The organism is Haloferula sp. BvORR071 (assembly GCF_000739615.1).
GTDB lineage: Bacteria > Verrucomicrobiota > Verrucomicrobiia > Verrucomicrobiales > Akkermansiaceae > Haloferula.
Window position 1 is genome coordinate 1 of sequence record NZ_BATP01000058.1, and the last position, 56,234, is coordinate 56,234.

52 protein-coding genes (1 of these 52 running past the window's edge) are annotated in these 56,234 nt (G+C 62.7%); 17 read left to right on the top strand and 35 right to left on the bottom strand.

The window, feature by feature from the left end:
- Nucleotides 1-223: hypothetical protein (locus BV071_RS28435; protein WP_035614764.1), on the top strand; the 223-nt coding region annotated here is incomplete at its 5' end.
- Nucleotides 224-453: 230 nt separating this feature from the next.
- Here the strand turns inward: BV071_RS28435 and BV071_RS28440 are convergent.
- Entirely contained in the window at nt 454-987 is a 534-nt protein-coding gene (locus BV071_RS28440) for a J domain-containing protein (protein ID WP_035614767.1), read from the bottom strand.
- Nucleotides 988-993: 6 nt separating this feature from the next.
- Complete coding sequence (locus tag BV071_RS28445) at nt 994-1,359, bottom strand: iron-sulfur cluster assembly accessory protein (protein WP_035614769.1); 366 nt, start codon at nt 1,357-1,359, stop codon at nt 994-996.
- Between the two features lie 52 nt (nt 1,360-1,411).
- Here BV071_RS28445 and BV071_RS28450 point away from each other — a divergent pair, with 52 nt between their 5' ends.
- The gene (locus tag BV071_RS28450; RefSeq protein WP_035614772.1) at nt 1,412-2,284 is read left to right on the top strand and encodes a patatin-like phospholipase family protein; all 873 of its coding nucleotides are present in this window, start codon (nt 1,412-1,414) and stop codon (nt 2,282-2,284) included.
- Here BV071_RS28450 and BV071_RS28455 read toward each other — a convergent pair.
- Complete coding sequence (locus BV071_RS28455; protein ID WP_035614775.1) at nt 2,281-2,532, bottom strand: hypothetical protein; 252 nt, start codon at nt 2,530-2,532, stop codon at nt 2,281-2,283. The two genes, BV071_RS28450 and BV071_RS28455, sit on opposite strands and share 4 nt — an antisense overlap.
- Before the next feature lie 136 nt (nt 2,533-2,668).
- On the opposite strand from BV071_RS28455, the gene BV071_RS28460 reads away from it, so the two are divergent.
- The 4 genes from BV071_RS28460 (at nt 2,669) to BV071_RS28475 (ending at nt 6,777) form a co-directional block, all read left to right on the top strand.
- The gene (locus BV071_RS28460) at nt 2,669-3,733 is read left to right on the top strand and encodes a CPBP family intramembrane glutamic endopeptidase (protein WP_035614778.1); all 1,065 of its coding nucleotides are present in this window, start codon (nt 2,669-2,671) and stop codon (nt 3,731-3,733) included.
- Nucleotides 3,734-3,746: 13 nt separating this feature from the next.
- Nucleotides 3,747-4,529, top strand: coding sequence for a ComF family protein (locus tag BV071_RS33885; protein ID WP_052573996.1), 783 nt, complete (start codon nt 3,747-3,749; stop codon nt 4,527-4,529).
- Between the two features lie 70 nt (nt 4,530-4,599).
- Nucleotides 4,600-5,385 (top strand): acetyl-CoA carboxylase, carboxyltransferase subunit beta, encoded by a 786-nt coding sequence (accD, locus tag BV071_RS28470; protein ID WP_305038379.1) that lies wholly within the window; start codon nt 4,600-4,602, stop codon nt 5,383-5,385.
- A gap of 168 nt (nt 5,386-5,553) precedes the next feature.
- On the top strand, nt 5,554-6,777 hold the full coding sequence (locus BV071_RS28475) for a folylpolyglutamate synthase/dihydrofolate synthase family protein (RefSeq protein WP_035614785.1): 1,224 nt from the start codon (nt 5,554-5,556) through the stop codon (nt 6,775-6,777).
- A 55-nt stretch (nt 6,778-6,832) separates the two neighbouring features.
- Here the strand turns inward: BV071_RS28475 and BV071_RS28480 are convergent, their stop codons facing one another.
- The 12 genes from BV071_RS28480 to BV071_RS28535 all read right to left on the bottom strand — a co-directional run bounded on the left by BV071_RS28480 (nt 6,833) and on the right by BV071_RS28535 (nt 21,386).
- A complete protein-coding gene (locus BV071_RS28480) occupies nt 6,833-7,336 on the bottom strand; it encodes a hypothetical protein (RefSeq protein WP_265595009.1) in 504 nt (167 codons plus the stop codon).
- A gap of 184 nt (nt 7,337-7,520) precedes the next feature.
- Nucleotides 7,521-10,421, bottom strand: a complete 2,901-nt coding sequence (locus tag BV071_RS28485; protein ID WP_265595010.1) for a site-2 protease family protein — start codon at nt 10,419-10,421, stop codon at nt 7,521-7,523.
- Nucleotides 10,422-10,821: 400 nt separating this feature from the next.
- Nucleotides 10,822-11,484, bottom strand: a complete 663-nt coding sequence (locus tag BV071_RS28490; RefSeq protein ID WP_035614793.1) for a hypothetical protein — start codon at nt 11,482-11,484, stop codon at nt 10,822-10,824.
- Nucleotides 11,485-11,578: 94 nt separating this feature from the next.
- Nucleotides 11,579-14,392 carry a site-2 protease family protein gene (locus BV071_RS28495; RefSeq protein WP_035614796.1) on the bottom strand — a complete coding sequence of 938 codons (2,814 nt, stop codon included), beginning with the start codon at nt 14,390-14,392 and terminating at the stop codon, nt 11,579-11,581.
- Between the two features lie 116 nt (nt 14,393-14,508).
- A complete protein-coding gene (locus BV071_RS28500; protein WP_035615013.1) occupies nt 14,509-17,262 on the bottom strand; it encodes an ATP-dependent DNA ligase in 2,754 nt (917 codons plus the stop codon).
- Between the two features lie 188 nt (nt 17,263-17,450).
- Complete coding sequence (locus tag BV071_RS28505) at nt 17,451-18,011, bottom strand: hypothetical protein (RefSeq protein ID WP_265595011.1); 561 nt, start codon at nt 18,009-18,011, stop codon at nt 17,451-17,453.
- 116 nt (nt 18,012-18,127) lie between these two features.
- Entirely contained in the window at nt 18,128-18,499 is a 372-nt protein-coding gene (locus BV071_RS28510; protein WP_035614802.1) for a hypothetical protein, read from the bottom strand.
- A 184-nt stretch (nt 18,500-18,683) separates the two neighbouring features.
- Nucleotides 18,684-19,220: a 2'-5' RNA ligase family protein gene (locus BV071_RS33890; RefSeq protein ID WP_052573998.1), complete on the bottom strand. Its 537-nt coding sequence runs from the start codon at nt 19,218-19,220 to the stop codon at nt 18,684-18,686.
- Between the two features lie 3 nt (nt 19,221-19,223).
- The gene (locus tag BV071_RS28520) at nt 19,224-19,463 is read right to left on the bottom strand and encodes a hypothetical protein (protein WP_265595012.1); all 240 of its coding nucleotides are present in this window, start codon (nt 19,461-19,463) and stop codon (nt 19,224-19,226) included.
- A gap of 89 nt (nt 19,464-19,552) precedes the next feature.
- Nucleotides 19,553-20,086, bottom strand: coding sequence for a hypothetical protein (locus BV071_RS28525; RefSeq protein WP_035614808.1), 534 nt, complete (start codon nt 20,084-20,086; stop codon nt 19,553-19,555).
- A gap of 13 nt (nt 20,087-20,099) precedes the next feature.
- The gene (locus BV071_RS28530) at nt 20,100-20,819 is read right to left on the bottom strand and encodes an MBL fold metallo-hydrolase (protein WP_035615016.1); all 720 of its coding nucleotides are present in this window, start codon (nt 20,817-20,819) and stop codon (nt 20,100-20,102) included.
- 60 nt (nt 20,820-20,879) lie between these two features.
- Complete coding sequence (locus tag BV071_RS28535) at nt 20,880-21,386, bottom strand: hypothetical protein (protein ID WP_035614811.1); 507 nt, start codon at nt 21,384-21,386, stop codon at nt 20,880-20,882.
- A gap of 163 nt (nt 21,387-21,549) precedes the next feature.
- Between BV071_RS28535 and BV071_RS28540 the strand changes: the two genes are divergently transcribed.
- On the top strand, nt 21,550-21,831 hold the full coding sequence (locus tag BV071_RS28540; RefSeq protein ID WP_035614813.1) for a hypothetical protein: 282 nt from the start codon (nt 21,550-21,552) through the stop codon (nt 21,829-21,831).
- 605 nt (nt 21,832-22,436) lie between these two features.
- Here the strand turns inward: BV071_RS28540 and BV071_RS28545 are convergent.
- Genes BV071_RS28545 through BV071_RS28565 form a run of 5 tightly spaced genes read right to left on the bottom strand, consistent with a single transcriptional unit; the run spans nt 22,437 to nt 26,588 of the window.
- Entirely contained in the window at nt 22,437-24,455 is a 2,019-nt protein-coding gene (locus BV071_RS28545) for a M56 family metallopeptidase (RefSeq protein ID WP_081886297.1), read from the bottom strand.
- Entirely contained in the window at nt 24,452-24,883 is a 432-nt protein-coding gene (locus BV071_RS28550; RefSeq protein ID WP_052573999.1) for a BlaI/MecI/CopY family transcriptional regulator, read from the bottom strand. The genes BV071_RS28545 and BV071_RS28550 overlap by 4 nt, the downstream gene beginning before the upstream one ends.
- A 59-nt stretch (nt 24,884-24,942) precedes the next feature.
- Complete coding sequence (locus BV071_RS28555) at nt 24,943-25,380, bottom strand: hypothetical protein (RefSeq protein ID WP_035614817.1); 438 nt, start codon at nt 25,378-25,380, stop codon at nt 24,943-24,945.
- Between the two features lie 34 nt (nt 25,381-25,414).
- Nucleotides 25,415-25,885, bottom strand: coding sequence for a hypothetical protein (locus tag BV071_RS28560; protein WP_035614820.1), 471 nt, complete (start codon nt 25,883-25,885; stop codon nt 25,415-25,417).
- A gap of 22 nt (nt 25,886-25,907) precedes the next feature.
- The gene (locus BV071_RS28565) at nt 25,908-26,588 is read right to left on the bottom strand and encodes an SDR family oxidoreductase (RefSeq protein WP_035614822.1); all 681 of its coding nucleotides are present in this window, start codon (nt 26,586-26,588) and stop codon (nt 25,908-25,910) included.
- A 94-nt stretch (nt 26,589-26,682) separates the two neighbouring features.
- On the opposite strand from BV071_RS28565, the gene BV071_RS28570 reads away from it, so the two are divergent.
- Together BV071_RS28570 and BV071_RS28575 are read left to right on the top strand one after the other, a co-directional pair.
- On the top strand, nt 26,683-27,441 hold the full coding sequence (locus tag BV071_RS28570) for a zinc metallopeptidase (RefSeq protein WP_081886298.1): 759 nt from the start codon (nt 26,683-26,685) through the stop codon (nt 27,439-27,441).
- Nucleotides 27,442-27,589: 148 nt separating this feature from the next.
- Nucleotides 27,590-27,904: a hypothetical protein gene (locus BV071_RS28575; RefSeq protein WP_265595013.1), complete on the top strand. Its 315-nt coding sequence runs from the start codon at nt 27,590-27,592 to the stop codon at nt 27,902-27,904.
- Nucleotides 27,905-27,983: 79 nt separating this feature from the next.
- On the opposite strand, the gene BV071_RS28580 is transcribed toward BV071_RS28575, so the two are convergent.
- Complete coding sequence (locus BV071_RS28580; RefSeq protein WP_035615022.1) at nt 27,984-28,781, bottom strand: glycoside hydrolase family 16 protein; 798 nt, start codon at nt 28,779-28,781, stop codon at nt 27,984-27,986.
- 202 nt (nt 28,782-28,983) lie between these two features.
- Between BV071_RS28580 and BV071_RS28585 the strand changes: the two genes are divergently transcribed.
- The 3 genes from BV071_RS28585 to BV071_RS28595 all read left to right on the top strand — a co-directional run bounded on the left by BV071_RS28585 (nt 28,984) and on the right by BV071_RS28595 (nt 33,496).
- Nucleotides 28,984-30,984 (top strand): UvrD-helicase domain-containing protein, encoded by a 2,001-nt coding sequence (locus BV071_RS28585; protein WP_035614826.1) that lies wholly within the window; start codon nt 28,984-28,986, stop codon nt 30,982-30,984.
- Between the two features lie 78 nt (nt 30,985-31,062).
- Nucleotides 31,063-32,025, top strand: coding sequence for a class I SAM-dependent methyltransferase (locus BV071_RS28590; protein WP_081886299.1), 963 nt, complete (start codon nt 31,063-31,065; stop codon nt 32,023-32,025).
- A gap of 157 nt (nt 32,026-32,182) precedes the next feature.
- Entirely contained in the window at nt 32,183-33,496 is a 1,314-nt protein-coding gene (locus BV071_RS28595) for a PQQ-dependent sugar dehydrogenase (RefSeq protein WP_052574001.1), read from the top strand.
- 32 nt (nt 33,497-33,528) lie between these two features.
- Here BV071_RS28595 and BV071_RS28600 read toward each other — a convergent pair whose 3' ends face one another.
- Nucleotides 33,529-33,918: a hypothetical protein gene (locus BV071_RS28600; protein WP_052574002.1), complete on the bottom strand. Its 390-nt coding sequence runs from the start codon at nt 33,916-33,918 to the stop codon at nt 33,529-33,531.
- 296 nt (nt 33,919-34,214) lie between these two features.
- Between BV071_RS28600 and BV071_RS28605 the strand changes: the two genes are divergently transcribed.
- Together BV071_RS28605 and BV071_RS28610 are read left to right on the top strand one after the other, a co-directional pair.
- On the top strand, nt 34,215-35,180 hold the full coding sequence (locus BV071_RS28605; RefSeq protein WP_035614827.1) for a glycoside hydrolase family 43 protein: 966 nt from the start codon (nt 34,215-34,217) through the stop codon (nt 35,178-35,180).
- Nucleotides 35,181-35,329: 149 nt separating this feature from the next.
- On the top strand, nt 35,330-36,115 hold the full coding sequence (locus tag BV071_RS28610; RefSeq protein ID WP_035614829.1) for an ATP-grasp domain-containing protein: 786 nt from the start codon (nt 35,330-35,332) through the stop codon (nt 36,113-36,115).
- Nucleotides 36,116-36,130: 15 nt separating this feature from the next.
- Here BV071_RS28610 and BV071_RS28615 read toward each other — a convergent pair whose 3' ends face one another.
- The 6 genes from BV071_RS28615 to BV071_RS28640 are packed head-to-tail and all read right to left on the bottom strand — an operon-like array spanning nt 36,131 to nt 41,784.
- Nucleotides 36,131-36,994: an alpha-1,2-fucosyltransferase gene (locus BV071_RS28615; RefSeq protein ID WP_265595014.1), complete on the bottom strand. Its 864-nt coding sequence runs from the start codon at nt 36,992-36,994 to the stop codon at nt 36,131-36,133.
- Nucleotides 36,995-36,997: 3 nt separating this feature from the next.
- Nucleotides 36,998-38,182 carry a hypothetical protein gene (locus BV071_RS28620; protein ID WP_035614833.1) on the bottom strand — a complete coding sequence of 395 codons (1,185 nt, stop codon included), beginning with the start codon at nt 38,180-38,182 and terminating at the stop codon, nt 36,998-37,000.
- Nucleotides 38,183-38,194: 12 nt separating this feature from the next.
- The gene (locus BV071_RS28625; RefSeq protein ID WP_035614835.1) at nt 38,195-39,688 is read right to left on the bottom strand and encodes an MBOAT family protein; all 1,494 of its coding nucleotides are present in this window, start codon (nt 39,686-39,688) and stop codon (nt 38,195-38,197) included.
- Between the two features lie 24 nt (nt 39,689-39,712).
- Entirely contained in the window at nt 39,713-39,967 is a 255-nt protein-coding gene (locus BV071_RS28630) for a hypothetical protein (protein WP_035614837.1), read from the bottom strand.
- A gap of 3 nt (nt 39,968-39,970) precedes the next feature.
- Entirely contained in the window at nt 39,971-40,840 is an 870-nt protein-coding gene (locus tag BV071_RS28635; RefSeq protein WP_035614840.1) for a hypothetical protein, read from the bottom strand.
- A gap of 20 nt (nt 40,841-40,860) precedes the next feature.
- Entirely contained in the window at nt 40,861-41,784 is a 924-nt protein-coding gene (locus tag BV071_RS28640; RefSeq protein WP_265595015.1) for an FkbM family methyltransferase, read from the bottom strand.
- Between the two features lie 135 nt (nt 41,785-41,919).
- Between BV071_RS28640 and BV071_RS28645 the strand changes: the two genes are divergently transcribed.
- From BV071_RS28645 to BV071_RS28655, 3 genes are read left to right on the top strand one after another with little or no spacing between them, the layout of a single operon-like run.
- Nucleotides 41,920-43,113, top strand: a complete 1,194-nt coding sequence (locus BV071_RS28645; RefSeq protein ID WP_052574003.1) for an FAD-dependent oxidoreductase — start codon at nt 41,920-41,922, stop codon at nt 43,111-43,113.
- 17 nt (nt 43,114-43,130) lie between these two features.
- The gene (locus BV071_RS28650) at nt 43,131-43,847 is read left to right on the top strand and encodes a DNA alkylation repair protein (RefSeq protein WP_052574004.1); all 717 of its coding nucleotides are present in this window, start codon (nt 43,131-43,133) and stop codon (nt 43,845-43,847) included.
- A gap of 15 nt (nt 43,848-43,862) precedes the next feature.
- Nucleotides 43,863-44,564, top strand: coding sequence for a hypothetical protein (locus BV071_RS28655; RefSeq protein ID WP_035614846.1), 702 nt, complete (start codon nt 43,863-43,865; stop codon nt 44,562-44,564).
- 9 nt (nt 44,565-44,573) lie between these two features.
- Here BV071_RS28655 and BV071_RS28660 read toward each other — a convergent pair whose 3' ends face one another.
- The 7 genes from BV071_RS28660 to BV071_RS28690 form a co-directional block, all read right to left on the bottom strand.
- Nucleotides 44,574-48,314, bottom strand: coding sequence for a PQQ-dependent sugar dehydrogenase (locus BV071_RS28660; RefSeq protein WP_035614850.1), 3,741 nt, complete (start codon nt 48,312-48,314; stop codon nt 44,574-44,576).
- A gap of 86 nt (nt 48,315-48,400) precedes the next feature.
- Entirely contained in the window at nt 48,401-50,302 is a 1,902-nt protein-coding gene (locus tag BV071_RS33895) for an alpha/beta hydrolase fold domain-containing protein (RefSeq protein WP_052574005.1), read from the bottom strand.
- Nucleotides 50,303-50,446: 144 nt separating this feature from the next.
- A complete protein-coding gene (locus tag BV071_RS35935) occupies nt 50,447-50,743 on the bottom strand; it encodes a PEP-CTERM sorting domain-containing protein (RefSeq protein WP_265595016.1) in 297 nt (98 codons plus the stop codon).
- A 238-nt stretch (nt 50,744-50,981) separates the two neighbouring features.
- Nucleotides 50,982-53,696, bottom strand: a complete 2,715-nt coding sequence (locus BV071_RS28675; protein ID WP_035614856.1) for a PQQ-dependent sugar dehydrogenase — start codon at nt 53,694-53,696, stop codon at nt 50,982-50,984.
- 144 nt (nt 53,697-53,840) lie between these two features.
- Nucleotides 53,841-55,190, bottom strand: coding sequence for an ATP-dependent Clp protease proteolytic subunit (locus tag BV071_RS28680; protein ID WP_052574006.1), 1,350 nt, complete (start codon nt 55,188-55,190; stop codon nt 53,841-53,843).
- Between the two features lie 57 nt (nt 55,191-55,247).
- Nucleotides 55,248-56,126, bottom strand: a complete 879-nt coding sequence (locus BV071_RS28685; RefSeq protein WP_035614859.1) for a hypothetical protein — start codon at nt 56,124-56,126, stop codon at nt 55,248-55,250.
- A gap of 54 nt (nt 56,127-56,180) precedes the next feature.
- Nucleotides 56,181-56,234: the end of a hypothetical protein gene (locus BV071_RS28690; protein ID WP_265595017.1), read on the bottom strand. 240 nt of this gene lie beyond the right edge of the window; the window shows 54 of its 294 coding nt (coding positions 241-294); its start codon lies off the right edge, out of view; it ends in the stop codon at nt 56,181-56,183.

Here is a 56,234-nt window from a genome sequence, read left to right on the forward strand (position 1 = left end):
CCTGAAGCTGAAGATGATCGTGATGGAGATGGATGCGAAGGTGATGGGAGATCCCGTCGTGGTGCATATGGCAGAACACTCGCCGCGCGTGATCTTGGCGGAGCGCTGGAAGGCGCTGGGGATGGCTGCGGCATGGACGCTGGGGGTGAGCGTGCTGGTGGCCATGTTTGTGGCTTATGTGCTTGAGGCGTTGGTGCCGCGGCGGGTGGTGGATGGGGTGTGAGTGACGCCGGCGCTGACTTTTGGTAGGGCGAGCTGGCCTCAGCGCGCCGCGAGCGATGAGGGGATCATCCGGGAGCGTAGAAGACTGTTCAGGTCTCCGCGGATCGCCCGCGGCTGCCTGAGGCCAGCTCGCCCTACCAAAAGGCAGCCCTACTGAAAGCCACCTTAAACGAGTGCCATTCGTCTCAGGAAAGCACGCTCCTTCGGCAGAGGCTTGCAAGGCTACTAGCTTCACCAGAGGCCGGCGAAGCGGGCCTTGAGCTCGGCTTGCCACTTTTCGAGGAAGGCGAGGTCGCGGGCTGTTAGCCAGGGGTCGCCTTGGCGGACTTCGATGGCGGGGAAGTTCGCTTCCTGGGCTGTGATGGCGGTGGCGACATCTGCCAAGGCATCTTCCAGCTTCTCGCGGACTGCTTGGACGGCGGGCTCTAACATGGCCTTCGCCAAGGCGCTTTGTGCGGCGCTGCGGCGGCGAGTGACATCATCCGCTTCTTGGAGGGTGGAGCCGACCTTTGAGAAGAGATCTAACAGAGCGGGGGAGATTGCGCCGCGTTCTTCGCCCTGCAGGCCCTTGCACTCGAGCCATGCGCGCAGGCGTTTGGCCGGACGGGAGAGGCGTGCGTAAGCTTCTTGCAGCGCGGTGAAATCTTCGCCAGTGCCGCCGGCATCCGGGTGATCGCGCTTGCCCGCGGCGCGGAAGGCCTCGCGCAATTCCTCCTCGGAAATCGCAAGCCGCTGCTCCAAGCCGAGACGCGTGAAGGGATCCATCGGTCCTCAGGCCGCGAAGCTTTCGCCGCAGGAACAGGTCACCACCGCATTCGGGTTGCTGACCTTGAAGCCGCCCTGCTGGAGGTCGTCCGACCAATCCAGCTCGCTGCCGCTGACGAAGAGGGCGCTCTTTGGATCGATCACCACGTTCACGCCATTGCTCGGCACCATGATGTCGCGATCGCGCGGGCCGTCGGTGAGGTCCATCTTGTATTGCAGGCCGCTGCAACCGCCGCCGATGACGGCGATGCGGAGCGCGCCCTCCGGCCGGCCCTGCTTCGTGAGCAGGCCGCGCAAATGTGCCGAGGCTGCATCCAGCACCCGGACCAGCTTTTCATTGCCCACCTTGTAATTCACCGCAGCCGCTGACATCGCGGCGGATTTTCGCTCCGGAATCGCGCGCTGGAAACTGAAATCTGGCCAAGTGCGTGCCGATCCCTACGGTGCGCCGCGTTTGCCCGACGACCCTTCACCCATCGCGCCAGTCACACCCGGCCTCGCCGTCGCCCTTGGATCTTCGTTTCTGGGGTATTATGCCCATGCCGGGTTTCTCAATGGCTTGGCTGCGGCGGGGCTGCATCCGGAGAAGGTTTCCGGATCTTCGGCCGGGGCGCTTACCGGTTCGCTTTACGCCTCCGGGCTGCGCGGCGAGGAGCTGAAGGAGGCGGTCCTGGATGCTTCCTTGCGCTGGTCTTTCTTCGACTGGGGCTCGGTCTTCCGCCTCCCAGGGGTGCTTAGTGTCTTCTGGTCCTCCGGGCTGTTTTCGGGAAAACGCGCGGTCAAGCGCCTGCAGCGGCTGGTCGATGACAAGGACCTCTCCGCGCTCCAATCGCCGAGTATGGAGATCGCCGTGACCGATGCGATCAGCCACCGGCCTGAGATTTTGCGCGAGGGTCCCTTGGCGGAATTGATCGTGGCGAGTTGTGCCGTGCCGGGCATGCTGACGATCCAGCGGGTGGGGGAGAAACGCTACATCGATGGCGGCGTGGCGTGTGAGATCCCCTTCGAGCAGTGGCTGGATGATCCGGCTGTGGATACGATTATCGTTCACCGGATCCGCCATGAGGCGGGGAGCGGACCGACGGTGAACTGGGAGACTGTGGCCACGTCCATCGGCTCCGCGCATCACACGGTGTGCAATGAACTTCACCGCCACCGCGCGGAGCTGGCGCGGCTGAAGGGGAAAAAGCTGATCGAGGTGGATACGATCACGCCGATGCCCAGCTTGATCACGCAGAGCAATGCTGCGCGGTGCTACGAGCTGGGGCTGACGGCGGGGCGGACTGTAGTCGCTTAGGCTGGCTCGTCTTCCGCGAGGATCTTGTCGATCGCCTCGATCCACTCCCAAGGGCAGCGCTTGCGCTGGTATTTTTTCCAGAGGATGTCGCGGAGTGCCTCCCACATCTCCCGCGGCACGGGGTCGATGGGTTGCCAGTCGGGGTCAGTCTTGAGAGTGGTTTGGAAGGTCCAGCGGTTGGCGTGGCGGGATGCCCGCCAGAAGCGCAGGCCTTCTTCAGTTCTTTCGCGCCACTCGTGGGACTCCATGCGGGGAGACTGGGTGGGCAAGCGGGAACTTCCAAGCGCCAAGGGCAAAAAACGCCACCCGATGGCTGCGGACTAGGTAAATATCCTAGCACTTGGCGCTTGGAAGTTTCGGGCGGTGGCGGCATAATCCACTCCCGTGCGGAGCGGTCAGCAGAGCGATGTCCTGAAAATCTTCGCCTATGTGGCGGCCACGCTGATTTTGGGGGCCGTGATCGCCCCTTGGCTCTACAATTTTGGCAAGGGCATGGCGGAGGTCTTCTCCGGCAAAGAAAGCAATGCCGTGATCCACTGGCTGGCGGATGCCGCCCGGCGTGCGGATTTCACGCGCTTCTTCAACCGCGCGGTACTGCTTGCCGCGGTGCTGCTGCTTTTCCCGCTGATGGCGTGGCTGCGGCTGGGGCGGGCAAGCGGGAAGTACGGTGACACCCCGTGGTCGGTGCGCCTGCCGCAGCAATTGGTGGTGTCCGACTTCGGCCAACCGTTGAAGCGCAATTTCCAAGGCTGGCTTCAGTTCGGCACGGGATTTTTCCTGGCGGCGGGGCTGCTGCTGCTCTCGGGCTGGGTGATGATTCAGTCCGGTTGTTTCGTGTGGCGGGATATGCCGCTGTCCGCCCGCGGCACCCCCAACAAGGTCGTGGAGGCGATCAACTGGGCTGCTGCGGTCAAAAAAGGCCTGCCTGCGGCCCTGGCGACTGCTCTGATCGAGGAGACCTTGTTCCGCGGGGTGCTGTTGGGAATCTTCCTGCGGGCGATGCGTCCGGCCTACGCGATTGCCACGCTATCCTTCCTGTTTGCTTTCGTGCATTTCCTGGAACCTCCCGTGGGGGTGATGATCTCCGATCCCGAGTCGGCGTCAGCGGGCTTCCAGATGCTGGGCCAGATTTTCGGCCGTTTTGCTGATCCGGTGCCGATGGTTTCGACTTTCCTGGTGCTTTCGGCGGTGGGGGTGGTGCTGGCGTATTCGCGCTACCGCACGGCCTCGCTGTGGCTGCCGGTGGGCCTGCATTTCGGCTGGGTTTTCGGGGAGAAGATGTTCAAGGCGGCGACTTGGGTGGTGCCCGGGCTGCCGCGCGGGGTCCACTGGTTTGTGGGCGAGACGCTCAAGGAAGGGTTGCTGCCGCTCTCGGTGGTCGTGATCACGGGGATCCTGGTGCATGCCATGACCCGCGAGGTCGAGCCGGTGGCGGAGTACCGGAACTGAAGCGATTGACGCGATGACGACGGACGAGGCCGCAGCCCCTGCCACGCCAGTCGCGGTGCCGGTCCGGGGCTGGTGGGCGCGCTGTCTGGATCTGCTTTTCCCCTCCGTTTGCAATGCCTGCGGGCAGTCGACAAAGGGTGACGCGGCGCTGTGCGAGGCCTGCCGGGCGGCGATTCCTTCGTTGCAATCGCCCTTCTGCCTGCGCTGCGCGGAGGAATTCGAGGGCAGGATCGAGGGGGATTTCGAGTGCAGCAACTGCCGCAACCTGGACTTCGATTTCGCTTTTGCCCGGCCGGCGGTGGCGAATCATCCGGTGGTGCTGCAGATGATCCACGAGCTGAAGTACCAGCGGCGGATCCATCTGGCACCGGAGCTAGGGCGCATGGCCCAACGCTCGTTCGGGGAAGATCCGCGGCTGCTAGAGGCGCTGGCGGGGAAGTGGCCGCTGGTGCCGGTGCCACTGCACCGCCGCCGGCAGCTCTGGCGGCATTTCAACCAAGCGGAGGAGATCGCCCGGCCGATCGCAGCGCTGACCGGGCTGCCGCTATGCCGGGGGCTGGCCCGCCAACGGGGGACCGGTAGCCAGACGCGGCTGAGCCGGGCCCAGCGACTGAAGAATTTGCGCGGGGCCTTCGCCCTGACGCGGGAGGGCGAGCGCCACTTTGCGGCCCACCCGGGCGGGGCGGTGCTGGTGGATGACGTTTTCACCACCGGGGCGACCACCGGCGAGTGCGCCCGGGTGCTCCGCAAGGCGGGGGTTCAAAAGGTGGTTGTCGTCACCGTGATGCGCGGCTAGCGTCGCCGCCTCACCACCGATGGGTATTTTCAACAAGCCACCCCTCCGCCGCGGCCGCGGCCGCGACGACATGCCGGAGGGTCTTTGGACCAAATGTCCCGATTGCGGGGCCATGCTTCACACGCTGGAGCTCAAGCAGCATTTCCAAACCTGCCACCATTGCGGTTACCATTTCCTGATGGATTCGCGCGAGCGGATCGATCTGGTGGCGGATGTCGGCAGCTTCAACGAGACCGAGGCGGGGATGAGCTCAGCCAATCCGCTCGGCTTCTTCAACTATCAGGAGAAAATCGCCGGCATGCGCGAGAAGACCGGCATGGGCGATGCGGTGGTAACCGGGCGCCTGACGATCGGTGGCAAGCCGGCGATGATCGCGGTGATGGATTTCAAGTTCTTCGCGGGCTCCATGGGCTCGGTGGTGGGTGAGAAGATCACCCGCGCGGTGGAGCTCGCGATTCAGGAGAAACGCGGCATGATCATCGTCTCCGCTTCCTCAGGCGCGCGGATGCAGGAGGGCATGCTCTCGCTGATGCAGATGGCCAAGACCTGCGGCGCGCTCGCGCGTCTCTCGGAGGCTCATTTGCCTTACATCTCGGTGATGACCCATCCGACCACCGGCGGGGTCACAGCTTCCTTTGCGACGATCGGTGACGTCAATCTGGCCGAGCCGAAGTGCATGATCGGCTTCGCCGGTCCGCGCGTCGTGAAAGAGACGACCCACCAGAGCTTGCCTGCCGGCTTCCAGACCGCGGAGTTCATGCTCGAGCACGGCCTCGTCGATGCGATCGTGCCGCGCCCGAAACTGCGGGACCAGCTTGCCCAGTTGCTCGGGTATATGATGCCGGTGGCGGGGTGAGGTGGACTGGATGGATAGGTCGTGCTAGGAAGAGAGCATGAGCAAAAGGTCCTTGGCGCTTCTGGATGAGGTCATGGCACTGGAGCCGGAAGAGCGCTTAGCCAGCTTGAAGCGTGGCGAAGCCAGACTCATTCCGTTCGAGGTGGCGCTGGAGATGTTGCGGCGCCGATGACCTACCCTGAATCCATCGAGTGGCTCTTCTCCACGCAGCTCTTCGGCATCAAGCTGGGGCTGGAGGGGCCGCGGCGTTTGTTGAAGGAGTTCTTGGCCTACCCGGATCATGGCGTGAAGGTGATCCATGTCGCCGGGACCAACGGAAAGGGTAGTACTTGCGCGATGATCGACTCAGTGGCGCGGACAGCGGGGAACCGCACCGGGCTTTTCACCTCGCCGCACCTGATCGATTTCCGCGAGCGGATCCGGGTTTCGGGAGAAGAGATCCCGGAAGAGGAGTGCGCGGCGATGTTGACGGAATTGCGCGGGATCTGTGAGACGCTTGATCCGCATCCGACTTTCTTTGAGATCGCGCTGGTGCTGGGCATGCGCTGGTTCCGCGAGCGGGGCTGCGACCTGATCGTGCTGGAAACCGGCATGGGCGGGCGCTTGGATGCGACGACCGCGGTGCCCGCGGATGTCTGCGCGATCACGCCGGTGGGACTCGATCACATGCAGTGGCTGGGCGATACCGTGGAGAAGATTGCGGCGGAGAAGGCGGCGATCATGGTCGAGGGCAAGCCGGTGATTTCCGCGCCACAGGAGCCCGGAGTAAGGAAGGTGTTAGAGAAGGAAGCGAACGAGCGCCGCTCCCCGCTGACCTTCATCGATCAGCCTCTGGAGGGATATCCGCTGGCATTGCCGGGCCCTCACCAGCGCTGGAATGCGGCGCTGGCACTGGAGTGCCTGCATGCGGCGGGCATCCATCTTTCCTATGGGGTGGTGCAACACGGGCTCTCCGTGGTGCGCTGGCCGGGTCGTTTCGAGCGGATCGAGCGGGATGGCAGGGAAGTGATCCTGGATGGCGCGCACAACCCGCAAGGAGCCGCGGTGCTGGCGGAGACTTGGCGCGAGCAGTTCCGCCAGCGCAAGGCGACGCTGCTATTCAGCGCCGTGGCGGCAAAGGATGTGCGCGGGATTCTGGCGCTGCTGGCTCCGCTGGCGGAGAAGATCCACATCTGCCCGGTGGATACCCTGCGGGTGGTGCCGGCGGAAGAGTTGGCCGCGCAGCTGCCGGAAGGAGCTCCGCCTCATGTCTGCTACTCCAGCTTCGAGGCGGCATGGCAGGCGGTGTTAGAAGAAGAGGGCGGACCGCTGCTGATCGCCGGGTCACTCTTCCTGGTGGGGGAGGCGAAGGCGAAGCTCGAGGGCGGCAAGTTCCAGTCCAGTACGCAGTGAAGGAGGGCGCGGGCCCTCCTTCATGCAAAAACAAGTGTGAGTCAGAACCTGGTGGTTACTGCAGCATGTAGTTCACCGTGGTGACGGTCACGTTGAAGCCCTTGCCCCGCTTCACCAGGAAGAAGGTCAGAGCAGCTCCGCCGGTGGGTTCATTGGTGCTTGGGTTCTTCCACACCAGCGCGGAGTGCGGTGTCGGGGCCTTTGCGGTCGGAAGCTTGACGTAGCTATTGACGTTGCCGCCGTCCGCCTTGAAGGCGATGTTCAGGCCTTTCGGCGCGAGCAATTCGCCCTTCTTGCCGATGGTGAAGGTTACCCGTTCGCCAAGGGTGTAGGCGGGGATGCCCTTCGGCACCGGAACCGGGACGGCGGTGCCGCCTATGCCTGAAACGGCAGAGGAGACCACATCGGTGACGGTATAGCTGAAGGTCTTGCCGGCAGCCCAGCCGCCGAAGAGGACTGGTGTTGCCGGTGGCTTCGGTTTCTTCTTTACTTCGGCTGCGTTCAAGGGAGCCGCAAACAACGAGCACAGGGCGAGCCCTGCGAGCAGTAGTGTTTTCATCTTCTAGGGGGTGAATGGCAGGAGATATGCCGCAGCCCTGTTAGCCCATCTAACCAATATGGGCAATTCGAAAATAACCAGTGGGTTATAGTCGGTGGGGGAGGTGAATGGCGTTGCGAAATGCAATCGCCTAACAGCTCATCGCGGACCACTGCGTCCTTCCCAGACACCCGCTGGCCTCAGGTCACTTCAGCTGCGAGAGCTCCGTGGGCGGCGGGGGAGGTGCGCCGTAAAGCGGGCACTCGTAGTCCAGCGGCGGCGCGGTGGGCGGCACGGGTAAGGTTGCTGGTGCCAGCCAAGTCGGGATCCGCAGGGAGATCTGGTCGCGGCGGTCGGTCAGCCGCAGATAGGGACCCTTGTCACGGTGCAGCTCGATTGTCGCGCCGCCGGGCAGGGTGTGGTTCCACATCGTCGGGAAGCGGTCACCTTGGCGAGTGCCTTCGGCATTCTTCCCGGCGGTGCTGCGCTGGCGGCTGCCTTCGAGACGCAGGGCGGAGAGGGTGGACAAACGGCGCCAAGTCAGGAGCCGGTGCTGCTCACAGAAGTCGAGGATCAGGGTGGCCTCACCCGCGGAGACCATCACCGGGAGGGCCATCTGCGGCGGCAGGTCGCCGACCTTGCGGGTCTTCTTCCAGTGGCGCGCGAGCGCGACGGAGGCTGGCACGAGGGTCGTGTTTTGCTCCGCGAGCAAGCGCCGCACGGTGCGGATCCGCGGATAGAGGTCGCGCCAGAAGCGCGGGTCGAGTGACGCTTGGGCGGCCGCGTCGGAAATGGCAGAGAGGCGGGTGCGTTCGGCCCATGCGGCGACCAGCAGGAGGCCTTCGACTTCGGGATCGGGATTGACGTTGCGCTCGTTGAGGCGCTTGTCCATCAGGTCGATTGCCGCAGCATCGAAGTTGCCGGCACCCGATTCGCGCTCAACGACAGTGAGGACCCGGAGTTCGGCATCGGTGAAGTCATTGCGGCGCTCGAGGCTGGTAGCCGGTTCGATTTCCGAGAAAATCTGCAGCAATTGGTCCGCGCGGTGGAGGGTATCGGTCTTGCGCCCTTCGTTGGCGGAGATCTCAAGCTGGCGGACCTGGACGTCCACCCAGATCGGCAGGATCTGGGCACCGATCACGTTACTGCGCGAGGCGATCACGGCCTTCTGCCAGTCCAAGCGATCGAGACGCGCGCCGATCTTGGTGGCAACCTTGGAGGCGGCTTCGCGCGGCCGGTCGAGATGGGCGACCTGGACACCATCGGCATCCCTCTCCGTCTCGGCGGCGAGATGGACGAGATCCAAGCGATCTTCGGGCGAGAGGGTGCGATTCTCGCGCGGGAAGGTCTTGCGGAATTCATTCACGTGCTCCGCGGTGCGGACCATGCGGCCGGCATCACCGAGCACCGGGCCTAACAGCACGCCAACGAAGAGCAGGGCAGGCAAGGCACTCGCCAAGGTCAGCAGGCTACCGCCAGCGAAGCGGGTGGCCAAGCTGGGGCGCTTGCGCATGACTTCCATGAGCAGTGCCTCGATCTTCTTGTGCCAGCCATCGCTGCCGATGAAGGAGCCGTGGCCTTCCTGACGCAGGCCGCGGAAGATCCGGCGCAGGGCTTCGCCCTCGTCATTCACTTCGCCGGCCCATGGCAGCTTGCGGGCACCGCGGACGACCTGGATGGTCTTCACGTCCCAGATCACGCCGCCGAACATCGCCATGGCGATGTAGCGCAGCACGCGGTTGTTCAGGACGATGGCAGCGGCAAAAGCGGAGAGCGAAGCGGTGACCGTGAAGAAGGGGCGCAGCAGAGGAAGGTCACGGAAGACCAGCAGGTCGATGATCTTGCCACCATCCATCGGCAGCACCGGCAGCAAGTGCAGGGCATTGAGGGCCACGGCCATGCCTGCGGCATCCAACAGCCAGAGTGGCGTGTCCGGGCGGAAGTAACCGTGGGCGAGCATTGCCAGACCGGCGATCAGGCCGGGGAGGGGGCCGCCAAGGAGGACGACGAGCTGCTGCCAAGCGGGGGCGTGAAGCTTGCGGCCGCGTTCGGTGGCACCCGTAAAGGGAATGAAGACCGGCGGGATCCCGCGATAGCCGAAGAGGCGCATGGGCAGCCAGTGGCCGGCCTCGTGCAGCGCGGAGAGCACGATCACGGTAAGCGCGGTCTGCAGCGGCTGGTCCTCGCCGAAGAGGAAGATGAAGAAGGCGACAGTGCCAGCGAGCAGGACCAGGCGACGGACATGGTCGATCGGGCTGGAACCCACCGATTGCAGTGCGCGGTAGCGAGTGAGGTCTTGCTCGACAGCTTGGTTCAGCGAAAGGCCGATGGCCCCGCCGACGCGTTCGTTTTCATCCGGCTTGGCCTTGGCCGGTGCGGCCACATCGCGGCGCGTGGTCGAACGGAAGTAGCGGCCGAGGAAGAAATCGCCGAGGATCGGCAGCACCCGCGAGGGCAGGCGGGTGAGGCGGAGGCGCAGGACCTCCGGATCGGCCTTGGTTGGCGTGAACTCGCCGCCAGTGACCAGCGCGGCGTGGCGGGCCTCCTCGTCGGCGGCCAGCATTTCGGTGAACTTCTCGATCGGAGGGATGATCCGGCCTTGCTCGCCGCGGATGCGGGCGTAGTGGTGCTTCCACTGGGCGGTCACGGTGCCGAAGTGGCGCTGCACGTCGCGCCACCACGATGGGGGATGGCGGGTGAGGCGATGGTCGAGGGTGACGATCAGCGTGCCATCGCGCAGCGGCGTGAAGAGCGAAAGTGAGACCCGCGGGCCAGCACCGGATACGGGCACGGTGCGCTCCAGGGTGGCAAAGGTCTTTTCCTCATCATTGATGAGGATCCAGCGGTGGGCCTCGGCGAAGCCGGCGCTCTCCAAGCGCACGACCTGTGCCTGACGAAAGCCGAAGTGGCCCATGCGGTTCAGCCATGGGGCCATGCGACGCTTCACATCGGTCGGAACCATGTGGGTCTCGCAGGCATGGGCCTTCACCCGGTAGCGCCGCACGTTCATCAGGGCGATGAAGGCACATACGAGCGGCAGACCGGTGGCGAAGACCAAAGCCAAGAGTACCAGGCCGAAGGTCATACCTAGAAATGCTGGGGGCATCCGGGCCCCATTAAGATTAGATTTCTAAAAAAATCAAGTTGGTTTTACTTTCGTGCAAGTAATTCTTCACGTGTATCGAGATTTTTTTGAACGCCGGACAGTCTGTTTTGTCTGACTCTCCTAGACCGTCGCTGCGGTGGAAATCATTGGTTTGGAGGGGATTCATTCCTTCCCGGCCGCTGGGGGATCTTCCACCGTTTCGAGGTCGCTTGATGACCGAAAACCACCCGCGCCTGCTTGCGGAATGTGGGCGGGAGGATCGTGGAGAAGTTTAACTTTTCCTGATATTTTATGCAGATCGGTGCTAATGTGGCCCCGGCCTTGACGCAAGAAGCCCAAGGCTGCGTTGCCGCAAGCCTTGGGCTTCGAATTGATTCGATGGTGGAGTGGGAGTGCTCGCTCAAGCGGCCGGCGGCATCGGCGGCGGTCCCTGTGGCTGGGGTTCAGCTTTCTTCAAGTGGCCACGGACGACGAGGGCGCCGAGGAGCAGGCCAAGGGCTGTCATCAAGCTGGCCTGTGCCAAGTCTGGCCTCTTGCCGTCTTCGATGATGGCAGCGTTCGAGTCCAGATTGGGGTAGAGCTTGGCGACCTTGTCGCGCTTCTTGCTGTCGGACTCGATGCCGAATTGGACCAAGCCTTCGACATCACGCTTGGGGCGGAGCTTGTCGGCGTTTTTGGCGGCGAACTCGATGGCCTTCTCCGGAGAACCTCCGCCGGCCTCGATCTTGCGGCCTTCGTTGATGAAGCCGACGAGCTCCGGGTCCTTGGTGAGCAGGAGCAGGCGGATATTCCCGGTGGTGGAGTCCTCGCCGGGGGCGACGACGGGGACGTAGATCTCCTTTGCATCCGAACCGGAGGTGCGCGAGGTGAAGACGCTGTTGAGCGTATCGAGTTCACCACCGGTGACCTTCAGCCATTTGGCATCGGGCGTTTGCTTGTAGAAGTCCTGAATCGAAATTTCGAGCGGCTTGCGATTGGTCGCGATGGTGTAGAGACCTTGGCCGCCGAGGGCGAGGAGGCCCAGGGAAAGCAAGGGGAGGAGACAGCCGAGACGCATGATCATGGGAGAAGCAAGTTAGGTGTTAGGATGCCGCATTTGATAAGCGGATCCTGCGCGCTCGGGCAATCGCTTTGCTGGCGAAGTTGCCCGGCCTGGCCTACTTCTGCGAAAGCGGGGTGCCTGGATTGAGCGGGCACTCGTGGTTGATAGGCGCTGGCTTCGTGGAAAGTTGGCTCATCCAAGATGGGGTCAGCTTCGCGAGTTCGCGATGGTCTTCGAGCATGAGCTTCGGGTGTTCGCCGGGGACCAGTTTGAGGATCGCGCCGCCCGGGAGGCTATAATTCCACGTGGGAGGCAGGCTGCCCTTCTTGAGGCGGTGGTTTTCGAGACGCAGCGCGGAGAGAGTGGTGATGCGCCGCCAGGTCATGCGCTGGTGGGCCTCGCAGAAGTCCATGATGTAGGCAGCTTCCCCGTTGAGCGGTTGATCCGCGCCTTCCAGCGTTTCGGGAAGCTGGCCGACCTTCTTGGTGCTCTTCCAATGGCGGGCGACTGCTGCGGTGGCCATGGCCGCCTCCCGGCCGATCACGGCGTGGTTCAAGCAGTTGAACTTGCGGAGGGCGGCGAGACGCCAGAAGCGGTGGTCTTCATCCACGCCCGTGTCAGCAAGGCTGCCGTCGAGCAATTCCGGTGCTTCGAAGGCGGTACCGGAACCTGCGTCGTGCCAGATATTGCCATCGACTAACAGACGGTTCTCCACGGCGGGAAGCGGAGCTTGGTTGAGAGCGTTGATGCGGGCATCGAGGCGGCCGATCGTGACGGCATCGAGCTGGCCGCTGGCGGAGAGTTGTTCGACGACATCGAGGGTGCGCTGCTCGCTATCCCACAGGGCCTGGCGGATGTGCAATGTCGCGGCGGGCTCCATGGAGCTGCGGGCGTGGAGGAGCATCTCGGCACGGCGGGCGGCTTCCGGGGCGCGGCCTTCTTGCAAGGCCTTTTCCATGCGGCTGCAGAGGACATTCATCCAGATGGTGAAGGTTTCCTCGTGGACCATGCCGGCATTGATCACGCGGCTGGCAGTGGGCCAGTCGAAGTGATCGAGCGATGCGGTATCCATGCTCGCGGTCGTCTTGTCCTCGAGAGCGCGAAAGGGGATGACTTGGTCGGAGGTGACGGGAGTCGTGCTGGCGGGGAAGTCGGACCGGAACTCGGTGGTGCTCTCCGCCATGCGGCGGCGGTGCTCGCTGCCGCCGGAAAGCGAGAGCCCCAGGGTGAGGATGATGAGAAGGATGGCGACCGACCATGCAGCCAGATAGGCGGCGCCGCCGAGGATGCGCAGCAGGAAGCCGGGGCGCTTGCGCATGACCTCGGCCAGGAGGACCTCGATCTGGCGGTGCCAGTTGCCATCGCCGAAGAAGCCGGTGTTACCTTCCTCATGGATGCCACTGAAGATGCGGCGCAGGGTCTCGTCTTCATCCGCGGCATCCGTCCAGCCGAGACGTCGGCCACCGCGCACCACGCGGATCATCTTGAAGTCCCAGATCATGGCGCTGAACATGCCGATGCCCATGTAGAGGAGGGCGCGGTTCTGGGTGAAGAACCAGGCGGCAAGCACCAGCCCGGCGGAAACGCCGGTGAAGAAGGGGCGCAGGAAGGGCAGGTCGCGGAAGACCAGCAGGTCCACGACCTTACCACCATCCAGCGGGAGAAAGGGGAGGAGATGGAAGGCATTGATGATGATCGCGAAGCCGCCGACATCGAGCAGCCAGCCGGGCAGCGGCAGGACCAGTCCGAGGGCGATGATGGCGATGCCGCCGAGCAGGCCGGGCAGGGGGCCGGCGAGGATGGCCAGCAGGCTCTGCCATGCCGGGGCGTGCAGCTTGCGGGCGCGGTCGAGCGGATTGAGAAAGGGGACGAAAAAGCGGCCCATGCCCTTGAAGCCGAAGATCTTCAGCATCAGCCAGTGGCCGAACTCGTGGGTCGCCAGCACGGCGAGCACGATCGCCGCCGTCTCCAGGGGATCGGACTTGCCGATGAATGCGACGCAGAGGGCGAGGGTGAGGGTGGTCGCGCCAATACGGGAAGCGTAGTACTTGCGGCCGGCGCTGCTGGTGGTGAGTTCGCGGTAGCGGTTGAGCTGGTCTTCCACGCTATCCTCCGTGCTGCGCTCGTGGGAGGGTGTATGCTGCTGCTGCTCCTGTTCCAGTTCACCGGGCTTGGCGGCGGCGGCCAGGTCGGTGCGGCGGCCGGAGGCGGCGGCAGCGCCGGAGAAGAAGGCGGCGAGCTGTCGCCAGGCGAGCTTGGGCCGTGCGGTGAAGGCGGGCTTGGCTCCTTGGGATTCGTAGGAGAGCGGGGAATAGTTGCCGCTGGCGATCAAAGCCTCCGGCACCGCCTGTTCTTCGTGGGCCAAGCGGGCACCGATCTGCTGCTGGGGAATGAAGATCACCGGCTGGCCTTCCAAGCGGGAGCGATGCTCCAATAACTGGGCCTCGACCGTGGTGAAGCGGCGGTGGCAGAGCTGCCAGTGCTCCGGGCGGCTGGGGGCGATGGCGCGGTCCGCGGTGACGATCACGCCGCCGTCCGGCAGGAAGGCGAAGAGGCTGAGCGAGATCTGGGCCTTGGCCTTCGGCGAGGAGGAGGGGATCCGCACCTTGACCACGGCGAGGCTGCGGTCATTGACGCTGGCGAAACGGTAGATGAAGCAGTCGCGCTTGTTCTCATCCAGGCTGCGGCTGGAGTTCTGGAAGGCATAGCCGAGGAAGCCCAAACGGCCGATCCACGGCTGGATCTGGCGGCGGACGTTGGCTGGCAGGGTAGCGGGATCGGCGGCCGTATGCTGGGGCAGGAACCAAGTCCGCAACTTCGCCGCCGTGACGACGAGCAGCGGCAGGGGCGAGAGTAAAAGGGTCCCCAGATAGAAGGTGAGAAACCATCCGGGCAGGGCATCGAGTGGGAAAATGCCAAGGGCGAGCACGCTACCGCTCTACACTTTCCGGGAATTTTTTAAAAGCTTATATTTGGGAGGACTAGATTTTCAAAATGAAAGATTAATGCAAATTGCACGGATCCAGCCATCACGGCCGCCCGTAATCAGGCATCCACCAATGACCACGCATACTGGAGCGTATCGATGTCCGCCGCGGTCTTGTCGCGGCGGATGGCGTGGATGCGGGGGAAGCGCATGGCCAGTCCGGAGTCGTGGCGCTTGGAGGGCTGGATCGAGTCGAAGGCGATCTCTAACACGAGGTTTGGCTCGACGATGTGCTTGCGGCGCTCGGTGGAGAGGGTGTGGCGCTTGAAGTGCTCGGTGAGGTCCTCGATCTCCGCGTCAGTCAGGCCGGAGTAGGCCTTGCCGACGATGCGGAGCTGGCCGTTGCTGGCGTCGCGGACGGCGAAAGTGTAGTCGGACAAGACCTCAGCGCGCTTGCCGTGGCCTTGCTCGGCGGCGACGACGACGCAGTCGAGGGTGGTGGAAGTTTTGAGCTTGAGCCAGCCCTTGCCGCGGCGGCCGGGGGAGTAGGGGCTGTTCGGGGCCTTGGCGATCAGGCCTTCATTGCCATCGGCGCGGGCCAGCTTGAAGGCGGCTTGGACCGCGTCGGCGTCCGGCGGGAGGTGGGCGACGGCGATTGGGACGATGAGTGCGGAATGCGGAATGCGGAGCGCGGAGTTCTCTAGCAACTGGCGGCGTTCCTTCAGGGGGTGGTGGAGCAGGCTTTGCTCCGCATGCCAGAGAAGGTCGAAGGCGATGAAGCGGACGGGAGGGAGAGAAGAGGAGCTCTGAGATTGGGAATTTGAGGGGCCGGAGAAGAGGTCACCTTGGGCAGTGGAAAGCCGGCCAAGGCGCGTCTGCAGGTCGTGGAAGGTCAGGCGCCGGCCTTCAGCGTAGGCGATGATTTCGCCATCAAGGATGAAGTCTCCGGGGAGCTCGAGAGCGGCGGCGAGGAGCTCTGGGAACTCGGCATCAAGCGGGCGCAGGTCGCGGGAGAAAAGGGCAGCCTGGTCACCTTGCTTGTGGAGCTGGGCGCGGATGCCGTCGTACTTCGGTTCGAGCCAGAGCGGATTGCCGTCATTGCGCTCGGCCAAGGCGGCGACCAGTGAGGCTGCATCCGGCATCGGCGAGGCGAGCATCACCTTGATCGGCACCAAGGGCCGCAGGCTGGCTTCTTCCAGGCGCTTGTGGCGGGCCAAGCGGGCGGTCTCACCGAGATCGCCAGTGAGCATGTGGGCGTGGCGGACGCTGGTGGGCTCCGCGCCGAAGGCCTCGGCCACGGCGTCTTCGACGAGGCCTTCCTTCAGGCCGATGCGCAGGTCGCCGGTGAGCAGTTTCACTAGGGTCTCGCCCTCTGCGGGATGCAGGGTGCGCAGGCGGCTCGCCAGCAGGTCGATCCGTGCCAGCGAGCCGGGCGAGCTCGCGAGCTGTTCGAAGAATGCGGCCAGCCCGGCCAGATCAAGCGGCTCCGGCTTGAGTGGCAGCTCTTGAAGCAGCAGACGGGTGGTGCGGGCGGCATCGGCTTGGGAGATAGAGATCTCGCGGTAGCGTTCCTCGCGGGCACCGGGGAGCTTGAGCAGGGCGCGGCGCAGGGTGGCACCGCCGGTGAATACTGCGCGGCGGTCGGCAGCGCGGGGCAGGGCGCGGCCGGTCAGCCAATTGGCGGCGCGGGCGAGATCCTCATCGCTCACCAGTCCTTTCAGGTAGGCGGCAAGGTGGCGGATCTTCTCCAGGCGACTGCTGGTCTCGCCAGTCAGGCGGCAGAGGCTGGTGAAGTCCGCCAGTGCACAGATCGGCCGCACGTGGCGGGCGCTGGCGGTGGTCTGGATGCCGCTGCCGGTGAGGAAGCCACGCGCGGAGGGCGGCGCTAGCGCCAGCTCCATCTGGTCGTTCCCCGTGGCCGACCAGGCTTCTTGCCCGCGCAGGCGCAGTTCCGCGGCGAATTCGCGGGTGTAGCCGTGGACGGTCAGGATTTTCTTCGGACGCACCCGCTGGATGCATTCGAGCAGGCCGGGGTAGTCGGCGTGATCGGAGAGGGGAATCGCCTCATCCACCCGGTAGCGGAAGCTGGCACCGGGAGTCATTGCCCAGCCGCTGAGCATGGCCACCCGGCGATTGCCGAGGGCGCGCAGGAGCTTCGAGCGCACGGCATTCGGCGGGGCGATTACCGCGTGGCCTGCCGGTACTGGGGTGCCGTCGAGGATTAGCGGCTCGGGCAGACCGGGCACGCCGGCCTCGCGGCAGGCTACGGTCATGTCCGCCACATTCGGGTGCAGCAGGGTGGGGATGCCGTGCTCGGTGAGCAGGGCCAGCGCCTCCTGCGCCTTGCCCAGCGAGTAGCCTAGCAGCACCGGGACCTCGCCATCCGCGAGGGCATCGTGAACGAAACGCAAAACTGCAGACTCCACCTCCATGGGCGAGGGGAAGTTGAACTGCGGCAGGCCGAAAGTGGTCTCCAGGATCAACAGGTCGGCCTGTTGGAACACCACGGGCTCGGCGGTGCGGCCTTTCCGGACCTTGAAGTCGCCGGTGTAGAGTAGGGTAGAACCATCGGCGATCCGCGTGACATGCAGCATCGCCGAGCCGGCGATGTGCCCGGCGGGGAGCATGCGAAGGCGAAAGCCATTGCGTTCCACGGTGGTGTGGAACGAGGCTGGCAGCAGCCGCGATTCGGCAATCCCGTAGCGGGAGCGGACCAGCGCGGCGGTCACGGTCGAGCACAGGGCCATCTCATGGCGCGCGAAGTGGTCGGCGTGGGCATGCGAAACGAAGGCCCACGGCTGCGCGTCGTAGGGATCGAGCCACAGATCGGGCTCGGGGAGGTATAGGCCGCGCTGGAACCTGACTTCGATCACACTCGCCGGGAAGGTGGCCGCGGAACCCCGCCGGGCCAAGCGGTAAGATCGTTTCGGTTAGAACGCGAACGCGGAGGGTGGGGTTGGATGGATGTTTCTAACGGGTGTTTTGTGGATCTGTGGGGATCCATTTCTCCCTCCGTCCATGTGCTCAGGGAAATGGACAGATGGACGCACGGACCGATCGGTCACAGTGCGATGTCGTCTTCCGTGCCAGCGATGCCGTCATCACCGGAAGAATGGACCGTCAGGCCCCCGGCTTCGCTGAAGCGGATGAAATAGGGCCGGTCCCATGGATCGATCGCATTGCCAGTGGAATCCAGGCGGAGGGATTCGCGGAATCGCTTGGCGCAGGATTCGCTTGAGCAGAGTTCGCGGATCAGTGCGGCATTGGTCCTGGCTTCGGGCCAGCCGCGATCGTGTGCGCCGAAGTAGATGAAGGACTCCGTCTGGATTAGGCCGATTTGCTCGCGGGACTTCATGAAGCGGTGAATCGGCCGCGAGTTCTTTTCCTTGTAATACATTCCCCCGCTCGTGACCGCGATGAGGCAGGTGGCGCAGAGCAGTCCGACCACGGATCGAAGTGAGGACTTCGCCGCTCGCTTGGCCTTCGCCAAGGCCGCGAGAGACCAGCATGCCGCGATGATGCCCAGAATCAGGATGAGCCCGGGAGTGTAGTCCAAGGGGCCGATCACGGTGGCAGGAAGGCTCATCGGTAGGGCGATTGGGATCAGGAGAAGTTCGTTCACAGTGTTCTGCCAAGCAAGGAAGGAAGATACGGTTTCCAAGCGCGGCGAGGGAATCCGTCCGTCGGTTCCCTAGGCGAACGGACGGACGAATGGACAGCGGCTTTCCCCGAACGCACTCAGCCGGACTCACGCTCGCTCTCGCGTGCTGCTTCCGCAGCAGCAGCCTCTTTCTCCCGCTCCTTGGCCCCCTTTTGAAAGAGGAAGACAATGCCGATGACCGGCAAGATCGCTCCGACCAGGGCGCCATAGGTAAAGGTGGTGCCGATGTCCCGCGAGCGCTTCCCGAGCGCCAGAGCCCAGACCAGGTAGAGGCCGAGCCGGTAGAAGACCATGTCTCCGGCAGGATAAACCTCAGGGAAACGTCTCATCAATCCGTCCAGGCAGAGACTGATCGCGTATAGGCCCACGCCCGCGGCTAGCAGTTCCAAGCGCGAGAAGCTGCCCTTGGGCGAGAAGTAGCCGGAGAGATACGCGGTAGTGAGGGGCATGGGGACTTGGGACGGATGATGCGGGGGCCGAGTATTCTGCCAATGCTGTTCTGGCAACTCGCCTGGAACTTGTATGGCGCCCTTCTGGGAAGGGCTCACTCCGAAAGCGGCTCTGCCACAAAAGGGATCACGTGCCGTGGTAAGGACGTCTCTCTTTCAGGGGACGGTCCCAATATCCCGCCAATCAGGTCCGGAGTGTGAGCCGGGTGGTGTGCTTGAGCTTTACCGGGCGGAACTCGACCATTCCCAAGGACACCACCTCCACCTCGAAGGGCAGCGCTGCGGCATCAATCACCCCGGCGATCTGGCCGCATTGCTCACGTGGCAGGTCCATCGCCAGGGTGCAGTGTGGCATCCATTTGGCGGGCGTGTAGTTGGGCCAGATGTCGGGACTGATCAACGACAGTTCCTCATGGAATTGCTCCTGCAACTGCAGCAGCTCGGACGTGACCTTCGGCGCGAGGAACATGACCGGCTTCTCGCCGGGGAAGAAACCGGTAGCCGCGAACTGCAGCGGGAAGCTGGCGAAGTTCTCGCCGAAGCCATCGAGCAAGCGGGAGGCGGCGGGCAGATCGATGCTGTCGCAGACCGCTAAGGTCAGGTGTGGCCGTGCGCCGCTGCTGTGCATGTAGGTGGCACCGAGTCCGGCGAGACGTTCCCACAGCTTGCGAATGCGCAGGTCCGAGTCGTCGTCGAAGAAGAGTTCGATGGCGTGGGGCATGGCTCAGTTCTCGGGCTGGATCAGATCAAGCGGGCGGTTGGCATAGAGCTCGGTGAAGCCGCAGGCGGCACAGACCCAGGCGGAGAGTGCGGTCTCCTGCTTGCCGGTGAAGATGAAGGCATCCTTGTTGCGGTAAGTGGCCACGCTCAGGTCCCGGTTGCCACCACGATCTCGGTCCACCACCGTGGCATCGGCGATGATGCGTGGGCTGTTGCACTTCGGGCATATGCCGGATTTCTTCATCGCGGTCATTTCTGCGTACCGCGGGTTCCGCCTTCAAGCTTCTCCGCCTTCCAATATCGTTCTGCCTTTCCATGGCCTTCGGGTGCGCCTCAAGATTTCCGGCGCACGATCTTCGAGACCACCGGATCCTTGGCATCCATGAAGAAGTAGCAGCGGCCCCACAGCGCCTTCATGCCGAACTCATCGAACTGGTTCTGGCCCAGCGAGGTGATCAGCACCTCGTCACGGGCCAAGGCTTTCAAGTGATTGGCTCGGATGCTCGCGATGTGCTCCTGCGCCAGGTCTTCCAGCACCACGTTGAAAGCCGGGTGATTGTAGCGCACCAGCATATTCCCGTCGTCCATTGGCACGGGGTTCATGTCCGGGTGGTAGTTGAAGATCTTCGACAAGATCGCCTTCGCCTCCTCCTTGGCAGCGGTATCGCTCAGGCCCTCCGGAACGAGGACACAAGTCCCGTGGCGGAAGACCACGAAGTCATTCTTGTGATCGGTGTAGTAGCGGAAACGGTCGATGATCTGGTCCTCCCGGATCTTGATGGCTGGTTCCCATGCCGGCACCGGCGGGAAGTCCTTGTCCTTTTCAGGCTTGGCCCCACCACCGAAAAATTTGGAGAAGAATCCCATGCGCCCGTGTTTGTTAGAAGTTCTCGCGAATGACCTCTGCCAAATCTCCTAACAAGTCGTCGCACTGTCCAGCATAGGAAGATCCATGCATCACCGCCAGGGTCTCCGGCTTAAGTTCCGCCAGTGAGTTGAGCACGCCGGCGGTCCGCCGGGTGTAGGGCATGTAGCCGGAGAGGGGACCGGAGTTGAGGCGCTGCATGGCATCGGTGGTGCGGCCGATCAGGTCGGAGCTCGTCAGCGCTTCCGGATTGCCGAAGTGGTGGAAAAGGTCCGAGCAGAAGAGGGTCTTGCGGGTCTCCTCGAACATCACGCTGGCATCCCAGCCGTGCGGGATGTGTGGCGAGTGGTGGAAGCGGAAGCGATACTTGCCGGTCTCCAGCACATCGTCCGCAGTCATCCCGCGCGCCGGGCGTTGCGAGAAGTCATCCACGCTCACCAATTTGCCGACCAAGGTGCACACCGGCTCTGCGTCCGGGGCGATCGCCAGCCAATCATTGAGTGCCCCGCATTCATCCGACTCGAAGTGGCTCCACGAGATGTAGCGCAGCGTGGCCGGATCGATCAGGCTGGCAACTGCTTCACGCAGGACGGGGAACATCGACCGCAGGCCGGTATGGAAGAGCAGCGGTGCCTCGTCCCGCACCAGAAAGTGGTTGAATTGCATGTCGAAGTCCGGGACATACACGCTGAGGCGGAATAGATCGGGAGCGATTTCGTCGGTGGTGGCACTCATGGCATCTCCGGCCATAGCGCGAGGCAGGAGGACGGGGAAGCAAGCGCTGTGGCGATGCCACTATCGGTGCACTTCGTCCGGGTTGCCGGCGTCCGGCGGGACGGGTGGCGGCACATGATACAGCGAGGCGAGTAGCAGGTGCTCGCCCTGCGTCTCCTCCGGTGGGGCTAGCATCGCATCCTCCAGCTTCTTCCTTCGCAGGTAACTCCACAGCATCAGGAAAACCCAAGCATTGAAGAACAGCACAATCACGATCCACGCCGCGAGCCGGATCTCGCGGTGCGGGCCTTGGAAGTCGAAGTAGCAGGAGCCCTGTTCCACTTTCAGATTCTGGATCCGGCCCATGGTGCTGAAGTCCTCATGGCCGAAGTTGAAGCCGGGGTGGATGCTGGCGTTTGGCGCGGTATTCAGCGAGCAACTCAGCGTGGCATCGTAGCCATAGATGCCCAGCGTCCCCGCGGGACGCGAATACTCCGCATAGGAACAGTATCGCCCGCTGTCCCACCAAACCCAGAACAAGTAGGAGAGGACGAAGAGTCCGGACCAGAAGGTGACCGAACGGCGCATTTCTCCCTTGCTAGCACCCGGCGTGCGAAAAGGGGAGCACCTTTTCCATCGGCAAAGGCGTCACTCCCGCACCCAGCATGGCTTGGGAGAGGAGGGTATTGATTGAAGAAAATAAAATGTTCCAATACCCAGATGGCTGAGAGTGAAGTGAAAGTTTTCTCAAATGAACAGCTTGGACGAAGTAATCGCGGAAATTCGGAAAAGGGGGGAGGTGATGCTTCCTTCCGATCTGGCGAGGTTGGCTAACGAGAGGCTGGGGGGAGAACTCAGCGAGTATTTACTTATTCACATCTTCTGGAAGGCTTTCAAGGTCCCCATAGGAAAGATGAAAAGTGTTAGTTTCTGGCACGGCGTCTGGCCCCAAGAGGGAGCGTTAAGTGACGATGAATTCAATGACCGGTTAAAACAGTGGGTGCCCTATGGTTCTTCTGAGAGGATCACTTGAGGAGATTGTTGATCGGTCCGGCGGAGCTGAGCATCTTGGCTTGCCGGTGGTCCCGTTGCTTCGTTCGCCGACGCGTCAGAAAACTTGGAAGGCTTCACGGCTCCCGCGGAATCCACGGTGAGTCGGATCAGGTAACACAGCTGACCGAGAGGAAGACTCGAACTCCGATTCTGCGATCCTTTGTTCTCATTTCTTCAATGGTGAACTGGGGGTGTCCCGGCGCCCCGGTGCCTCGGGACATGTGAGTGACCTTCGCCTTAAATGGCAAATTGTAGGTCCCTCCGCCGTGCTGGATGACTGTGCCAGCTTCGAGGATGTCCTTTTCTCTGTAGGGAAAAAAAACCGCCGGTGCCCCTCCCCGAGCACCGGCGGATTCCTTGCTGCTGCTTATCGATCCCCCCGGTTCGACAGCGGCAGCGGGAAAATGTCAGGTCGCACTGAATCGCAAGAAGCCGCGCAGGCGGCCTTTCACGGTGACGCGACCGACTGCGGAGTCGGCCAAGACCACCATGATTTTGCGGAGTGCGTCCATCTGTGCAAAGCAATGGACCCAAACGGCTCGACCGTCAACGGGAAAAGAATAATTTCTTATTCTTTTTCGCCTCCTACTCCGAATCCGACCATCCCGGCGTGTCAGTAAGCCGCAGGAAGCGCAGGGAGCCGGGCATGGGCTCACGGATGATGGCGATGAAACGAACCACCCCGGAATCCTCGGGGATGGGACCATCGACGGCGAGCAGGTCGGGATCGCTGGTCCAAGTGCTTTGATCCGCTGAAATCTCAGGATACCAAGTATCCGCTGCCGCCTCAGGCACGGTCCAAGTGACGGCGAAATGGGAACCGTCGTCGCTGGTGAAGGGGATGATTTGCAGCGCCGGCAGATTTCCGGATTCAGGTGTCCCGGAGGAAGGAGGTGGCTGCGTAGAGGGGAAGGACGGTTGCGGCGGCCAGGTCACATCATCCGGGCCATGGCTGGGGCCATCATCGGGTGGAGTGGTCTCGCCCCCATCGCCGTTCCCCGGGTCTGAGCCGGTATCGGTGCCCGACCCGGTATCGGTGCCCGGATCGGAGCCCGTGTCAGTGCCGGGATGGGAGCCTGTATCGGGCTCCGGTTGATCCGGTTGCGTGGTTGCCGGCGGCTTGGGATTGCTTTCAGGCTGCTCCGGGCCGACGGGGGGCGTCGGGGTAGGTGTCTTGGTTGGCGGGGTGCCTGGTCCTTCAGAGGGAGCTGCGGGAGGAGGCGGGGGAACCGGGCGCCTGAAACCGAAACCACGCGCCATCGGCTCCGGTGCGAGAGGCGCGCTGTGACTCGCTGAGTCCTCTGGCAAGGAGACGGGGAAGTTCGATGGTTCGGGTTCGCCCCTACGCGAGGTGTAGGTCAATGGCATCCTGGCCGCACGAAGATCCTGGCTGGCGGGAGCTTGTAGCACCGGCAAGATCTGAGGCGGGGAGGCGGGCTGAGTTACTGGCGCGGCAACTGCGACAGATGGTTGCGCTTCCGGCAAGGCGCTGGCGACCAAGGGCTCCACCAGGTCCGACCACAAGCTGGGCGTCGCGGCGTGTCGTACTGTGGCCTTTCGAGTGGTGCGCTGTGCTGGCTGCGCCTCCGCTGCCGCTTTGAAGCCGAGCGAGGCGATCACGAGGGCAGGGGCTGCCAAAGGAAGTCCCACGGCGAGCCAGCCGCTCGTGCTGGGTGCCTTGCGCCGCCGTGTGCTGTCCAAGATGGCATGCAGGCGGGAGATCACCGGGTGCTGGCGCGCGAAAGCCAGCGCGGGCGAGGGCGGAGGAGCTTGGGTCCGGTGGCGGAGCGCCGCAGCGCCCAGGCAAGCGGCGTAGGCTTCCGCATCGCGCCCATCGAGCAGCACCAAGTCATCGGCCGCCATCTCCCGCGCCAAATGGCTGCGCTTTACCAGCAGCCATGCCAGCGGATGAAACCAGTAAAGGGTCCTGAAGATCTCGAAAACCCAAGCCCACAAGGGATCGCGCCGGCGGACATGCGCCAGTTCGTGCTCCAAGACCATGCGGACCTGCTCCTCCGGCAGGCTTGCGACTGAGGTCGGCAGCACCACCACCGGGGAAAAGATGCGGTAGACGAAGGCATCACCCTGCCCCTCTACGATCCGCAAGCGCACCGGCGGCCCCGGGATCGTGGCTGCCAAGTCCAACAGTTCTTGGGTCGGCGCCACGGAGCCAAGAACCCAGCGGCGCAGGGCTGCGGCATTCAGAGCAATCCTCAGCAGGGCCACGCCGACGCCCGCGAGCCAGAGCACAGCGGCCACACGGAACCAGCGCCGATAGCCATCCGCTGCAGGTGCTGGATGCACCGGCGCCGCGCTGACAGAAGGACTTCCAAGGGCGACGCTGCCCGTTGCGACGGGGAGGGCTTCCTTTTGATAGGCGGAGGCCACTACGGCCATCACCGGCGCATTCGGGCGCGGCAGCACCTGCCAATCCGGCATGCAGCGCAGCAAGAGCGGAGCTGCGAGGGAAAGCGTCGCGGCGACGACCAGCACCTGATGGCGGGCCGTGGCGGACGTCCGTTTCGGAGTCGCCAGCAAGGCCAGCAGGACCACCCCTGTGACGAGGGGCATGGATTCGCAGATGACGCCAAAGGCGGAACTCATGAGCGTGGGGGACGCTTGGGAGGAGAAGAGTCGGTTCTAAGTCGATCTACCAGATCGGCGATTTCGTCAAGCTCGCTCTTCTTGAGCGAGTCAGGCGATTCCTCGAAGTGACAGGCGATCGCGTCTTTGAGAGAACCTTTGAAGAAAGTGGAGAGCAGGCGCTTCAGAGACGAGCCGCCTTCGCGCTCGCGGCTGCGGGTCGCCTGGTAGACAAACTCGCGGCCAGCCTTGCCGTGGGTGACGTGGCCCTTCCTCTCCAGGATGTTCATCAGGGTGCGGACCGCGGCCCGCACTGGCGGGTCGCTCATCTCCGCGATGATCTCGCTCAGGGTCGGGGTCCCCAAGCGATGGATAATCTCTACGATTTCCCGTTCCCTGCGGGACAGGGAGGGGTAGGTCGGGGTGCTGTTGGACTCGGGCTGGGCCATGGTTCGCGCCTTCTGTTACCAGAAAGTCGCGAAGACGGCGAGGGCTCAAGGATTATTTTTTATTTCTTCAGGCCGCCCGGCTCGTCCAAGGCTGCTGGCAGCGGTGTCAAATCGGGCGGGAGGAATTCCTGTTTCGCCTCGGCGGACATGATCCGGTCCCGCGAATAGAAGAACAGCAGCACTCGTTTCCCCGCGAGCTGGCTCTGCGTGTTGAGGAAGGTATCGGCATCCTCGGCCGGTCCGAATTGGCCCAGGGTGCTCGCCACGAGTTGCAGCCAGGCGCAGGTCAGCGTCTCATGATAGCCGCCGGTGGGTGTGTCCTCGATGCGATGGGCCGCATTGTAAGCGCGGATGCCGGCACGGACCTTCGCCAGCGCTTCCTCGAAGGGATGCTGCAAGAGGTGGAGATAGGCCACCTTCAGATGCGCGCGGTGGTTCCACTCCTCCAGCGGCAGGGATTGGTCCAGGAAGGCGCGCAGGAATTCCTCGTCGGTCATGGGGGCGGGGGATGATCTAACAAACCGGGTCCCGTCAGGGGTATTCACTACCTTGATGCAGAACCAGCTCCGTGGCGAATTGCGCCATCGCCTTCGAGTAGTCCTCGCGGCGCACGAGCATCACCACGCCTTTGGCCGAAGATGAAGGAGGGAAGGCTCGCCTCATCGGATAGGCCGCGTCGAGCTTCGCGCGAGACTCCTGATTGGGCCTCGCCGTCAAGCGGATGGGCACAGTGGCGCGTTTGAAGAGCTCAACGGTATAGAGGGGGAGCATATTGCAAAGGGAGAGAGCGAGAATGAAGCCGGCTACACGGAACAGCCCTGTTCTCACCCGCCTGAGCCCGAATACCGCGAGGGCAAAGACCGCCGTGGCGATGGCTGGCAGCCAAGGGACGATCGACGCTCCAGGAAGATCGAGCCGCTGCACGAAGCTGCCATGCATCGCGACGATCTCGGTGTTCATGAAGAACAGGGCGAATCCGAAGAAGAGGGCGATGGGGAACATCGTTGGCAGGCTTTGGCCATCGTCACTGCGGTGCCGTCAGCGCCGCGCCGTTGTCCTTCGCCCCCAGCTTCTCCAGGAAGGGGACCACCTTGATCGCCCAGTGAGCTGGATCGGGATAGGCGGAGGAGGCGGAGCCGAAGCTACTCCGCAGCATGTCCGTATCGATGATCCCCGGATTCAGCGCCACGGCAGCCAGTCCGGCGGGCAGCTCCTGCGCCAGCGCGCTGGTCAGGCCCTCCACACCCCACTTGGTGCAGCAGTAAGGGGCTACCTCAGGAGAGGTGGAGCGGCCCCAGCCGGAGGAGAAATTCACCACCACTCCAGTGCCGCGGGCGATCATGGCGGGAAGGAAGCCCCGGCAGATCAGGTGGACGCCCTTGAGGTTCACGTCGATCACGCGAGAGAAATCCTCCGGCGGCACCTCCCAGAGCGGGGCATTGCGGTTGATCAGGGCGGCGTTGTTCAGGAGCAGATCGGGCGCGCCCACCCCGGCTAGGATGTCCGCCGCAAAGGCTGCAACCTCCTCCGCGGAAGTCACATCGCAGCGGGTGACGCGGTGTTTCTCGCCCAGCTCTTTGGCGAGGGCGGCGGCCGCGCTGCCATTCGTCCCGCAGCCGGAGACCGTCCAGCCCTTGGCGGCGAAGCCGCGGGCCATCGCCAATCCGAGGCCGCGCGTGCAGCCGGTGATCAAAACATGCTTCATGCTCGGGAGGGTAGGGAAGCCAAGTTGAAAATGAAGGCAGTAATTCCACCCGTATGCAAGTTGCACGCACGGGGTTTTTCCCTATCGTTCCTAGATGACTTTCGAGTTTTACGGACTCCTCGCGCAGTTCCAGCAACAGCAGCCGGGGGGCGGGCATGGGATTGGGATCGGCTACTGGCTGATCATCGGGGCTTCATTCCTGTTGAGCATGGCCGTCAGCGGAACGCTCAAGCGGCGCTTCGCCGAGTATTCGCAGATTCCGATGCGCATGACCGGCGCCCAGGTCGCCGAGGCGATGCTCCGCCAGAACGGCATCAATGACGTGCAAGTCATCAGCGTGCCCGGTCATCTGACGGATCACTACAATCCCGCGAACAAGACCGTGAATCTAAGCGAGCCGGTGTATCACGCGAACTCTGTGGCGGCCGCTGCTGTGGCGGCCCACGAGTGCGGCCACGCCGTGCAGCACCAGCAGGCCTACGCCTGGCTCGGCTTCCGCTCGGCCATGGTGCCGGTGGTGAATATCGCCAGCACCCTGCAGCAGTACCTGATGCTGTTCGCTTTCGGGGGCTTGGCCTTCTTCAAGTCGCCGATGATGCTGATGATCTGGGCTGGCGCCTTCGTGGTTACCGCCCTCTTCGCGGTGGTGACTCTGCCGGTGGAGTTTGATGCCAGCCGCCGGGCCTTGGTCTGGCTGGAGAAGAGCGGCGTCGCCAACCAGATGGAGCACAAGACGGCCAAGAACGCGCTGTTCTGGGCGGCCATGACCTACGTCTCCGCTGCCATCGGCGCGATAGCCCAGGCCGCCTACCTCGTGATGATGCTTCTGGGCCAGCGCGACAATCGCGGCTGAGCTTCGCGAGGGGGCGTCTAATGTCGCGACGCGAAAACGGTTTACCTACTTTTTCACGTAAGCGGATTTCCGTTGAGATGCGGAGGAGTTGTGGCTTAGTATGACTTAACCGCACCTCTTCCGGCGGCAGAGCCCAAGCCCTGCCCAAATGATGTTCCCACTACCCGGTTCCCCTGATCATCACTCCGCAGCCGACCACGATCAGCACGAGCACGCTGCGGCTGAGATGCCCTTCGACCCTTTGCCGACGCACCTGCAGCCGCTGCGCGAAAACCTCATGAAGGCGGCGATTGAGCTGCTCTCCTTCGCGGCGCGAGACGAGGTGAATCTCTTCGAGACGGTCATCGGCGGCCAGCGCCTCTCCATCGAGATCGCCTTGCTGCCACGGGTTGGCCGGGAGTCTGCCGGTGCCATGCGGGTGGTGCCGCTTCGTCCCGAGCTGCCGTCCCCCGCGACGTCTTGAGATTGGAGGCGGGTTCTCGCTGCGATAGGTCCTATAAGTTCTATAGGACCTGTCCGGGGTGAGGGGCGCAGAGCCCCGCTCACTTCTTCTGGAACACCCGCACGTAGTCGATGGTGAGCTTCTGCGGGAATTTGGTATCCGCATTCGGCGGCCCCGGCCAGCCGCCGCCCACGGCGAGATTCAGGACCATGTAGAAGGGCTGGTCGAAGGGGGCAGGGAACTGTCCGTTGGCGCTGTTCCACTTGGTCTGGGTCTGGTAGAGTTCACCGTCCACGTACCAGCGGATCTCGCCCTTCTCCCACTCCAGGGCGAAGACGTGGAAGTCGTCGCCGAAGTTGCCGGACTTGAGCTTGAAGGGCTCGCCGGTGTGCTCGTTCTTCGGCCAGCCGCCGCCGTAGTGCAGGGTGCCGTGCACGGTGTCGCGCTCGTGGCCGACTTGCTCCATGATGTCGATCTCGCCGCTGGCCGCCCAGCCGCCGTATTTTTGGGTGGCCGGGAGCATCCAGATGGCCGGCCACACGCCCTTGCCGCCCTCCGGGAGCTTCGCCCGGATCTCGAAGCGGCCGTAAAGCCAGCTCGCGCGGCGGTGAGTGCGCATGCGGCCGGAGGTGTAATCCTTCTGGACCCCGGCGTTGTTGAATTTCTCTTTCTTGGCCTCGATTACCAGCATGCCGTTCTCGACGCGGATGTTCTCCGGCCGGTCCATGTAGTACTGCATCTCGCCATTGCCGCCGCCGTGGCCGTTTTCCTCGACCCCCCACTTGGAGAAGTCGATTTCCTTGCCGTCGAATTCATCCGCCCAGACTTGGCTCCAGCCCTCGGGTGCGGCGTGGGCGAGGGGAGCGAGGAGCAACAGGGAGAAGAGGATGGGTTTCATGTTGTGCATAAAATTACATCAGCGGGCAGCCGGGTCTTTCAAGGTAAATCGCCGGAAAGCTTGGCTGCTGTCCCGGATCCCATCAAGGCGGCTTTCCTGCGTCGCTCATGCTTGAGATTCAACGGGACAGGAAGAGCTTGCCGCTTTCTTCACCCGTTGGATTGCCAAACTCCCTGCCACCCGCTCTCATCCCGCCCGCGGAATGGCAGCCGGTTTCTCTTTCGACTCACTCAACAAGGCCCAACGGGATGCCGTGGCCTCCTTGGATGGACCTGTATTGATCCTGGCCGGCGCGGGCACCGGAAAAACGCGCACAGTGACCTGCCGGATCTCGAACATGCTCGAGCGCGGCATCCAGCCGGAGAATATCCTGGCAGTGACCTTCACCAACAAGGCCGCCGCGGAAATGCGCGAGCGCATCGGTGGCATGGTCTCGAAGAAGAAGGCGGAGGCGATGACCGTCTGCACCTTCCACTCGCTCTGCGTGCGGCTGCTGCGCGGCGGCATCCACAAGCTGGGTTACAAGAAGAATTTCTCGATCTGCTCGGGCAGCGATCAGGTCGGCATCATGAAGCAGCTCGTGGTCCGCATGGGTGGCGCCGATGAGAAGGTGAAGGCGGAAGCCGTGCTGGCGGAGATTTCGAGGGCCAAGAACAAGGCGATCCCGCTGGAGGACATGGAGGATGATTTCTTCTCCTCGCTGGCAGTGGCGTATCAGAATGAGATGCGTGCGCAGAATGCCGTGGACTTCGACGACCTGCTCTTGCTTGCGGAGCAACTGCTGCGGGAGCACAGCGATGTGCGCGACTACTTCCGCCACGTTTACAAATACGTGACGGTGGACGAATTCCAGGACACCAACGGCCTGCAGATGCAACTGCTGCAGCAACTGGTGGGTCCGCCCTACAACGTCTGCGTGGTGGGTGATGACGACCAGTCGATCTACGGCTTCCGCGGTGCCGAGAGTGCGAACATCCTCGAGTTCGAGCGCTTCTTCCCGAATCCGAAGGTGATCCTCTTGGAAGAGAATTACCGCTCGACCCATGCGATCCTGCACACAGCGAACAGCCTGATCCGCCGCAATGTCGGGCGCCGCGAGAAGTCCCTGAAGTCCACCATCCTCGGCGGTGAGCCGGTGCGCGCCGTCGGCATGCCCGGGGATGAGGAGGAGGCGACCTTCATTGCGGAGGAGATCCTGGTGGACAAGGCCCGCGGCAATCTTCCCTGGGAAGAATTCGCGATCCTCTTCCGCACCAACAAGCAGAGCCGCAAGCTGGAAGAGGCGCTGCGCGAGCGCAAGATCCCGTACCGTATGGTCGGAGCACAGAGCTTCTACGACCGCCGCGAGGTGAAGGATTTGTTGTCCTACATAGCTCTGTTAGAAGATCCGGAGGCAGACGTGCCGCTGCTGCGGATCCTGAATTCCCCGCCGCGCGGCATCGGCCAGTCCACCGCGATGCTGGCCACCGACTATAGCCGCGAGATCGGTGCGAGTGTCTGGCGCGCGCTTTGCGACGAAGGCTTCCTCGAACAGCTTTCCACCAAGGCGAGGAACTCCGTCGAGACCTTCACTGCCCAGGTGCTCTCGGCCAAGATGAAGGTCGATGCCAAGGTCATGCCGGCCCAGGACGTCATGAAGGAGTTCATCGACGAGATCGAGTACATCCCCTGGCTGGAGCGCGGCTGCAAGACCGAGCAGGAGAAGCTCAACCGCAACGAGGGCATCGGCAATGTCCTGCAAGAGCTGGGCAAGGCCATGGAGCGCGGCAAGACCTTGCGCAAGTTCCTCGACGACAGCGCGCTGGCTTCCGACCGCGAGGACGACGATCTGGATAAGAAGTCCGGTGCCACCTTGATCACCCTCCACGCTTCGAAGGGCTTGGAGTTCCCCACCGTCTTCCTCGTCGGCTTGGAGGAAGGTGTGCTGCCTCACCAGCGCAGCGTCACGGAAGGAACGAAGGACGAGGAGCGCCGCCTGCTCTACGTCGGCATCACCCGCGCCCAGAAGAAGCTGACGATGACCTATTGCACGCTCCGCCAGAAGTGGGGCCAGCCAGTTTCGTGCCTGCCGAGCACCTTCCTCATGGAGCTGGATGACGAGTATCTGATCCACACCTGCTACGACGACATCATGGGTGCTGAGGCGGATGACGGGGAGCTCGACAACTTCTTCGGCAGCATGAAGGACTTCCTGAATAGCTGAGCTTCGCTCCTCGCGATGACGTGAGGGGATCGGGTCTTGATTTTCCTGCTCGGTTGATAGACTGGGCGGCGAATCCAGATGTCGAATCCTCCCCCTTCATCCTCTCATGTTTCAGCACCCGATGAGGATGCGTTGACCGCGGAACTCGCCGCTCTCCGTGAAGAGAGGGATGCACTGAAGACGGAGGTCAAGGATCTCTACGCCTTGCTGGCGAAGGAGGGCGGCTGGGCGGCGGGGCACTACTACTCGCCGATTCCCGACAAGGCGGAGGTGCTGCGGCAGATCGAGCTGAAGCGGGGTGAGCTGTCCTCGATGCCCGATATCGAGATGAATCGCCGAGGGCAGGAGGTGCTGCTCCGGGAATTCGCCACCTATCACGCGGAGATTCCCTTCCCTGAAGCGCAGGCGGAAGACTTCCGCTATTTCTTCCGCAACGAGTGGTTCGGCCATGCCGATGCGGTTTACCTCCACTGCCTGCTGCGCAAGCATCAGCCACGGCGGATCATTGAGGTTGGCTCGGGCTTCTCGTCCGCGGTGATGCTGGACACGATCGACCGCTTCTTCAGCCATCCGGTAGAGCTCACCTTCGTCGAGCCTTATCCGGAGCGTTTGAAGAGCCTGCTGCGGAACGACGATCCGGATCGCGCCACCATCCTGGAGAAGAAGGTCCAGGAAGTCCCGATCGGGGTTTTTCGCACCCTGCAGGGCGGGGACCTGCTCTTCATCGATTCCAGCCACGTCATCAAGTGCGGGGGCGACTTGCAGTTCCTGATGTTTGAGGTTCTGCCCCACCTGCCCTCGGGCGTCTTCGTCCACTTCCACGACATCTTCTATCCCTTCGAGTATCCGGAGGAGTGGTTGCAGCAGGAGCGCAACTGGAACGAGCTGTATCTGCTCCGGGCCTTCCTGGCTCACAATGAGTCTTGGGAGATCCACTTCTTCAACAGCTACGTCGCCTCGGAATTCGGGGGCCTGATTGCGGAAAGTCTGCCGCTTGCGGGGAAGAGCGCCGGGGGTAGCATCTACCTGCTGAAGCTCTGAGTTGGGTCGCGGAATGCACGACCCCGGCGGTTTTCTGTGATTCTTTCAAATCTGGCGAAAATTTCTAATTTACCCGCTCGCGCCAGGCACGGAATGCGCTAGCGTCCGCCTCGTCGTCTCCCCCCTGAGGCCAGACTTCCAAGTCACCTGATTTCCGATGAGAGCTGCTGTTTTCTGTCTGGGCGCCGCCATCACCGTGGCAGTGGCATCCGCGCAAGAGCCATCCGCCCGTCCCGAGACCCCGCTGCGCCTGCAGCGTGCTTTCCCCAATCTCGTCTTTGACGACAACGCTACCGCCGCCTCGGTCACGCCGGACGCGGACAAGCGCATCGTGGTCGCCCTCCAGCGCGGGCAGATCCGTGTGTTGCCCCAAGACCGTGAAGCGACGGACTCCTCGCTCTTCCTCGATCTGCGGGAGAAGATGAAGGAGGAGGTCGAGTTCGAGGAAGGTGTGCACGGCCTCGCCTTCCACCCGAACTTCGCCAGTACGCGCAGGGTCTATGTCTGCTACTCGCAGCGCGGACCGCGCCGCACCGTGCTCAGTGAATTCGTGGTGCCGGAGGGCAAGGAGTTTCGCGCCGATCCTCGCACCGAGCGGGTTATCCTCGAATACCCGCACCCGCTGGGAAATCACTGGGGTGGGGGCATCGCCTTCGGGCCGGATGGTTTCCTCTATGTCGGCATCGGTGATGGAGGCCTGCGCGACGATCCCTACCGCCTTGGGCAGAACCTCTGGGCGCTCCACGGCAAGATCCTGCGCCTCGATATCGATGGCCGCAGCGCTGGTCTCGCCTACCGGATCCCGCCGGACAATCCCTTCGGCAGCCGCCAGGAGACCCGCGACGAGATTTACGCCTATGGTTTGCGCAATCCTTGGGGGATGTCTTTCGACCGCGAGACCGGTACCCTGTGGTGCGGTGATGTCGGCCAGGACCGCTGGGAAGAGGTCAACTTGATCAAGCCAGGCGGCAACTACGGCTGGAGCGAGCGCGACGGCCCGGGCCGTCTAACAGCCCGCGAGGCGGCCCCGGAAGAGGGCGGTCCCTATATCGATCCGATTCACGCCTACGGCCACGACCAAGGTATCAGCGTCACCGGCGGCTTCGTTTATCGCGGCAGCCGCATGCCCTCGTTGGGTGGTCGCTACCTCTTCGGTGATTGGGGCATGGGCAAGCTCTGGGCACTGTCTTGGGATCCGGCCACGAGCAAGTCCACCGCGGTTCGCCAGCTGTTCGCCCCGGAAGGCGACCTGCGAATCAATCCCACCGTCATCGCGCAGGATGCCGAGGGTGAGCCGCTGATCTTCTCCCACTCGCCTTCAGTGATCTACACCTTGGAAGAGTTGCCGGTGCTGGTGGAAACGGAGATGACCGAGGATCTCGGCGTCGAGCCCTTGCCGGAGCCGGGTGACTTGGAGCTGCCTTCTGCCGACCCTGTGAGTGAGCCGGACGCCGTCGAGAGCAGCGGCTGATCCAGTGCGGCCTGGCCGCCCTCTCGTTCAGCTTAGCCCTCCCAACTTTTGAAGACCTTCAGATCGGGCGTCTCTCCGGGCCAAATCTGAACCGAGTAAAAATCCCGTCCCTTGAGCCCATCTTCCGACAGGGTGCCGAGGCCATTGAACAGGATGCGGGCCGTGTAGTGGCCTGGCTCTACGCCTAGCTCGGCGAGCGCCCCTCCCGTGCATTCGTGGATCTGGATTGTGCCACTCGTGATTTCCAAGGGGGCTACGACAACATGCTGCCATTCGGCGAAGTGGATTGTGGGCTCGCGGTTCCAAATGCTGATCTCAACCGGCACCTCCGTGTTGCGCAGCGGCTGAACCACCACCACTCCCGTTGTTGCCTTGACCCGATGTGCGATGTCTTCTTGCGTGTAGTCGCGGGGAGCATGCATCCTGACAGCTCGGGATCCCAGATGTAGAACTGATGGTAGTCCGCGAAGACCTGAAGCGAAATGCGATGGACTGGCTTCATCCTGCCGGCTCTTTAGATGGTTCGCTGGGACGGCGCCAGCGCCACAATTGTGCCTGGGTCTCCGCCGTATGTCGGATGTCGACTCTCCGTTTTCCGAATCGTGGGAGTTTTCCGTGCCTCCTTCGCAGCTTCCTCAATCCCGCGCTTGCCCCGGCTTCGAACGCGGTGTTAGTCCTTCAAACGTGTTCGCCCGGCGGACGCCCTACTCCACTGGCCATGAATCCGCTCCGCACCCTGATCCTCTCGCTGACCCTCGCCGTGTCCGCCTCCGCTGAAGAGAAAACCTCCGGCAATCCGATCTTCGAAGGCTGGTACGCGGACCCGGAGGCCATCGTCTTCAACAACGAAGTCTGGGTCTTCCCGACCTTCTCCGCGCCCTACGAGCAGCAGACCCATTTCGATGCCTTCTCCTCGCCGGACCTGGTGAAGTGGACCAAGCACGAGAAGATCTTCGACACGGGTGACATCAAGTGGGCCAAGCGCGCGATGTGGGCGCCATCGATCATCGAGAAGGACAAGAAGTACTACTTCTTCTTCGCCGCGAACGATATTCAGAATGACAACGAGGCAGGTGGCATTGGCGTGGCCGTGGCCGACAAGCCGGAAGGTCCCTACAAGGACCTGCTCGGCAAGCCGCTGATCGACAAGTTCTACCACGGCGCGCAGCCGATCGATGGCTTCGTCTTCAAGGATGACGACGGCTCCTACTACTTCATCTACGGCGGCTGGCGTCACTGCAACATCACCAAGCTCAAGCCCGACTTCACCGGCTTCATCCCATTTGCGGACGGGGAGACCTTCAAGGAGATCACCCCGGAGGGCTACGTGGAAGGACCCTTCGTCTTCAAGAAGAACGGCAAGTACTACTTCATGTGGTCCGAAGGCGGTTGGACCGGTCCGAACTACAAAGTGGCCTACGCCATCTCCGATACGCTCATGGGGCCGCACAAGCGCATCGGCACCATCCTCCAGTCGGACCCTGCGATCGGCACCGGGGCCGGCCACCACTCGGTGATCCACACCAAGGATAATAGCTATTACATCGTCTATCACCGACATCCGCTCGGCGATAAGGACGGCAACCACCGCGTGACCTGCATCGACAAGATGGAGTTCGAAGCCGACGGCAAGATCAAGCCCGTGAAGATTACCAAGGAAGGCGTCCCGGCGAACAAGCCCTAAGCTACCAGTGCCGCAGCCGATAAGGAGAGGGGACCTTACTGTCCCCTGTACCGGTCGGGAGAAGCACCTATTGAGATTCGCTGTTAGGGATCTCACCGGGGGCAGTAAGGCCCCCGCTCCTTATCGAAGGCATCGGATTCCCGCATTCCATGCACTGGATCATCCATCGTGGATTCTTCTCCGAGCCTGGCGGGAGCTGGTTGCTTGATACGCTTGAGCGCTTCGGCATCAGCCACTCTCTCCACGATGTCGTCCCCGTCATCGGCGACCTCGTCCCTGAGCCCGAGCTCGCTCACCTCAACGTGATCGGCATGGGCTCCTTCTCCATGCGCCACTACGCCGCGAAGCAGGAATGGAACCCCGGCATCTTCGATCTCTTCGACCAAGATTTCGAACAACAACGCGTGCACTGGGGAGATCACCTCCTCAACTCCCGATCACGGGTCACGACCGTTCGCGATGCCAGCTTCCCGGACTCCCGCATGTTCGTCCGCCCTGTGAAGGACACGAAATACTTCACCGGCCGCGTCTTCGAACGGAGCGAGTTCCTCGCTTTGCAGCAATCCATCTGCGCCCCCAACCCCACTCACGGCACCAGCCTCACCCCGGAGACCCTCATCCAGATCTCCGAGCCACGTTCCATCTCCGAGGAATGCCGCTTCTGGGTTGTCGCCGGTGAGATCATCGCCAGCTCTCCGTACGAGCGCGACGGCCAGCCCACTCGCGAAGGCAATGTCTCCAACTCCATGACTTCCTTCGTTACCGACCGCATCCGCGAATGGTGTTCGCACGAGGCCTTCGTCATCGATGCCTGCCAGACCGCCGATGACCTCAAGATCGTGGAGATCAACACCCTCAACTCCTCCGCCTTTTACGCCGCGGATGTCCCGCGTTTGGTGATGGCTCTGGAGGACCGGTTCAACGCTGTAGGTTGAGGGAAACCTAAGCTCTCAATACTCCAGCCGATTCGGCACCTTCGTCCACTCGCTCCCCGGCTTCAGCGGCCAGCCCGGATCGGAGGGCGTGAAGACCCGCTTGTCCGCGTGTCTTCTCAACCACGCCGCCCACCAGGAGAAGGAGCTGTTCGCCACGATCGCATGCCGGCAGGCGGCCATCAGCCGGAAGTCGACCAGTTCCTCCGCAGAGGCTTCGTGATACCTCACCGGCGCGCCGTGGAAATCCAGATACTGCTGTGCCCAACCCAGATCGTCGCCGAAGACTTCGAAACGGCAGGTGCCCAAGGTTGAGAGCGCCGAGGTGATGCTGGAGTCGTAGTAGCCCGAACCCAATCGCGGCGAATAGCGGTCGCGGCGGATGTGCAGGAAGACCGAGGGAGTCCCGGCCAGCTCCGCTTCCAGATCCGCTTCCGCGCTGCCCTCTTCGAAGGGTGGCGGCTGGAGTTCCGTGCGGATCGTCGAGGCCCGCTCGAAGAAGTACTTCTCGCTCTGCCAGTAGCCATTCAGGCGCACCACCACGCGGTTCGAGATGAAGCCCGTGAGCTGGGTCTCCGGCTGTTCCTGGTCCTCCGCGAGGTAGGACCGCAGCGGATTTGGCAGCAGCTTGTTGAAGGAGCGGATCGTCTTGTGCCGTGGCCCCCTGGGATCACCCAGGCGCCAGCGCGGCGGGGCGACGCTGCCTGCAATCGGGAAGCGGTCGAGCTTGTAGGCGCGATCGTAGCTGTCGCTCTTGTAACCGGAGACATCGTCCAGCATCAGATCCCGGCTGGTCCGGATCGAATAGGCTCGCGCCGCGGCGTAGGCGAAGAGCTGGTTGCCCAGCCCGCCTTTGATCATGGCGACTACCGTTCGTTTCACTGATTACTCGGGACCTGGGGATTTCCGGAACTTGGCCAGCGCCTTGCGCAGGAGGTCGACGTCTTCCGGATTCCGCGCCGCATAGTCATCCAACTGCGCCTTCACCTTCGCCACCCGCGCCTCCACGCCGTCCGGGGCGAGGAGTTCGCCGTAATCCCCGCCGCCGTGCAAGCGTTCCAGCATCCGATTGCCGGTTTCTGGCAATACGTGGAAAAGGTCTACCCAGCCCTCAGGGTGTGCGCCCTTTTTCTGCTCCTTGGGCATCGGGGGGGTATTGACCGGGTGGCCGTCCAGGAAATCCCAGAACTCCACCGGCGGTGCGGTGGGATCCCCCGCATTGGCCCGGGCAGCCAGATCAGCCAAGGCCTGCCGGTCCACCTTGAAATAGGGGTCCGGGTCGCCCAGCTCGGCGAAGGCCATCTGGAACAGCGCGTGGTTCGGCATGAAGAAGATCACCAGCCGCGTGCCCTTTTCCCGGCAGCGCTTCACGATGTCCTCCAGCATGGCCATTTTCTCCGGATCCACCGTGCCGTTGTTGGTGTGGTTCTTGGCCATCCGGTAGATGGTCGAGTAGTAGAGGGCTTGGCCATCCGGGTATTCCGGCGCCCGGCGGAAGCCCTGCGGGGTGTGGTCTGCCAGCTCGCCCTTGGCCATCCGGGTGGTCGTGACAATTGAGGAGGCGATGGTCGAGATCCCGGCGCGGTAGCGCAGCTCGCGTTCTAAAACGTTTGATTTCGGGTCGAGCGGGGACAGGGCGAAGTCGGTCGGGTTGTGCTTCGCCAGCGGGGTGGTCAGGTCGGTGGCGTCCAAGGCCAGCACCACCAGCTTGGGGCTCTCATGCTCCATGAAGTAGCGGAGCATCGGGTGGCTCTCCTGAAGGAGGCCGGCGTTGAGGCCGAAGTTCCCGCACTTCATTCCCACGAAAACCGGGTGCTCGGGGTTCAGTCCGATGTCCACCCGCGAGGACCCGAACAGGCCCGCGTCCCAAGTTCCGGACAGCGCCAAGCCAGCCTTACAGGTGCGGGTCCAATCCCGCTCAATCCCGCGGTAAGGCTCCATCTTCGCCGAGGCCAGAGAAGAGGGGATCACGCGCCAAGGATTCACCCATGTATTAAACGCCACGCCGGAGACTACCACCATCGCCAGCAGGACGAGGAAGAAGGCTTGGTAGCGTTTGAGTGCGCGCATGCGAACGGTCGATTAAAACTGGAAGTAGATGAATTGGCTTACCTTGTCGAACTGTAGGCCGATCACCACGATAGCCAGCACGCTGGCCGCGGCGAACACCGGAGTGGGGCGCCATTGCCACCAGCGGCGGAGGGTCCGCGCCGGGTAGGGGGCTCCCTTCACGGGGAGGGCCGGCTTGTAGCGGGCGAAGATTTCCTGGGTGTTCGGCATCGCCCAACAAACGAGCAGGGCCAGTCCCACCCACAGTGGCTGGACGCTGGCGATTACCCGGTTCGCCTTGTCCGGCATCCCCGTGAAGCCGTGCACGCCGACCATCGAGCCGAGCATCTTCCCGGCGCTGGCGAAGTTTTCGGAACGGAAGAAGACCCAGCCCACGAGCGCGGCTAGGAATGTGAGTAAGATCGCCGCAGGCTTCCACAAACGTCGCCCTGTGGCGGCCCAAGCGTGATTGAAACAAAGGTATAAACCATGCAGCGCACCCCATGCGATGAAGGTCCATCCTGCACCGTGCCAGAGACCGCCAAGGAGCATGGTCAGGAACAGGTTCACGTAGCGACGTGTCGGACCTTTGCGGTTTCCACCCAAAGGAATGTAGAGATATTCCCGGAGGAAACGGGAAAGGGTCATGTGCCAGCGTCGCCAGAATTCAGCGATTGAAACGGCCTTGTAGGGGGAGTGGAAATTGAGCGGGAAGCGGATCCCGAACATTCGCGCTGAGCCGATCGCCATGTCGGAATACCCGGAGAAATCGAAGTAGAGCTGAAGGGCGTAAGCGACCGCCCCAACCCAGGACTCCGCCATCGTCGGCATCCGGCCGGCACCTGCCGCCAAGCCGAAAATCGGGTTCGCGATCGGCGCCATGTTGTCGGCGATCACCACCTTCTTGAACATCCCCGACATGAAGATCCCCAGTCCGACGGGAAAGTCCCGGTGCCATCCGTGATGCTTCAAACGAAACTGCGGCATCATCTCCCGGTGATGGATCAGCGGGCCCGCAATCAGATGCGGGAAGAAGGTTACGAAGAGCAGGTAGTCCGTGAAATGGTATTCCTCGGTCTGGCCCTTCCAAGCATCCACCAAGTAGGCGATCTGGAGGAAGGTGAAGAAGGATATGGCGAGCGGCAGGGTGATCTTGGCGATATCCCCGGGCCACCCGGTGAGCCAGGTAGCCGTGGCGGCCAAGAAACCGGCGTATTTGAAATAGCCGAGCAGCAGCAGGTTCGCGGCGATTCCAACACCCAATAGAAGCCTGCCCGGCTGTGTGTGCTTCAAACGGGATAGCTGCCTGCCTAGCAGGTAGTTGGCCCCGCAGGAGCTGAGGATCATGACCAGATATTTCGGGCTCCATGGCGCATCTGGATTTGGGTTCCAAACGCCATAATAAACGAGTGATGCAAACACCAGCCAGCCGAGACCCAGCCGAAACGGCGCCCGCCGCAGCGCCAAGAACACCGCCAGTGTCACCGGCAGGAAGAGCAGCAGGAAGGTGTAGGAATTGAAGAGCATCTCGGAAGAAAGCGAACGATCGCTTCAAGCGGACTTGTCGCCGAAAATGTCGCTCTCGATAGCCTCAAGCGTGTCGAGCAAATCGCGATCATTTCGCCCCGCGGAACGGATGCGAAGTAGCGCCGCCTTCAGAGCTTCCTTCTCCTCCGGCTCGCAGTCCTGAAGGGTGAGAACGAGTGATTCAAGCGCTCGTGCATCCGCGTCCTCGCGTTCAGCGCCAGCCGGGGCGGTGCTGATGTAAACGATCGCTTCGATCACGGCGTCGGCCAAAATGCTCATGACTCAGGCGTGGGGAATCTCCAGGACTCCCGCTTTCTCAAGTTCCCTCAGAGCCAGCGGCATCAGCCGCTGGGACAGGTGGGTGCCGTCGTGGAAGAACTCCCGGGCGGCCTTCTCCATCGGCGGGTGATACATCCCCAGGATGCTCACGCAGGGAATCCCGTGCTCACCGCAATGGGCTTTCAAACGCTCGAGGTACGCGTAGGAGATATCCCGCCGCAGCTCGTAGGAGCCGACAAAGGGGAAGGTCGGGCTGGAAAGCTTCTCGTCCTTCGGCACGATCTGCGGCAGGGCCCAGAGGGCGGGGCGGAAGCCGCGCTCCTTTAGTTCCACCAGCAGCTTGATGAATTTCGCCGCGGTCTTTTCCACCGCTTCCTCGATTGTCGTCTTCCCGGCCTTGATGGTCTTGGCCATGTGGATCCGGCAATCGATCTCGCCGATGGAGAGCAGAACCTTGCCTCCAGGCTTCACGTCTTTCTTGAGCAGGATCTCCAGCTTCTCGCGGGCCCGGGTGGAGGAGCCCTTGTCGCCGGCCTTCCACGCCGTGGTCGGTCCAATGTGGAAAGCGCGGAAGCAGGGCAGAAGATCCAGCCCGCGGTTGATCCAATGTGGCTTCCACAGCGCGCTGCGGCGGTAGCGGATGAAGCGCAGGCGCTCCGCTCCGGCGAAGAACATGGTATTGCTGTCTCCGATGCAGGTGATCAGCTCGACCTCCTCCGGGAGCTTGCGCCCCAAGTGCTTGGCCAGCAGGGCTCGCCGCCGATCATCGAAGGGGGTAGCCTTGGTCCGCGGCTTGCGGGTGATCAGGGCGTCGAGGTTGTCGGCCAGCGACGCCAGCTCGGTCAGGGTGGATTCGGGCAGTTCAGGGATCACGTGAGGTCCGGAATCTTGACTCATCCCACGATGCTCCATTCCGGGGCCAACCAGCCATCCGGGGTCTGCTTGCCGACGAGGACGAGATCGGTGTGAACCCGCTCGGCATCGCCGTGGAGCTTTGGCAAGTCGTTGAAAGAGCTGACTTTCCTGAGCTTCTTCCCGCCGATGTTGCCCACCCGATAAGTATCGAAGCGGCGCTGCAGCCACGACAGGTACTCCTCCGGCGATTCGCCGGCCCAGCGGATGTACTGGGCGTCGAACTCGATGAAGCCGACCGAGCGCCCAACCGAGGCGAGGACCTCGATGAAGCCCTTGAGGGCCTTCGACTCGTAGCCCTCGATATCCATCTTGAAGAGCAGGGTCTTGCCGCGTGCCTCGTCCAGCGGGACCACGGAATCGATCGTCCGGGCCGTCAGTTTGAATTCCAGTGTCTGCGGGCGGGTGTTCATCTCCCGCACGGCCGAGGAGCTGCCGCTCCAGTCCGGATTCACGAAGAAAGGGATGTCCTCCGCCGCTTGGTCGGAGACTAGGCAGTTGGTGATCGTCATCCGCAGCCCGGCAGGGTGCTCCGCCTTGCTCTTCTCGAGGTGCGGGATCAGCCGCGGGTTCGCCTCGAAGCCGTAGAGGACTGTAACTTCCTCATAATCCGTGCCGAACATGCACTCGCCATAGTTCAGGCCCACGTCGACGATCAGGTCGGGCTTGAGGTGGCGGTTGAAGTCGCGCCAGAAAATCAGGTTGTCGGAGACCTTCCCGCGCAGCGGCTCCTCCACCACTTTTTTGCGGGCGCAAGGATCCTCGGCGTCGATGTAGATCCAGTGATTGCTGCCGTGGAGCTTCGCCCGCTCCGGCTTGAGGGTGCCGTAACGTATGAGCGTCAAGGGCTTGAGATAAGCGCGCTTGAAGGCTTTCTCCAGGCGCTTGTAGGGGCTGACTTTCATTGGGGCGGCGGCAGGGCCGAGCATGACCGCCCGCGGCGGGCGGGGCAAGCGGGGAGAGAGCGAAAGGGCGGGAGGGCTTTTTCTTCACCGCTTGTTCAATCCAGCTTCACATCCCGTAGTGAGAAGAGCCCATCCATGATGAACCGCCGCCGCAGTCTTTCCCTCGCCCTCGCCGGTCTCGCCGCCGGCACCACCGCCGCCTGTCGCCGCGAGGAGGTAGCGAAAGCTCCCGAGCCCGCTCCCGCACCTCCGCCTCCATCGCCCCCGCGCAAGGATCTCGAAGGTTCGGCACTCACTCCGGTCTCGGTCGATCCATCTTTGGAAATCCGCACCATAACCGGGCTGCGGCCCTTCCGGCCCTCCGGCTTTGTAGTGCGGCGGGAGGAGAGGGAAGGGAAGACGCTGGTCCACAACTACGGCCATGGCGGGGCGGGGATCACCTTGTCGTGGGGCTGCGCAAATCTGGCGGCGAACTTGGTGCCTCTGGTGTCCGGTCTACCCTGCGCGGTGATTGGCGGCGGCGTGATCGGCTTGAGCACCGCCCGAATGCTCCAACTCCGCGGCGCGAAGGTCACCCTCTACACGGATCTGCTGCCACCCGACACCACCTCCAACATTGCCGGGGGCCACTGGTGGCCGGTCTCAGTCTTCGATTCGAACAAGCGCACGCCGGAGTTCACCGCCCAGTTCCTGGACGCCGCGCGCTTCTCCTTCCGCTACTTCCAGCGTCTCATGGGGCCGCGTTGGGGTGTGCGCTGGGTGCCCAGCTACTACCTGAGCGAGGGTCCACCGGAGAATGGCTGGCTGGCTGGTCCCGGCGGGGTGCTGCATGAGACCCAAATCGGCTTCCGCGATTTCGGGCCCGGCGAGCACATTTTCCCGGCGGCCTATGTGCGGCGCTTCCACACCATCCTGATCGATCCCTCGATCTATCTGGAGACCCTCCTGCGCGATGTCCAGGTGGCAGGTGGTGCGGTCGAGATCCGGCGCTTCGCCGGCGCGGACGAAATCCTGAAGCTGCCCCAGCAGACGATCTTCAACTGCACAGGTCTCGGAGCGCGCGAGCTCTTCGCGGATTCCGAGCTCACGCCGATCAAGGGCCAGCTCAGCATCCTCCTGCCCCAGCCTGCAGTGAACTACAATCTGATCAACGGCAGCTACTACATGTTTCCCCGTGCCGATGGCGTGGTCCTCGGCGGCACCTTTGAAAAGGGCAACGGCGACCTCGCGCCGGATGATGCGGTGAAGTCGCGGGTCATCGCCGGGCAGCGGGCGATGTTCGAGCAGATGCGCGAGAACCAGAAGGGAATCCTTGCCGCCGCGCGCTGAAGAGTTCTGATAGGTGGATGGCCGCGAAGAAGCCGAAGCCGTCACCCTCGCCAGAATTGCGACCGAGCGTGGATGAGATCATCGCCCGTCTCAAGAAGCTCGCGACCAAGAAGGATCTCGAAGGGATGGCCCGCTATGCCATTCCTTCCGACCATGCCTTCGGCGTGGCGATGAACCAGATCCAGAAGCTCGCCAAGGAACTCGGCAAGGATCACGAGCTCGCGCAGGAGCTGTGGGCCAGGGGCTTCTACGAGGCCCGCACCCTTGCTGGATATGTGGATGAGCCAGCCAAGGTCACTGCCGCCCAGATGGACCGCTGGTGCAAGGACTTCGACAATTGGGCGATCTGCGACACCGTCTGCTTTGCGCTCTTCAAGCGAGTGCCCGGGTCTTGGCCGATGGTGAAGAAATGGGCTGCTCGCAAACCGGAGTTTGAGAAGCGCGGTGCCTTTGCCCTGCTATGGGCCTTCGCCGGCAGTGCGGATGACGATGCACCCTTTACCGAAGGTCTCAAATTGATCGAAGCCGCCGCTACGGATGAGCGGAACTTCGTGAAGAAGGCGGTGGACATGGCGCTGCGCGCGACCGGTAAGCGCAGCATCAACTTGAATACCGCTGCGGTGACTCTCGCCAAGCGACTCGCTGCTTCCGCCGATCCCACCGCGGCGTGGATCGGCAAGCATTCGCTGAAAGAGCTAAGCAGCCCCGCAGTGGTGAAGCGTCTTAAGGCATAGCGACAAGAGCTCCCGATGGATCCCGACGAACTCAAGCGCCGCTTCGGTGAGGAATACCCCGCGGCTTTAACCTTCGAAGGCAAGCGCCTGCCGTTGAAGGGCGAAAGCCTCTTTGGGCGCACCTATGTCGAGGAGGGAACCGAGAAGTTCTTCACTATCTCCCGCTTCATGGATGGCTCTGCCACGATTTCCCTAGAGGAACTCGAGGCGGAATGGCCGGCTTGGTCTGATCGCCTGCGCGGTAGCTTCTGCATGGGGCTCGGCTGGCTTCGGGATCAGGCTGATTTCCGCGGGATGCTGCAATACATCATGGACCATGGTGGTGAGGATGAACGCGGAGCGATTGCGAACATCGTTGCAAGTGCGTTGCCTCAGGATCAGGCCTTTGACTTCCTCGTCACCGCTTTGAGAAATCATCAAGGGCCGGGCAGTGCGAATCTCATCCAAGGTATCGCAGCAACGGAGCATCCGCATGCCTCCGGGATCTTGCGGGAACATCTCGCCTATCTGTGGCAGATGCCTGATTTGTGGAAGGAGGATCCTTTCATGAACTGGACGGCCTTTGATGCCTCCTGCTGCATTCTCCACCTTCTTGAGGCGGGCGGCGTCCCCGGGGATTATGAGGAGCAGGTGCGTTGCCTCGCCTCCCATGCATGCGAGGGGAATCGCCGTTCCACGAAGAGCTACCTTGGTGCTTACTATCCTTGGCTGGAATGATGCGCTCTCTCAATTCTCAAACAACTCGATGCGGAAGAAGCGCTGGGGATCACCCGCAGGCTTGGTGATTAAGACCGGTCCACCACCAGCCGGCAGACCTTGGTTCTCCGGGATGTCCCAGAGGGTCCATTGATTGAGTCCTGTCGAGGTATGGATGCGGTAGGATCGGTTCGCTGGAACGCTGAAGTTTAGATTCAGCGACCCGCCGTCCACGCTCACGCCGGGGCGGAAGGCGCTGGCCGGGTCGTGGGGATTGGTTCCGGCGAGGAACTCTTCCTGATTCGTGAGGCCATCGCCATCGGGGTCCTCGGCCGGGGCGCCGCTGGGGTCATTGTCCGGCTCGAAGTTGGCGATCCGCCAGTCAGCATAGACTTGGCGTCCCGGTAGCTCGGTGGTGATCCATTGTGAGAGCAGGTTCGCATCCGTCTGGTCGATCACGTTGCTGGCCAGTGGGGGCATGCGGCCGAAGCCTCCGGTGCCATTGACCCGCTGATAGACGATCGAGTTTGCGGTCGAGCCGGGGACCACCAGTTTGTTCGCCGCGTTGCCGCCATTGTTGTTCGGGGTGCCATTGATCAGCCCTGTGGCTGTTAGTGTGAGTTCCGGGCGGCCATCCCACGCTGTGGGTGCGCTGCCGCCCGCCTTGTGACAGTAGGAGCAATTGACCGCGATGTAAGAGCGCACCCGGGCCTCCAGTGGATAGTTGGTCTCATCCGGCCGCAGATGGCGCGGCAGCAGGTTCGGCGATCCCGGATCGTTGGTGAAGTATCCCTGCTGTTGCAGCGTCGTGAGCTGGTTGCCGCTGAAACCGAGCATGCTATTCGCCAGGTTGAGTTGGCGCGTGTTGAAGGACAGCGCATGCCCGGCCTGCGAGGTGTGGCATGCCATGCACTCCGCGCGGCTGGGGATGCGCCAGGTCTGCGGCACCGGATTGCCATTCTCTGTGATCGCCAGGTTGAAGTTCACGCCGCCGTCCGGAACTAGGTCCGCTTCGGTCCCGGCGTCGTTCCAGCGGTAGCTCACGCCATAGGCACCGGTCGGGTTCTTGACGATCAGCCGAGTCTCGATCCGTTTCTTGCTCGCTGGAACCCCGCGCTGCATCTCCATATCGAAGTGCTTCACCCAGATCGTTCCGGATGGCAGGGTCCACAGGCCATCCTGCGAGGTGGTGAATTGCGAAGTCCCATTCGGCACGATGAACCAGCGGCTCTTCACCGCGTGGTCGCTCCAGAAAGGCAGATTCACGTTGTAAGGAACCATCCCCGGCGACGGCGTCAGATCCGTGAGATCGGCAAACAAACCGGTGGCCGAAAGAGTCTCCGGAAAGCTCTGCGTCTGCGTGGATTGAACCAAGCGCAGAACGCGGTTACCATCGTTGTCCGCGATCAGGATATCGCCGTTTGAGGAATCGTAACCGAAGCCAGCGATGCCGGTCTCACCCGCAATCCGGGTCACGTTGCTGCCATTCAGATCCATCGACCAGATGTTGCCGGTGCCGTAGTCGCCGAAGATGTATTTCCCGCTGAGCGAGGGGATGTTCGTACCGCGATAGACCCGCCCGCCCGTTACCGAGAAGCCTTGGAACTCCGCTGGCATCGAACTGCCGGTATCCGGCTGATCATAGGTGTAGGTCGGCTTGCTGTGGTAGAGCGTGTCGAAGTTGGCAGGCATCGTCGGGTTCGTGGTCCGGGCGCCCACGTCATTGCCCTCGCGGAAGACCCACCCGTAGTTGCCACCGCGGGTGATGATGTTGATCTCCTCGTGCTTGTCCTGGCCAACATCGCCGCACCAGAGGGTGCCGGTCTGCGGATCGAAGGACATCCGCCAGGGATTGCGCAGGCCGGTGGCCCAGAACTCACTGCGGACCGTGCCGCTCACCGCACTGCCATTGTAGGTGCCATTCCAGTTGCCGCCGTTCGAGGGCAGCACGAAGGGGTTGGTCTTTGGGACCGAATAGCGCGCGATACCGTTATCATCCAGGATAATCGAGAGGTGTGGGTTCGGCTCAATGCTGTTCGTGGGGCTCTTGTCCACGTCGATCCGCAGGATGGCGGAGAAGAAGTCCTTGTTGATCTGCTGGCTGTTGATGAAGGTGTCGTTGCCGTCGCCCTCGTCACCTATGGAGATGTAGAGATAGCCATCGGGGCCGAAGTGCATGTCCCCGCCGTTGTGATTGCCTGCCTGGTCGAGTTGCTCGATCAGGATCGACTCGCTCGCGGCATCCGCAGCGTTGAAATTTGCCTGCGCGGTGAAGCTCGACACCCGCTGGTAGCGCTGCCCGCCCTTGGTCACCGAGTAGAAGACGAAGAAGCGGCGGTTCGTCTGGTAGTTGGGATGGAAGGCCAAGCCTAACAGACCGCACTCGGAGCCGGTATCGACGCTCTCGGTGGGGTTGTTGCGGGTGGCGAGAATGGTTGGCAGGTTGAGGAAGGTGGAAATTGTCGGCGTGGCGGCCGTGACATCCGGCACCATTTGCAGCAAGCCACCCTTTTGACTGATGAAGAGCCGCTTGGTATCGCCGGGTGCATTGGTGATGCCTACCGGGCTGGTGAAATCCAAGCCGCCGTTGTCATCGTTCGGCAGGGGAAAGGCGTTCACCAGTTGCAGCGCGGTAGTCGGCGGCGCTGCTGGCACGTTCAGGTTTGAGTTCGCCAGCTTGAGCGCGTTCTGGATCGTGATCGTGACCGTCGCCGTATTCGAGAAGCCGCCGCCACCACGCACGCGGTAGCTCAGCGAGTCGCTGGTCGCAGCGAGGTTGGTGTGCGTGTAGAGGATGCGCCCGTCACTCTGAACGCTGGCACTGCCGTTCACCGGTGCGCTGATGATCTCGACGCTGGAGGGGAATGCTTGGCCGCTGTCATTCGTCAGCACCGGGATGCCGGCTTTCTTGCCCGGCATCAGGGAGACGGTGTCGGCATTGGCGGTCGGCGTCATCGCGGCATCCACACCGGCCTTGCGGCTTGCGGTTTGGTCGATGGGCGACATCACGCCGGAGTAGAGGCGGAACTCGTCGTAGGAGATGTTCGAGTTGCTATCGTCAGTGAACTGCGAGCGCCCGAGCCAGTTGTTGACGTCCTCGATCTGGTTGAGCCGGAAGTTGGTGTCGACGAAGCCAACCTGAACTCCATCCCGATACCAGGTGAAGCGACCGCCGGTGGCTGGATTTGCTCCGACCCCGGCCTGGAAGGTCGCCACGAAGTGGTAGCGGGTCCCGGGGACCATATCGACGCTGTTGTTATTGCCGAGTTCGGTGGCGCCGTCGTTGCGTGCTGCGATCCGCTGCTGGTTCAAGGCGGTGCCGCGTTGCGCTGCAAGCATCAGGTTGTCGCGCGAGGCCGCGGCGCTGGGCGCTCCGCCGCTGCCGGTCAACTCGCCGGGAGCACCATTCCCGGTAATACTCATTCGGCCGAAGTCGAAAAGCCGCTGCCAATTTTTGGAGGACTGGAGCGTCGCCCAGATCTCCACGGTCATGTCCGTCTTCGAGGAGACGATGCCATTCGGCAGATCGAAGTAAGCGGAAATGTTCGCGGGTGCCAGACTTCCGTTAGTGGTCCCGGGAAGAGTCAGGGCCGTGCCCGTGCGCACGGCCCCTACACCCACGATTGCGCCATTCGCTGAAGTGATCGAGTCCGGGAGAACCGTGCCATTCCCGGAAGCCCCGGTGCCATTGAAGGACCAGCGGTGCGTGATGGTTTGGGCCTGTGCCGAACCAAGAAGAACCGTGAAGAGGAGCGTGGCTTTCCGGGTCATGGAACCCGTAAGCTAGCCGGAATCTCAGGAAAGGCAAAAGGCTTAGGGTGACATGCCGCTCCGGGAATCTGGCCAACGCTTCGGGCCTACTTCTTCAGCAGCTTGTCGAAAAACGGCAGGGCCGCCTTGTAGATCGCTTCATGCCCTGCCGCGGTAGGGTGCTGCCCATCGCAAGTCTCAAACTGGATTTGTCCCAAGTCTACCAGATGGGTCCGCTCATCCTTGCTGCCCTGCACGTAGCTCTGCACCGCGGCAGTCACTTCGCTGCGAGCCCTGCCGGACACCGGGATCATCACGATGATCTTCGTCTCCGGCGTGCAACGCTGGCGCAGCTTCGTGAGGCCAGCGATCGCGGTGGCGGCCTCCGGTGCGCGGTTCTCGCCCAGATTGACCAAAACGACATCGGGACTCGGCACGAGTTTCTCACCCGTGAGGCGTGAACTTGTGCTGGTGATCCGATCGATCAAGCCCGCGACATCGGGATTGTTCCCGCCTCCGCCGTGCCAGGCATAGCCACCGAAGGCCAAGCGCGATTCCCGGTAGCCATAGTGCTTCGCCAAGAGATAGCCATAGCTCGCGCGCGCATCGTCGGATGCGGCCCACTGGTCATCGGGCGGCCGGCCTTGGCTGCCGGCATACGCGGCACCATCACCGGAGAGAATGGAATCGCCGAGGTTCAGCCAGAGGTGGCCGGCGGGCGGCGGTGTGAGGCGTCCCTTTTCATCCACGCCGAAGCCGGTGATGCTCACGGCATTTGCCGGCACATCGCCGTGGAAGCGATCCTCAAAGGGGGAAAGGCCCTTGATGTAGAAATCGATCACCGGATTCGCCACGGAATCGGAAAGGGTGATCTCGCTTTCTCCCGCTGCAAGCTGGTGCGTCTGTAGCGGGTTCTTGTTGACCGTCCAGGCAAGGATCGGAAAGCGGGCGGGGGAGGGATACTTCAATCGCGTGGTATCCACCTTGAGCACGACTTTCTTCGTGTTGAGGAAGGCGAACTTGAAGGATGCTCCACACACTGGAGAATGAATGCCATCGTTCGTGCGGATCCAATTCAGAGGAGAAAGTCCCGCGAGGACCTGAGGGTCCGTGGCTGGAATGATATGACCGGTGGCAGAAGTCTTGGCGGTGAGCATGCCCTGGGCTTCCAGCCACTTGAGTGATCCCGCCTGCCATGCATCCCACGAGGGACCCTTGTAGCCATTCAGTCCATGGCCGCCAGAGGGTAGCTCGAGGTATTCGGCCGCTACGTGGTGAGCCTTGAGTGCATCGGCGAAGAGCTCGCTGTTGCGCGGTGTGACCACCGTGTCGTCCTTCGCATGGGCGAGGAAGCAAGGCGGGGTTTTGTCTGTGACCTGCTTCTCGGTGGAGAATTCGTCGATCGACTGCGGCGTCGGATTTTGCCCTAACAGATTGTTCCGCGAGCCGCCGTGGGTCAGTTCGGTCATCGTGATCACCGGGTAGATCAGCACTGCGAAGTCCGGGCGGGAGCTGAGCCGATCGACTGGATCCTCCGCCTGCGGGGAGCCCGCATCGAAGCGGGTGGCGGCGGTCGAAGCGAGATGACCGCCCGCGGAGAAGCCGATGATGCCGAGGCGCTGCGGATCGATCTGCCAGTCCTTCGCCTTCGAGCGTGCGAGGCGGATCGCGCGCTGGGCGTCGAGCAAGGGGACCATCTTCCTGCCCTGCGGCAGCCGGTATTCCAGCACCAGGCCGGTGATTCCGTGGGTATTCAGCCACTGCGCGATGCCGTGCCCCTCGCCACCGGTGACCAGGCCGCCGTAGCCGCCGCCCGGGCAGATGACCATGGCCGCGCCGTTCGGATGTTCCGGCTGATAGACCGTGAGCATCGTCGTGGCGGGTGAGCTGCTGCCGTCGCCATTCGGTGCCTCCTTGCCCGGCCAGACCGGGATTCGCTGGGGCTCGGCACAGGCGATGCCTGCCAGAGCGGAGAGAAAGAAGAGGGCGCGAAGGAGCTGGGATCGCATGGCTGTTTCTCTACGCAAGAGCGCGCAGAAGTAGCACAACTATTCCAATCGCGGGTAGGAGTGTCCCTCCCTTTTTGGGTAGAAGGGATGCCGTCCCAAAGGCAGGAATCCGCACGCTTAACGCGCGGAAACCTTCAGGTCGTCTCAAGCCTTGGCCGACCTGCGGCTACGCAGGAAAGCGCCGGCGAGCAAAAGCCCGCTGACCGCTACCATGGTGCTTGGCTCAGGGACGACCGAGGTCTGCAAGGCATGAGGAGAGCCCTGACTCCAATCATCGCGACGAGGCTGATCCAATTGGGGTGCCTCGCCTTCTTTGCCTTTAACAAGCGGCTGGCTTGAAGGAAGTCCGCTTGCGCCTTTATCGACAAGAAGCGCAGCGTGTGCCTGCTGCACGGCAAATCCGATCAGGCAGGCGAACAGCCATTTTGAGCTGCTTTTCACTTGGTTTGGGGGGTGAGGGTGAGGGTGAAATTTTGGAAGCTTGAGGCAATCGTAGCGGTTAGAAAAACCGATCGTAGTGCTCGCGCCAACCAAAAGGGTTGAGGTGATCCTAAGGCGCGAGGGTACCCCTGTCAACCAAGCGGACCGAGGGAAGCAGGAAAGGGTGGATGCAAAATGCACGAATGAGACGCTTGGGTTCGCGAGCGCTTGGAAAAACCGGGCGTCTCGCCCGTGAGGCTCAATGCTCCTGCAGCTCCACCCTGAAGTAGCGCTCAGGTGTGGTAATCGGAAAGGTGAATTCGACCAGCCCGGCAGCGTGCGGCAGAGGCTGATTGCCGGGGATGTCCCACGGCGTCCAGGCTTGTGTTAGATCGGGTGTGCTGGTGATGCGGAAGGAGCGGTTGGCTGGCAGATTGAAGGAGAGAGTATAGGCGCCATTCGCAGCGTTGACCTGCGGGAGCAGATGGCTCGTCGCCGCATTCGGATCGGTGCCCGCCAGGAATTCCTGATAGTTGGTCTGCTTGTCGCCATCGGCATCGACTGCCGGAGCTCCGGCGGGATCGCCATCCGGTTCGAAGTTCGAAATACGCCAAGCCTCGTAGGTTTGGCGGTTCTCCAGCTCGCCATTGATCCAGGTCGTCAGCAAGTTGGCTGCCGCCGTGTCGAGCACATTGCTGGCCAGCGGCGGCATGCGGGTGAAGCCATTGGTCACTGCCACGCGGTTGAGGACGATCGAGTGAGTGGTGTCGCCCGGAACTACGAGCTTGTTGGCCTCGTTGCCGCCGTTGTTGGTCGCCGGGCCATTGACCAGGTTGGTTTGGTCCAGCGTGAGCTCGGGCCGGCCATCCCACTGGCCGAGCGCGGTGCCACCGGTTTTGTGGCAGTAGGAACAATTCACCGCGAGGTAGGAGCGCACGCGGGCTTCGATCGAATAAGTGGATTCGTCCGGCCTCAAGTGCCGCGGCAAGAGGTTTGGCGAGCCCGGATCGCCACTCAGATAGCCCTCCGTGAAGAGTGTGGTGAGCTGATTGCCGGCATGGCCGGACATGTCATTCTCCAGATTGAGCTGGCGGGTGTTGAAGGAGAGCGCATAGCCCGCCTGCGAGGTGTGGCAGATCATGCACTGCCCGCGCGCGGGGATGGTCCAGGTCTGCGGCACCGGGTTGCCATTATCGGTGATGGCCAGGTTGAAACTGTCGCCGCCATCGGGCACCAGCGTGGCTTCCGTCCCGCCGGCATTCCAGCGGTAGCTTACTCCATAAGCACCCGCGGCGTTCTTCACGATCAAGCGCGTCTCGATCCGCTTCTTGCTCGCGGGCACGCCTCGCTGCATCTCCATGTCGAAGTGCTTTACCCAGATCGTGCCCGTCGGCAGGGTCCAAAGGCCATCTTGTGACCCGGTGAAGGTGGCGGTGGGGCTTGGGACTGTGAACCAGCGCTGCTTTTGCGCGTGATCGCTCCAGAAGGGCAGGTTGACCTCGTAGGGGACCACCCCCGGGGCCGGAGTCAGGCTCGCGACATTCGTGAACAGGCCGGTCTCTGAAAGCGTATTCGGGAAGGCCGTGGCCGAAACATTGCCGGTGATCCTCAGGAGGCGGCCGCCGTCCTCGTCCGCCAGCAGCACGTCCTGGTTCGAGGGGTCCGTGCCGAAGGCAGAGATCCCGCCCTCGCTGAAGATCTTGGTCACGCCGGTGCCGTCCTGGTTCATCGACCAGACCTTGCCCTCGGTGTAATCGGCGAAGAGATACTTGCCGTAGAGCGAGCTGGCGCTGCCGCCGCGACAGACCAGGCCGCCGATGATGCAATCGCCAGTGAAGTCCGCGCCGCCTTGGCTATGGTGATAGTTGTAAACCGGATCGATCGACGTGAAGCCGGGGGGCGCCGCTGGATGAGCCGCCACATCCCACGGCCCCTCGAAGGGGCCCTCGCGATAGACCCAGCCGTAGTTGCCGCCCTTCACGATCAGGTTCACCTCCTCACGCTTCGAGCCACCAACATCCCCGCACCACAGGTTGTTTGTCATCGGGTCGAAGGAGAAGCGCCAGGGATTGCGCAGGCCCACCGCCCACATCTCGCCGCGGACGTAGTCAGGATTTACCGGCAGACCGTTGAAAGTCGTGGCCCCGACGAAGGGATTATCCGCCGGCACGGAGTAGCGGGCGATGCCGTTGTCGCGCTTGATGGATGATCCGGTGCTGTCCGCATAGGCCGGGTTGGGATTCGGGTTGGGCTCGAGGTTGCCCGGCTTCTTGTCGACATCGATCCGGAAGATCGCGGAGAAGAAATCGCGGTCGATGATCTGTGCGTTGAGCTGTTGGTCGTTCTGCCCGCCCTCGTCACCCACGCTGAAGTAGAGATAACCATCCGGACCGAAGTGGAGGTCGCCGCCGTTGTGATTTCCCTGCTGGTCACGTTGGTCGATGTAAACCAGCTCGCTGGTGGTATCCGCAAGATTCGGATTGGCAGCTTGGGTGGTGAAGCGGCACAGGCGGTCATGTAGCGGCGGCGCATTCCCGCTGCCCAGACCCACGCTGTAAGCGAGGTAGAAGTAACGGTTGCTCGCGTACTGCGGATGGAAGGCCATGCCGAGCAGGCCGATCTCGTCGCCATTGGTTCGGAGCCGCTCGCCGGTGCGGGCATTCACCGTGGCTAACAGATCAAGAAACAGCACCTTGGTCGGGCTGGCGGCGGCAGTATCCGGGATCATCCAGATCTTGCCGCCCTGCTCGCAGATGAAGAGGCGGTGGGTGTCTCCCGGCGGCGAAACCAAGCACACCGGCTCGCTGAAGCTCAGGTTCGGGAAGGCATTGACGAGCGCAAAGCTGGTGCTGTCCACGGGAGGCGTGGCTGGCACATTCAGCGCGGGGTTTGGCTGACGCAGTGGTGCGGGATCGGCGAAGGCGGAAGCCAATACGCAGGGGAGGAGGAAAGCGACCAGGGGGGGACGGCGCATAAAACGGAACCTAGTGAAGTGGATTCCGAAGTCAAAGCGCCAGATGTGCCATTTCTAACTGAAAACAAGGCACTTCCACATTGCAAAAAGCCCCGGCTGATGCCGGGGCTTTCGCGAATACCAGTGGAACAACTTCGCTGCGGCTCAGCGCATGCGGAAGTAGTTGTCGGGGTTGTAGAGGAAGTAAACGTCCTTCGGCGTGAGGTGCGGCAGGTAGGAGAAGGGCTTGCCATTGGCATCCACTTCTTCCTTCAGCGCGTTCGGGGCGGGAGTCGCCACCGGACCCGAATCGGGGTTCTTGGTGAACGAGGTTTCCTCGATGCCTTGGACGATGTGATCGACCCACTTGAGCTTGCAGGCATCCTCGCCGAACTCGCTCCAGTCGCCCGAGGAGTTGTGGGCATACATCTGCTTGATGAATTCGTCCGTGGTCACGCCCATCTTTTGCGCGATGGGGGTGCCGAAGCGGGCCCACCAGCGCTGGCTTTCCTTCACCACTTCCGCTTGCTCGGTCAGGTTGAGCTGGCCGAAGAGAGTGGAGCTGATCTGGTGGTGCAGGATGACCGCATTCGGATAGGCGTAGGAGTGCTTCGCCAGAGTGGTGATCCCCGCGGCCATCGAGGCGGCGAAGGACTTCACCACCACGTGCACGGGTGCGTCGCTGGACTCCATCGCCTTCTGGATCCGGTAGCCGGCCATCACCGAGCCGCCCGGCGATTCGTCGATGACGATGAAGATCGGCAGCTTCTTGTCCAAGTTGTTGTAGAAGTCGATGCGGTCCGTGATGTGGTCCGCAGTGGCCATCGTGATCAAGCCGTTCAGCGCGATCCGGCGGTCGGAAATCACCAGGGTGCCGTCATCCTTCAGCGGATTCTCCAAGTAGGTGGGCTTTGCGTCGGCATAGGCCTTGCGCTTGCCTTCCATCTCATAGGTGGAGATCTGGTTCTGCAGCTTGGCGAGCGCGATACCGGACTCGCTCTGCACCGACTTCAGCTCGTTGGTGAGCAGTTCGGCACGGGCGCGGGCGATGCTGGCCTCGCGGGAGATCTTCGCGCTTTCGGCCTCGGCCTTGGCGTTTTCGTCTTCCTGCGCGGCCTGGCGCTTGGCAGCGGCCAGTCCCATGCGCTCCGTCAGGAGATCCTTCTCCATCTTGAGCTTAGTGATCTCATCGCGCATTGCGTTGGTCTCCGCCTTCAGGCGCTCCGCGGCCAAATTGTTCTCGACCGACAGCTTCTCCTGCTCGGCCTTGATGGGGTCGGCCTTGGCCTCAGGGGCCGGTTTTTCGGCGGACTTCTCGGCGGGCTTTTCCTGCGGCTTGTCCGCCGTTGGGGCGGGAGCGGCCGGGATGTTACCGATGCCGATTGGCGGGGTGGCGGCAGAGGCCGGCACGGGAGCCGCGGGGGTTGCCGGAGCGGGTGCAGGGGCGTCTTGAGCGACAGCAAAGGCGGTGGCCATGCCAAGCAGGGCCAAGGTACAACGGGTGGTGGCTTTCATGGGGCGTTCAGGTGCAGGAAGTGCGGGGAATACCGATCTTCCCGGACAATCTCGCAATCAAGCGCCACCGTCGCCCCGGCTTGTTTCGCCGGAATTTTTCAATCGGCGCTGTTTGCGGATTCCCACAAACACAATAATCCCCACGAAGGCAAGGAAGACGCAGGCGAGGATGCCTAACCATTTGACGATTCGCCCGCCGCCCTCGCGGAAGGCTGCGTCGCCCACCACTTCAGGCGGGGATTCGCCCGGGACGCGGGCCAAAATCAGCTTCCCCGGGGCCAATTCGGCCCGGGTCAGGGCTGCCATCGCAGGGCCGATATTGCCGTCCTTGGTGGCCGCTTCGAAGATCCGCAGGGTGGAGAAATGCTCCATGAAGCCCTCCGCCACCGTTTTTCCTGGAACTTCGAGGGAACTGACCTTCAGCGCCAATTCCCGCCGCGCCAGCAGCGGGTGGCCCTTGAGCGAACCGATGAGGTAGCGCGGATCGGCCGTAATCGGGCCGTCCTCACCGTCGCGAGCCAGCCGCGGCTTGCCGTTCAACTTGTAGTTGATGTCGATAAGCAGCGCTTCCTGAGTGATTTCCTTCACCCGGAAGGTTCCGCGGAGCTGCTCGACCGGCTTGTAGGCAGCGATGGCGAGGTTCAGGTCCTCGACGCTGAGCTCCATCCGGGCGGGCGTTTTGGCGTCGCCCTTCAGCTCATCGCTGAATTTCTCCATCCGGGCGGTCAGCTCGGCGAGCTTGGCCTGATCCACGGTCTCCACCGGCAGTGGGGCAGGGGTGGGGGAGGTGAACTTCTCCATCTCCGTGGCCTGCTTGAAAGGCAGCCAAACGGCGAAACCGACCAAGCTCACCAGCATCAGCAGCGCCAGGATCAGGATCAGGCAGCCGGCGAAGGGGGAGCGGGCGGTGGCTTGCGGTGGCTCTTTGTCAGGCATGGGCGGCGCTTCTTAGGCGCGGCTTGCTGGTTTGTCGAAGGCGGAAATCGAGGGCTACAGTCGGCCCTGCCATTTCCAAGTCAGCATCACGAGCACACCCACGTGGCA

Bases quoted from the DNA above. Each gene is read 5' to 3' on its own strand.
- BV071_RS28535 (WP_035614811.1), bottom strand. From the start codon at position 21,386: ATGCGCCGTTCGGTCACCTTCTGGTCCGGACTCTTCGTCCTCTCCTAC.
- accD (WP_305038379.1), top strand. From the start codon at position 4,600: ATGCCGGAGGGTCTTTGGACCAAATGTCCCGATTGCGGGGCCATGCTT.
- BV071_RS28575 (WP_265595013.1), top strand. From the start codon at position 27,590: ATGATGTTCCCACTACCCGGTTCCCCTGATCATCACTCCGCAGCCGAC.
- BV071_RS28510 (WP_035614802.1), bottom strand. From the start codon at position 18,499: ATGCCCCTCACTACCGCGTATCTCTCCGGCTACTTCTCGCCCAAGGGC.
- BV071_RS28555 (WP_035614817.1), bottom strand. From the start codon at position 25,380: ATGACCGACGAGGAATTCCTGCGCGCCTTCCTGGACCAATCCCTGCCG.
- BV071_RS28680 (WP_052574006.1), bottom strand. From the start codon at position 55,190: ATGAAAGCCACCACCCGTTGTACCTTGGCCCTGCTTGGCATGGCCACC.
- BV071_RS28630 (WP_035614837.1), bottom strand. From the start codon at position 39,967: ATGAGCATTTTGGCCGACGCCGTGATCGAAGCGATCGTTTACATCAGC.
- BV071_RS28530 (WP_035615016.1), bottom strand. From the start codon at position 20,819: ATGAGTGCCACCACCGACGAAATCGCTCCCGATCTATTCCGCCTCAGC.
- BV071_RS28610 (WP_035614829.1), top strand. From the start codon at position 35,330: ATGCACTGGATCATCCATCGTGGATTCTTCTCCGAGCCTGGCGGGAGC.
- BV071_RS28620 (WP_035614833.1), bottom strand. From the start codon at position 38,182: ATGCGCGCACTCAAACGCTACCAAGCCTTCTTCCTCGTCCTGCTGGCG.
- BV071_RS28595 (WP_052574001.1), top strand. From the start codon at position 32,183: ATGAGAGCTGCTGTTTTCTGTCTGGGCGCCGCCATCACCGTGGCAGTG.
- BV071_RS28640 (WP_265595015.1), bottom strand. From the start codon at position 41,784: ATGAAAGTCAGCCCCTACAAGCGCCTGGAGAAAGCCTTCAAGCGCGCT.
- BV071_RS28655 (WP_035614846.1), top strand. From the start codon at position 43,863: ATGGATCCCGACGAACTCAAGCGCCGCTTCGGTGAGGAATACCCCGCG.
- BV071_RS28520 (WP_265595012.1), bottom strand. From the start codon at position 19,463: ATGAAGAAATCCGGCATATGCCCGAAGTGCAACAGCCCACGCATCATC.
- BV071_RS28445 (WP_035614769.1), bottom strand. From the start codon at position 1,359: ATGTCAGCGGCTGCGGTGAATTACAAGGTGGGCAATGAAAAGCTGGTC.
- BV071_RS28485 (WP_265595010.1), bottom strand. From the start codon at position 10,421: ATGCCCCCAGCATTTCTAGGTATGACCTTCGGCCTGGTACTCTTGGCT.
- BV071_RS28675 (WP_035614856.1), bottom strand. From the start codon at position 53,696: ATGCGCCGTCCCCCCCTGGTCGCTTTCCTCCTCCCCTGCGTATTGGCT.
- BV071_RS28600 (WP_052574002.1), bottom strand. From the start codon at position 33,918: ATGCATGCTCCCCGCGACTACACGCAAGAAGACATCGCACATCGGGTC.
- BV071_RS28455 (WP_035614775.1), bottom strand. From the start codon at position 2,532: ATGGAGTCCCACGAGTGGCGCGAAAGAACTGAAGAAGGCCTGCGCTTC.
- BV071_RS28650 (WP_052574004.1), top strand. From the start codon at position 43,131: ATGGCCGCGAAGAAGCCGAAGCCGTCACCCTCGCCAGAATTGCGACCG.
- BV071_RS28545 (WP_081886297.1), bottom strand. From the start codon at position 24,455: ATGAGTTCCGCCTTTGGCGTCATCTGCGAATCCATGCCCCTCGTCACA.
- BV071_RS28660 (WP_035614850.1), bottom strand. From the start codon at position 48,314: ATGACCCGGAAAGCCACGCTCCTCTTCACGGTTCTTCTTGGTTCGGCA.
- BV071_RS28645 (WP_052574003.1), top strand. From the start codon at position 41,920: ATGATGAACCGCCGCCGCAGTCTTTCCCTCGCCCTCGCCGGTCTCGCC.
- BV071_RS33885 (WP_052573996.1), top strand. From the start codon at position 3,747: ATGACGACGGACGAGGCCGCAGCCCCTGCCACGCCAGTCGCGGTGCCG.
- BV071_RS28570 (WP_081886298.1), top strand. From the start codon at position 26,683: ATGACTTTCGAGTTTTACGGACTCCTCGCGCAGTTCCAGCAACAGCAG.
- BV071_RS28480 (WP_265595009.1), bottom strand. From the start codon at position 7,336: ATGAAAACACTACTGCTCGCAGGGCTCGCCCTGTGCTCGTTGTTTGCG.
- BV071_RS28550 (WP_052573999.1), bottom strand. From the start codon at position 24,883: ATGGCCCAGCCCGAGTCCAACAGCACCCCGACCTACCCCTCCCTGTCC.
- BV071_RS33890 (WP_052573998.1), bottom strand. From the start codon at position 19,220: ATGCCCCACGCCATCGAACTCTTCTTCGACGACGACTCGGACCTGCGC.
- BV071_RS28590 (WP_081886299.1), top strand. From the start codon at position 31,063: ATGTCGAATCCTCCCCCTTCATCCTCTCATGTTTCAGCACCCGATGAG.
- BV071_RS28625 (WP_035614835.1), bottom strand. From the start codon at position 39,688: ATGCTCTTCAATTCCTACACCTTCCTGCTGCTCTTCCTGCCGGTGACA.
- BV071_RS28540 (WP_035614813.1), top strand. From the start codon at position 21,550: ATGAACAGCTTGGACGAAGTAATCGCGGAAATTCGGAAAAGGGGGGAG.
- BV071_RS28585 (WP_035614826.1), top strand. From the start codon at position 28,984: ATGGCAGCCGGTTTCTCTTTCGACTCACTCAACAAGGCCCAACGGGAT.
- BV071_RS28565 (WP_035614822.1), bottom strand. From the start codon at position 26,588: ATGAAGCATGTTTTGATCACCGGCTGCACGCGCGGCCTCGGATTGGCG.
- BV071_RS28560 (WP_035614820.1), bottom strand. From the start codon at position 25,885: ATGTTCCCCATCGCCCTCTTCTTCGGATTCGCCCTGTTCTTCATGAAC.
- BV071_RS28580 (WP_035615022.1), bottom strand. From the start codon at position 28,781: ATGAAACCCATCCTCTTCTCCCTGTTGCTCCTCGCTCCCCTCGCCCAC.
- BV071_RS33895 (WP_052574005.1), bottom strand. From the start codon at position 50,302: ATGCGATCCCAGCTCCTTCGCGCCCTCTTCTTTCTCTCCGCTCTGGCA.
- BV071_RS28525 (WP_035614808.1), bottom strand. From the start codon at position 20,086: ATGGGATTCTTCTCCAAATTTTTCGGTGGTGGGGCCAAGCCTGAAAAG.
- BV071_RS28605 (WP_035614827.1), top strand. From the start codon at position 34,215: ATGAATCCGCTCCGCACCCTGATCCTCTCGCTGACCCTCGCCGTGTCC.
- BV071_RS28475 (WP_035614785.1), top strand. From the start codon at position 5,554: ATGACCTACCCTGAATCCATCGAGTGGCTCTTCTCCACGCAGCTCTTC.
- BV071_RS28685 (WP_035614859.1), bottom strand. From the start codon at position 56,126: ATGCCTGACAAAGAGCCACCGCAAGCCACCGCCCGCTCCCCCTTCGCC.
- BV071_RS28440 (WP_035614767.1), bottom strand. From the start codon at position 987: ATGGATCCCTTCACGCGTCTCGGCTTGGAGCAGCGGCTTGCGATTTCC.
- BV071_RS28490 (WP_035614793.1), bottom strand. From the start codon at position 11,484: ATGATCATGCGTCTCGGCTGTCTCCTCCCCTTGCTTTCCCTGGGCCTC.